The 56,304-nt window shown below is 61.3% G+C and carries 56 protein-coding genes and 1 other RNA gene (1 of these 57 only partly in view); 20 read left to right on the top strand and 37 right to left on the bottom strand.

All coding sequences use genetic code 11. The annotated features are described in order from the left end of the window. Positions 1–755: the 5' portion of a GDP-mannose 4,6-dehydratase gene (gene gmd, locus MVC20_RS03765; protein WP_297538589.1), read on the bottom strand. Its footprint begins 364 nt before the window's first position; the window shows 755 of its 1,119 coding nt (coding positions 1–755); the start codon lies at positions 753–755; its stop codon lies off the left edge, out of view. A gap of 306 nt (positions 756–1,061) precedes the next feature. On the opposite strand from gmd, the gene MVC20_RS03760 reads away from it, so the two are divergent. Next, positions 1,062–2,519 (top strand): serine hydrolase, encoded by a 1,458-nt coding sequence (locus MVC20_RS03760; RefSeq protein ID WP_297538587.1) that lies wholly within the window; start codon positions 1,062–1,064, stop codon positions 2,517–2,519. A 66-nt stretch (positions 2,520–2,585) separates the two neighbouring features. On the opposite strand, the gene ccoS is transcribed toward MVC20_RS03760, so the two are convergent. The 5 genes from ccoS to MVC20_RS03735 all read right to left on the bottom strand — a co-directional run bounded on the left by ccoS (position 2,586) and on the right by MVC20_RS03735 (position 7,810). Next, positions 2,586–2,744 (bottom strand): cbb3-type cytochrome oxidase assembly protein CcoS, encoded by a 159-nt coding sequence (gene ccoS / locus MVC20_RS03755; RefSeq protein ID WP_037241323.1) that lies wholly within the window; start codon positions 2,742–2,744, stop codon positions 2,586–2,588. Between the two features lie 3 nt (positions 2,745–2,747). Then, positions 2,748–4,931: a heavy metal translocating P-type ATPase gene (locus MVC20_RS03750; RefSeq protein ID WP_297538586.1), complete on the bottom strand. Its 2,184-nt coding sequence runs from the start codon at positions 4,929–4,931 to the stop codon at positions 2,748–2,750. 3 nt (positions 4,932–4,934) lie between these two features. After that, positions 4,935–5,390, bottom strand: coding sequence for a FixH family protein (locus tag MVC20_RS03745; protein ID WP_297538585.1), 456 nt, complete (start codon positions 5,388–5,390; stop codon positions 4,935–4,937). Then, positions 5,390–6,826, bottom strand: coding sequence for a cytochrome c oxidase accessory protein CcoG (ccoG, locus tag MVC20_RS03740; RefSeq protein WP_297538583.1), 1,437 nt, complete (start codon positions 6,824–6,826; stop codon positions 5,390–5,392). The genes MVC20_RS03745 and ccoG overlap by 1 nt, the downstream gene beginning before the upstream one ends. Before the next feature lie 96 nt (positions 6,827–6,922). Then, entirely contained in the window at positions 6,923–7,810 is an 888-nt protein-coding gene (locus MVC20_RS03735) for a LysR family transcriptional regulator (protein WP_297538581.1), read from the bottom strand. Positions 7,811–7,912: 102 nt separating this feature from the next. On the opposite strand from MVC20_RS03735, the gene MVC20_RS03730 reads away from it, so the two are divergent. Continuing rightward, entirely contained in the window at positions 7,913–8,080 is a 168-nt protein-coding gene (locus MVC20_RS03730; RefSeq protein WP_297538579.1) for a hypothetical protein, read from the top strand. A gap of 216 nt (positions 8,081–8,296) precedes the next feature. On the opposite strand, the gene ccoP is transcribed toward MVC20_RS03730, so the two are convergent. The 4 genes from ccoP to ccoN are packed head-to-tail and all read right to left on the bottom strand — an operon-like array spanning position 8,297 to position 11,718. Beyond that, positions 8,297–9,163, bottom strand: a complete 867-nt coding sequence (ccoP, locus tag MVC20_RS03725; protein WP_297538577.1) for a cytochrome-c oxidase, cbb3-type subunit III — start codon at positions 9,161–9,163, stop codon at positions 8,297–8,299. 3 nt (positions 9,164–9,166) lie between these two features. Continuing rightward, complete coding sequence (locus MVC20_RS03720; RefSeq protein WP_297538575.1) at positions 9,167–9,361, bottom strand: cbb3-type cytochrome c oxidase subunit 3; 195 nt, start codon at positions 9,359–9,361, stop codon at positions 9,167–9,169. Between the two features lie 12 nt (positions 9,362–9,373). Further along, a complete protein-coding gene (ccoO, locus tag MVC20_RS03715; RefSeq protein ID WP_297538574.1) occupies positions 9,374–10,099 on the bottom strand; it encodes a cytochrome-c oxidase, cbb3-type subunit II in 726 nt (241 codons plus the stop codon). A 14-nt stretch (positions 10,100–10,113) separates the two neighbouring features. After that, positions 10,114–11,718 carry a cytochrome-c oxidase, cbb3-type subunit I gene (gene ccoN, locus MVC20_RS03710; protein ID WP_297538572.1) on the bottom strand — a complete coding sequence of 535 codons (1,605 nt, stop codon included), beginning with the start codon at positions 11,716–11,718 and terminating at the stop codon, positions 10,114–10,116. 202 nt (positions 11,719–11,920) lie between these two features. Between ccoN and MVC20_RS03705 the strand changes: the two genes are divergently transcribed. Then, positions 11,921–12,760, top strand: coding sequence for a universal stress protein (locus tag MVC20_RS03705; RefSeq protein ID WP_297538570.1), 840 nt, complete (start codon positions 11,921–11,923; stop codon positions 12,758–12,760). An 84-nt stretch (positions 12,761–12,844) separates the two neighbouring features. On the opposite strand, the gene fnrL is transcribed toward MVC20_RS03705, so the two are convergent. Beyond that, positions 12,845–13,591, bottom strand: a complete 747-nt coding sequence (gene fnrL / locus MVC20_RS03700) for a transcriptional regulator FnrL (protein WP_297538568.1) — start codon at positions 13,589–13,591, stop codon at positions 12,845–12,847. An 84-nt stretch (positions 13,592–13,675) separates the two neighbouring features. Here fnrL and hemN point away from each other — a divergent pair, with 84 nt between their 5' ends. After that, entirely contained in the window at positions 13,676–15,031 is a 1,356-nt protein-coding gene (gene hemN / locus MVC20_RS03695) for an oxygen-independent coproporphyrinogen III oxidase (RefSeq protein WP_297538566.1), read from the top strand. Between the two features lie 5 nt (positions 15,032–15,036). On the opposite strand, the gene MVC20_RS03690 is transcribed toward hemN, so the two are convergent. The 5 genes from MVC20_RS03690 to MVC20_RS03670 all read right to left on the bottom strand — a co-directional run bounded on the left by MVC20_RS03690 (position 15,037) and on the right by MVC20_RS03670 (position 22,029). Further along, a complete protein-coding gene (locus MVC20_RS03690) occupies positions 15,037–16,632 on the bottom strand; it encodes an ABC transporter ATP-binding protein (protein WP_297538564.1) in 1,596 nt (531 codons plus the stop codon). Beyond that, complete coding sequence (locus MVC20_RS03685; protein WP_297538608.1) at positions 16,629–17,735, bottom strand: ABC transporter permease; 1,107 nt, start codon at positions 17,733–17,735, stop codon at positions 16,629–16,631. The genes MVC20_RS03690 and MVC20_RS03685 overlap by 4 nt, the downstream gene beginning before the upstream one ends. A gap of 7 nt (positions 17,736–17,742) precedes the next feature. After that, complete coding sequence (locus tag MVC20_RS03680) at positions 17,743–18,837, bottom strand: microcin C ABC transporter permease YejB (protein ID WP_037273273.1); 1,095 nt, start codon at positions 18,835–18,837, stop codon at positions 17,743–17,745. A gap of 17 nt (positions 18,838–18,854) precedes the next feature. Then, on the bottom strand, positions 18,855–20,810 hold the full coding sequence (locus MVC20_RS03675) for an extracellular solute-binding protein (protein WP_297538561.1): 1,956 nt from the start codon (positions 20,808–20,810) through the stop codon (positions 18,855–18,857). 136 nt (positions 20,811–20,946) lie between these two features. Further along, positions 20,947–22,029 carry a cytochrome c family protein gene (locus MVC20_RS03670; RefSeq protein ID WP_297538559.1) on the bottom strand — a complete coding sequence of 361 codons (1,083 nt, stop codon included), beginning with the start codon at positions 22,027–22,029 and terminating at the stop codon, positions 20,947–20,949. A 137-nt stretch (positions 22,030–22,166) separates the two neighbouring features. Here MVC20_RS03670 and MVC20_RS03665 point away from each other — a divergent pair, with 137 nt between their 5' ends. Next, positions 22,167–23,009: a prephenate dehydratase gene (locus MVC20_RS03665; RefSeq protein WP_297538557.1), complete on the top strand. Its 843-nt coding sequence runs from the start codon at positions 22,167–22,169 to the stop codon at positions 23,007–23,009. Between the two features lie 15 nt (positions 23,010–23,024). Here MVC20_RS03665 and MVC20_RS03660 read toward each other — a convergent pair whose 3' ends face one another. Together MVC20_RS03660 and nudC are read right to left on the bottom strand one after the other, a co-directional pair. After that, a complete protein-coding gene (locus MVC20_RS03660; RefSeq protein WP_297538556.1) occupies positions 23,025–23,492 on the bottom strand; it encodes an SRPBCC family protein in 468 nt (155 codons plus the stop codon). A gap of 53 nt (positions 23,493–23,545) precedes the next feature. Next, positions 23,546–24,517 carry an NAD(+) diphosphatase gene (nudC, locus tag MVC20_RS03655; RefSeq protein WP_297538554.1) on the bottom strand — a complete coding sequence of 324 codons (972 nt, stop codon included), beginning with the start codon at positions 24,515–24,517 and terminating at the stop codon, positions 23,546–23,548. Positions 24,518–24,676: 159 nt separating this feature from the next. On the opposite strand from nudC, the gene MVC20_RS03650 reads away from it, so the two are divergent. Continuing rightward, complete coding sequence (locus MVC20_RS03650; protein ID WP_363320687.1) at positions 24,677–26,692, top strand: bifunctional 2',3'-cyclic-nucleotide 2'-phosphodiesterase/3'-nucleotidase; 2,016 nt, start codon at positions 24,677–24,679, stop codon at positions 26,690–26,692. Next, an RNA gene (ffs, locus tag MVC20_RS03645) (signal recognition particle sRNA small type) lies at positions 26,690–26,788 on the top strand. The genes MVC20_RS03650 and ffs overlap by 3 nt, the downstream gene beginning before the upstream one ends. Positions 26,789–26,814: 26 nt before the next feature. Here ffs and MVC20_RS03640 read toward each other — a convergent pair. The 7 genes from MVC20_RS03640 to MVC20_RS03610 all read right to left on the bottom strand — a co-directional run bounded on the left by MVC20_RS03640 (position 26,815) and on the right by MVC20_RS03610 (position 32,628). Then, complete coding sequence (locus tag MVC20_RS03640; protein WP_297538552.1) at positions 26,815–27,384, bottom strand: hypothetical protein; 570 nt, start codon at positions 27,382–27,384, stop codon at positions 26,815–26,817. Positions 27,385–27,392: 8 nt separating this feature from the next. Continuing rightward, on the bottom strand, positions 27,393–27,695 hold the full coding sequence (locus MVC20_RS03635) for an SH3 domain-containing protein (RefSeq protein ID WP_297538550.1): 303 nt from the start codon (positions 27,693–27,695) through the stop codon (positions 27,393–27,395). Positions 27,696–27,784: 89 nt separating this feature from the next. Further along, positions 27,785–28,555: an SDR family NAD(P)-dependent oxidoreductase gene (locus MVC20_RS03630; protein ID WP_297538548.1), complete on the bottom strand. Its 771-nt coding sequence runs from the start codon at positions 28,553–28,555 to the stop codon at positions 27,785–27,787. 4 nt (positions 28,556–28,559) lie between these two features. Beyond that, positions 28,560–29,366, bottom strand: a complete 807-nt coding sequence (locus MVC20_RS03625; RefSeq protein WP_297538546.1) for an ABC transporter permease — start codon at positions 29,364–29,366, stop codon at positions 28,560–28,562. 7 nt (positions 29,367–29,373) lie between these two features. Then, entirely contained in the window at positions 29,374–30,225 is an 852-nt protein-coding gene (locus MVC20_RS03620; RefSeq protein WP_297538544.1) for an ABC transporter permease, read from the bottom strand. Between the two features lie 22 nt (positions 30,226–30,247). Further along, positions 30,248–31,402, bottom strand: a complete 1,155-nt coding sequence (locus MVC20_RS03615; protein WP_297538542.1) for an extracellular solute-binding protein — start codon at positions 31,400–31,402, stop codon at positions 30,248–30,250. A gap of 41 nt (positions 31,403–31,443) precedes the next feature. After that, positions 31,444–32,628, bottom strand: a complete 1,185-nt coding sequence (locus MVC20_RS03610) for an ABC transporter ATP-binding protein (RefSeq protein ID WP_297538540.1) — start codon at positions 32,626–32,628, stop codon at positions 31,444–31,446. A gap of 98 nt (positions 32,629–32,726) precedes the next feature. On the opposite strand from MVC20_RS03610, the gene MVC20_RS03605 reads away from it, so the two are divergent. Both MVC20_RS03605 and MVC20_RS03600 read left to right on the top strand, forming a co-directional pair. After that, positions 32,727–33,530: a helix-turn-helix transcriptional regulator gene (locus MVC20_RS03605; protein WP_297538538.1), complete on the top strand. Its 804-nt coding sequence runs from the start codon at positions 32,727–32,729 to the stop codon at positions 33,528–33,530. A 109-nt stretch (positions 33,531–33,639) separates the two neighbouring features. Further along, positions 33,640–34,740 (top strand): mandelate racemase/muconate lactonizing enzyme family protein, encoded by a 1,101-nt coding sequence (locus MVC20_RS03600; RefSeq protein ID WP_297538537.1) that lies wholly within the window; start codon positions 33,640–33,642, stop codon positions 34,738–34,740. A 239-nt stretch (positions 34,741–34,979) separates the two neighbouring features. Here MVC20_RS03600 and cynS read toward each other — a convergent pair whose 3' ends face one another. The 4 genes from cynS to MVC20_RS03580 are packed head-to-tail and all read right to left on the bottom strand — an operon-like array spanning position 34,980 to position 38,617. Continuing rightward, a complete protein-coding gene (cynS, locus tag MVC20_RS03595; protein WP_363320686.1) occupies positions 34,980–35,462 on the bottom strand; it encodes a cyanase in 483 nt (160 codons plus the stop codon). Positions 35,463–35,489: 27 nt separating this feature from the next. Further along, on the bottom strand, positions 35,490–36,392 hold the full coding sequence (locus MVC20_RS03590) for an ABC transporter ATP-binding protein (protein ID WP_297538534.1): 903 nt from the start codon (positions 36,390–36,392) through the stop codon (positions 35,490–35,492). 11 nt (positions 36,393–36,403) lie between these two features. Further along, entirely contained in the window at positions 36,404–37,237 is an 834-nt protein-coding gene (gene ntrB, locus MVC20_RS03585) for a nitrate ABC transporter permease (RefSeq protein WP_297538532.1), read from the bottom strand. 3 nt (positions 37,238–37,240) lie between these two features. Beyond that, positions 37,241–38,617: a CmpA/NrtA family ABC transporter substrate-binding protein gene (locus MVC20_RS03580; protein ID WP_297538530.1), complete on the bottom strand. Its 1,377-nt coding sequence runs from the start codon at positions 38,615–38,617 to the stop codon at positions 37,241–37,243. A 208-nt stretch (positions 38,618–38,825) separates the two neighbouring features. Between MVC20_RS03580 and MVC20_RS03575 the strand changes: the two genes are divergently transcribed. Both MVC20_RS03575 and MVC20_RS03570 read left to right on the top strand, forming a co-directional pair. Next, positions 38,826–40,679 (top strand): sigma 54-interacting transcriptional regulator, encoded by a 1,854-nt coding sequence (locus tag MVC20_RS03575; protein ID WP_297538528.1) that lies wholly within the window; start codon positions 38,826–38,828, stop codon positions 40,677–40,679. Positions 40,680–40,949: 270 nt separating this feature from the next. Then, a complete protein-coding gene (locus MVC20_RS03570; protein WP_297538526.1) occupies positions 40,950–42,506 on the top strand; it encodes a trimethylamine methyltransferase family protein in 1,557 nt (518 codons plus the stop codon). A gap of 57 nt (positions 42,507–42,563) precedes the next feature. Here the strand turns inward: MVC20_RS03570 and MVC20_RS03565 are convergent, their stop codons facing one another. The 5 genes from MVC20_RS03565 to MVC20_RS03545 form a co-directional block, all read right to left on the bottom strand. Continuing rightward, on the bottom strand, positions 42,564–43,904 hold the full coding sequence (locus tag MVC20_RS03565) for an FAD-binding oxidoreductase (RefSeq protein ID WP_297538524.1): 1,341 nt from the start codon (positions 43,902–43,904) through the stop codon (positions 42,564–42,566). Continuing rightward, positions 43,901–45,397 carry an aldehyde dehydrogenase gene (locus MVC20_RS03560; protein WP_297538522.1) on the bottom strand — a complete coding sequence of 499 codons (1,497 nt, stop codon included), beginning with the start codon at positions 45,395–45,397 and terminating at the stop codon, positions 43,901–43,903. Before MVC20_RS03560 ends, MVC20_RS03565 begins: the two co-directional genes overlap by 4 nt. Continuing rightward, on the bottom strand, positions 45,394–46,317 hold the full coding sequence (locus MVC20_RS03555; protein ID WP_297538520.1) for a dihydrodipicolinate synthase family protein: 924 nt from the start codon (positions 46,315–46,317) through the stop codon (positions 45,394–45,396). The genes MVC20_RS03560 and MVC20_RS03555 overlap by 4 nt, the downstream gene beginning before the upstream one ends. After that, positions 46,314–47,036 (bottom strand): GntR family transcriptional regulator, encoded by a 723-nt coding sequence (locus MVC20_RS03550; RefSeq protein WP_297538518.1) that lies wholly within the window; start codon positions 47,034–47,036, stop codon positions 46,314–46,316. The genes MVC20_RS03555 and MVC20_RS03550 overlap by 4 nt, the downstream gene beginning before the upstream one ends. 388 nt (positions 47,037–47,424) lie before the next feature. Then, positions 47,425–48,075, bottom strand: a complete 651-nt coding sequence (locus MVC20_RS03545) for a CGNR zinc finger domain-containing protein (protein ID WP_297538516.1) — start codon at positions 48,073–48,075, stop codon at positions 47,425–47,427. A 181-nt stretch (positions 48,076–48,256) separates the two neighbouring features. Here MVC20_RS03545 and MVC20_RS03540 point away from each other — a divergent pair, with 181 nt between their 5' ends. Genes MVC20_RS03540 through MVC20_RS03530 form a run of 3 tightly spaced genes read left to right on the top strand, consistent with a single transcriptional unit; the run spans position 48,257 to position 50,317 of the window. Beyond that, the gene (locus tag MVC20_RS03540; protein ID WP_297538514.1) at positions 48,257–49,192 is read left to right on the top strand and encodes an alpha/beta hydrolase; all 936 of its coding nucleotides are present in this window, start codon (positions 48,257–48,259) and stop codon (positions 49,190–49,192) included. A 36-nt stretch (positions 49,193–49,228) separates the two neighbouring features. Continuing rightward, entirely contained in the window at positions 49,229–49,849 is a 621-nt protein-coding gene (locus MVC20_RS03535; RefSeq protein ID WP_297538512.1) for an NAD(P)H-dependent oxidoreductase, read from the top strand. Positions 49,850–49,876: 27 nt separating this feature from the next. Further along, entirely contained in the window at positions 49,877–50,317 is a 441-nt protein-coding gene (locus MVC20_RS03530) for a cupin domain-containing protein (protein ID WP_297538510.1), read from the top strand. Between the two features lie 47 nt (positions 50,318–50,364). On the opposite strand, the gene MVC20_RS03525 is transcribed toward MVC20_RS03530, so the two are convergent. Next, entirely contained in the window at positions 50,365–51,189 is an 825-nt protein-coding gene (locus MVC20_RS03525; RefSeq protein ID WP_297538508.1) for an RNA polymerase sigma factor, read from the bottom strand. Next, the gene (locus tag MVC20_RS03520; RefSeq protein ID WP_297538506.1) at positions 51,186–51,587 is read right to left on the bottom strand and encodes an SRPBCC family protein; all 402 of its coding nucleotides are present in this window, start codon (positions 51,585–51,587) and stop codon (positions 51,186–51,188) included. The genes MVC20_RS03525 and MVC20_RS03520 overlap by 4 nt, the downstream gene beginning before the upstream one ends. Positions 51,588–51,841: 254 nt before the next feature. Here MVC20_RS03520 and MVC20_RS03515 point away from each other — a divergent pair, with 254 nt between their 5' ends. From MVC20_RS03515 to MVC20_RS03490, 6 genes are all read left to right on the top strand, one after another. Further along, complete coding sequence (locus MVC20_RS03515) at positions 51,842–52,744, top strand: helix-turn-helix transcriptional regulator (protein ID WP_297538505.1); 903 nt, start codon at positions 51,842–51,844, stop codon at positions 52,742–52,744. 56 nt (positions 52,745–52,800) lie between these two features. Continuing rightward, on the top strand, positions 52,801–53,796 hold the full coding sequence (locus MVC20_RS03510) for a hypothetical protein (RefSeq protein WP_297538503.1): 996 nt from the start codon (positions 52,801–52,803) through the stop codon (positions 53,794–53,796). Positions 53,797–53,815: 19 nt separating this feature from the next. Further along, on the top strand, positions 53,816–54,115 hold the full coding sequence (locus MVC20_RS03505) for a DUF1330 domain-containing protein (RefSeq protein WP_297538502.1): 300 nt from the start codon (positions 53,816–53,818) through the stop codon (positions 54,113–54,115). Positions 54,116–54,268: 153 nt separating this feature from the next. After that, positions 54,269–54,877, top strand: a complete 609-nt coding sequence (locus MVC20_RS03500) for a TetR/AcrR family transcriptional regulator (protein ID WP_297538500.1) — start codon at positions 54,269–54,271, stop codon at positions 54,875–54,877. Further along, entirely contained in the window at positions 54,874–55,743 is an 870-nt protein-coding gene (locus MVC20_RS03495) for an SDR family oxidoreductase (RefSeq protein WP_297538498.1), read from the top strand. The genes MVC20_RS03500 and MVC20_RS03495 overlap by 4 nt, the downstream gene beginning before the upstream one ends. Further along, on the top strand, positions 55,744–56,076 hold the full coding sequence (locus tag MVC20_RS03490; protein ID WP_297538496.1) for a putative quinol monooxygenase: 333 nt from the start codon (positions 55,744–55,746) through the stop codon (positions 56,074–56,076). 31 nt (positions 56,077–56,107) lie between these two features. On the opposite strand, the gene MVC20_RS03485 is transcribed toward MVC20_RS03490, so the two are convergent. Beyond that, on the bottom strand, positions 56,108–56,304 hold a 197-nt coding region (locus MVC20_RS03485; protein ID WP_297538494.1), incomplete at its 5' end, for a hypothetical protein.

Genomic DNA, 56,304 nt, shown 5'->3' with positions numbered 1-56,304 from the left:
GTCGCGATGACGAAATCATCCGCCACCTCCTGTTGCAGCATCATCCACTGCATGCGCACGTAATCCCTGGCATGGCCCCAGTCGCGCAAGCTGTCGATATTGCCCATGTAGAGGCAATCCTCGAGCCCCTGCGCGATATTGGCCAGCCCGCGCGTGATCTTGCGGGTGACAAAGGTCTCGCCGCGCCGGGGGCTCTCGTGGTTGAAGAGGATGCCGTTGCAGGCATAGATGCCGTAAGCCTCGCGGTAATTGACCGTGATCCAATAGGCATACATCTTGGCCACCGCATAGGGGCTGCGCGGGTGAAAGGGCGTCGTCTCGCGCTGCGGGATTTCCTGCACGAGGCCATAAAGCTCGGAGGTGGAGGCCTGATAGAAGCGCGTCTTCTTCTCCAGCCCCAGAAAGCGGATCGCCTCGAGCAGGCGCAGCGTGCCGATGGCATCGACATCGGCGGTATATTCCGGCGCCTCGAAACTGACGGCGACATGGGATTGCGCGCCGAGGTTATAGACCTCGTCGGGCTGCACTTCGCTGAGGATGCGGGTGAGGTTCGAACTATCGGTCAGGTCGCCGTAATGCAGCTTGAAATTCTGCCGCCCGCCATGCGGATCCTGATAGATGTGATCCACCCGCTGCGTGTTGAAGAGCGAGGCGCGGCGCTTGATCCCATGCACCTCATAGCCCTTTTCCAGCAGGAATTCCGCAAGGTAAGAGCCATCCTGCCCCGTCACCCCGGTGATCAACGCCTTTTTCATTCCGCCATCTCTCCGTTGTTCGACAAAACCATCCTGCCAAAGGTCGGGGCGTTACACCACAGGGGGGCCACCATGGCAAGCACCCCGCTCACGCCCGGACTGCCATCACGAAAGGCAGAATTGTCTCCAATGACTGCCTCATTGATCTAGGGATTTGTCACCGGCCCGCCACCACATCTTGTCAGCGGACCTCAAAAATCTATGCAAATGAATACTTTAATCAAAATCAGGGTTGTGATAGACTCATCCTTACAAATCAATGCCAGCCGGAAAACCGGCGGCGCGAGGCAGTAAAAGAGCGGTTCTATGAAAACACGGGGCAGACAGCCGGTCCGTTGGGGCTTGGTGGCGTTCGCAACTTTCTGGATGCTGGTGATTGTGCCATTGAGCGCGGCAGCGGCACCCTATGCAGCTTTTGTAATGGATGCGCGCAATGGCGAGGTCCTATACTCCAACAACGCCGACGCGCGGCTGCATCCTGCCTCGTTGACCAAGATGATGACGCTCTACGTGGTCTTTGAGGCCATCGAGAATGGCGAAATCGGACTTGATGACAAGGTCGTGATTTCCAAACATGCCGCCTCCGAGCCCCCGAGCAAGCTGGGCGTGCGCGCGGGCAGCTCGATTGCGCTGCGCTACCTTATCCGCGCGGCCGCAGTCAAATCCGCCAACGATGCCGCAACGGCCCTTGGCGAGGCGATCGAAGGGTCCGAGGCTCAATTCGCCCGCCGCATGAACCGCACGGCCCAAGCGCTTGGAATGACGCGCACCACCTTCAAGAATGCCCATGGCCTGACCGAAAATGGCCATCTGTCGACCGCCCGCGACATGTCGATCCTCGGGCGGCACCTGTTTTATGACTATCCGCAATATTACAACCTGTTCTCGCGCATCACCACCGATGCCGGCGTGACCTCGGTCAGCCACACCAACCGCCGCCTTCTCGAAGCCTATCGCGGGGCAGACGGGATCAAGACCGGCTATACCCGTGCAGCGGGCTTCAACCTTACAGCCAGCGCCGAACGGGGAGGCGAACGGATCATCGCGACCGTCTTTGGCGGGCAATCCACGGCATCGCGCAATGCCAAGGTGGCGGAACTCCTCGACCTCGGCTTTAGCAAGGCTCCGACGCGCGTCGCGGTCCAACGCCCCGCGCGGCCACCCTATATGGGCAAGCTGGGCACCGCACCGGTGATGATCGCCCAAGGCGAAGAACGTCCCACTTTTGCCGCCAAGACCGTGCGCCTGACCTCCGCCGCCGCGGTCGCCAAGAGCCTGCGGCCGCAATCGCGCCCCCTGCCCGAGGCCCCGGCCCCCGTCATCGCCGCGCGGGATGATATCGAGCGCGCGCTTCTGGCCGCCCAACAGGTCGCGGCAGCCAGCACGGAACCAGCCCCTGTTCCCCAAGGCAGTGTCACGGTCACCCCTGAGATTCGCCCGGAACAACGCCCGACCGAGATCGTTCTGGCCAGCGCCCCGGCCCCAGAGCCACAACCCGAGGTCGTGACCCGCGTCTCGACCTCGGGCGGGCGGCATTGGGGTATCAACGTGGGCCGCTACGCCAGCGAGTACAAGGCACGCCAGATGCTCTTGCAGACCGCGTTGAACGAAATGGCCACGCTTGACGGCAGCCTGCGCAAAGTGGTGCAGCGCCCCGCCGGGTTCGACGCCAATTTCATGGGGATGACTCGTGAAAGTGCCGATCTCGCGTGTCGCCGCCTTCAGGCCAAGAAGATCACCTGTTTCATGATCGGGCCAAGCTGAGCCTCTGGCAGATTGGGGGCGCTGCCCCCAAACCCCCGAGGTATTTCCGGCCAGATGAAATCGACGTCAGGGCTTGGGGTGGTCGTCCCAATCGTCTGACAGGATGCGGCGCGCGTCCCCTTCGGGATCGTCATACTGGTTCGAACGCACGGTATAGACAAACGCCACAAGCCCCACGCCCCCAAGGATCAGGGAAATCGGGATCAGGTAAGTGAGAATATTCATCGGCTACCTCAGTCGCAGCGCGTTGAGAGAGACGGTAATCGAACTGAGCGACATGGCCAAGGCGGCAATCAGCGGCGAGCAAAGCCCCGCCACCGCCAAGGGCACGGCAATGATGTTATAGATCGTGGCGATCCTGAAATTCTCGCGGATACGGCGGGTGGCGGATTTCGCTGTCATGCAAGCCGCCGCAATCGGCGAGAGGTCATTGCCCAAAAGCACGATATCCGAGGCGACCCGCGCGGCATCCAGCGCCGTTGCCGGTGAAATGGAGACATGCGCGCCAGCCAGGGCGGCGGTGTCATTGAGCCCGTCCCCCACCATCAGCACATGCGCGCCCTCTGCGGTCAATGCCGCCACGCGTGCCGCCTTGTCGGCGGGCAGCGCCTCGGCCATCCACTGCGGGATGCCGAGGCGCGTGGCCAGCGCCTCGACTGCCGGGGTGGTATCACCGGACATCAGGATCACGCGCTTGCCCTGATCCATCAACCCCTGCACCGCTTCGGCGGCACCGGGCCGCAGCGCATCGGCAAAGGTGATGGCAACCGGCGCCCCCTCTCCGACCTTGAGAAAGGTCGCCGTCTCGGACAGACCTTGTGCCCCGGTCCAGCTGGCACGCCCCAAGCGCACCTCTTGGTTCTGATAGCGTGCCTTTGTACCATATCCCGGCACTTCGGTAAGGTCTGTAAGGTCAGCCGCCACGATCCCCGCCGCGCGTGCGGTGCGCGTGATCGACTGCGCCAGCGGATGCGAAGACCCCTGCGCCAGCGCCAGCGCCAATTCCACAACCGGGCGCGGCAGCGTCTCAAGGTTGGTCGCCTGCGGCATCCCCGTGGTCAGCGTGCCGGTCTTGTCGAACACCACCGTGTCGACCTGCGCCAGCCGTTCCAGCGCGGTTTCATGCTTGATCAGCATCCCCCGCCGGAATAGCCGCCCCGAGGCCGCCGTCGTGACCGCAGGCACCGCAAGGCCAAGCGCACAAGGACAGGTGATGATCAGAACCGCAGCCGCAATATTCAGCGCCGTGCGCACATCCCATGTATAGAGATACCAGCCCATGAAACTGAGCCCTGCAAGGATATGCACCCCCGGCGCATAGAGCTTGGCGGCACTGTCGGCGAGCGAGGTATAGCGCGAGCGCCCGGATTCCGCGATGGCCACGAGATCGGCCATGCGATGCAGCGAGGTTTCCGCCCCCACCGCCGTGGCGCGAAGGGTCAAAGGCCCGGTCAGGTTGACCTCGCCCGCACTGACCGCCTGCCCCACGCCCGCAAAGACCGGCAGCGTCTCGCCCGTCAGAAGCGAGCGGTCGATCTCGGACGTGCCCCGGACGATTTCGCCGTCCACAGGCATGCGCCCACCGGGCCGCACCAGGATGAGATCTCCGACAGCCAATTGTGCAACGTTTACAACCTCTTCGGCGCCATCCACCAAGCGCGTCGCGCGGGGCACCTCCAGCGCTGTCAATTCTTCCGCCGCAGAGCGCGCAATCGCCCGGGTCCGGTGATCAAGGTAGCGCCCCGCCAAGAGGAAAAACGTGAGCGCCATGGCGGCATCGAAATAGGCATGATGCCCCGATAGCATGGTTTCCCAGAGCGAGGTGATGATCGCCAGCACGATGGCCAATACGATCGGCACATCCATGTTGAGCCGCCTGTTGCGCAGCGCGGCCCAGGCATTGCGAAAGAACGGCACCCCGGAAAAGGCAATCGCCGGCAGCGTGATCGCGGCGGAGATCCAGTGGAACATATCGCGCGTCGCATCCTCGGCACCTGACCAGACCGACACCGACAAGAGCATGACATTCATGCTGGCGAACCCGGCGACCGCCAGTCGCATCAAGAGGTCGCGCCCGGCCCGATCGTTGGCGGTGGCATTCAGCGTGCCCTGATCCAGCTCATGGGCCTCGTATCCCAATCCCTCGACCAGCCTGCGCATCTCTTCGGCGGTCACGTCTGGGGCGGCGTCAATGCTGGCGCGTTTCAGGGTCAGGTTGACACGGGCAGAGGTCACCCGATTGTCCGCATTGAGCGCACGCTCGATCTTGGAAATACAGGCCGAGCAGTGGATCGTGGGCAGTGAAAGCGCAATCTGGGCCCGTGGCACCGCGCTTGCGGCCAAGGCCTCAGCCGCGGGGGCGGCCGCGCAGGCCGGACAGGCCGAGGGCGAAGGGCGCATCGTCGCGGTCATGGTCTATTCCTTGTGCAGAACGACGCGCTGCTGAAAGAGGGTGCCATCATCATCCCAGGCCTTCATGCGGATATTCCAGTTGCCATCGCCCAAATCCACCGGCGCAACATAGGCCTGCCCATCATAGCGGAATTCGGGCGTCTGGTCGTCCTGCACATGGGTGGCGCGGCCAACCGTCGCCTCCAGCTTGGAAACCTGGACAGGTTTGCCCGCCGCGTCGGTGATATGCAGCGTCAAGGTGCCGCCCGCGTGATCCGCCACCACGGTCCAGCCCAGCCCCTCTTGCGCGGCCTTTCGCTCGTTGAACTCCTGACTGGCGACATAGGAATTCTTGACCTCAAGCCCCGGAAAGGTCCGCACCGCCGACCACGCCAACACCAGATTGACGCCGATGATCACGGCAAAGGCCCCGACAAAGCCGATCAACACATGCCTGCCGGTAATCTGACGCTCGGCCATCAGTCATCCTTTCCGTTAAAGACCGTATCCTTGTAGGCCCGTTCCCCGCTGGTCATGTCCTCGATCCAGAGGCGGATCTCGCTCCGCTCTTCCTCGGCGGGCTCGGACTCGGGCGGGGCCACCAGATAGACCCGCTGCAGGAACATTTCATCGGCGTTCACGCTGATCTTGTTATCCGTCACGCCTTCCAGTTCGAGCGAAATTGCCGGATCGCCCTTGACCGTGATCTCGAACTCCCGCGTCTCGTGGTGCATATTGCGGATACGCACCTCATAGGTATTCCGGATCGATCCATCAGACAGCGTGACATAGGTCGGATTGCGCACCGGTGCGACGGTCAGGTCGATATCCGACCGGATGAACAGCGCAAAAACCAGACCGATACCCACCAGCGACCAGAGCGCGGTGTAAAGGATCGTGCGCGGGCGCAGGATGTGTTTCATGATCGGCTTGGGCTTGCCGCCCGACCGCTCTGCCTCTTCATCGGTAAAGGCCATATAGTCGATCAACCCGCGCGGCTTGCCGATCTTGGCCATGATGTCGTCGCAGGCGTCGATGCAAAGCGCACAGGTGATGCACTCCAACTGTTGACCATCGCGAATGTCGATCCCCACCGGGCACACATTGACGCAGGCCATGCAGTCGATGCAATCGCCCTGCGCAGCCCCTGCCTTGACCGCCTCGGAGTTCTTTCGCGGCTCGCCGCGCCATTCGCGATAACCGACGGTCAGCGTATCCTCATCCATCATCGCCGCCTGAATACGCGGCCAAGGGCAGGCATAAATGCAGATCTGCTCGCGGGCAAAGCCGCCGAAGAAGAACGTCGTGCCGGTCAACACCGCAATCGTGGTATAGGCGATGGGATGGGCGTTGAGGGTAAAGAGATCGACCAGCAGCGTTGGTGCATCGGTGAAATAGAATACCCAAGCCCCCCCGGTGGCCACCGCGATCAAGGCCCAGGTGACCCACTTGGTCAGACGCAGCCGCGCCTTGCGCAGATCCCATTTCTTTTGCCGATGCAGACGCAACCGCGCGTTGCGATCCCCCTCGATCCAGCGCTCCACCAGAATGAAAAGATCGGTCCAGACCGTCTGTGGACAGGCATAGCCGCACCACACGCGGCCCAGCGCCGACGTGAACAGAAACAGACCCAGGCCCGCCATGACCAACAGACCGGCAACGAAATAGAACTCGTGCGGCCAGATCTCGATCCAGAAGAAAAAGAACCGCCGGTTTGCCAGATCGAGCAACACCGCCTGATCCGGCAGCGCCGCCCCCCGGTCCCAGCGTATCCATGGCGTGATATAATAAATGCCCAGGGTGACGATCATGATCACCCATTTCAGGTTGCGGAACTTGCCGTAAACCCTCTTTGGAAACACCGGCTCGCGCGCGGCATAGAGGGATTGCGGGGCATTAGGTTGGGAATCGGCCACGGACATACTCCGGTATGATCATTCACTTGATCGTCTTCTGTCAGGACGCGGGCGCAACAGCTTTGACCTGTGTCAAATTCTGAATCTGGAATCGACCTATTGCGCCGCACCACGTTGTCGCGCCATACGCCGCAACCACACCACAAAGGCGCGCGCCGCAGGGCGCAGCACGCCGGGGCGTGTGACCACATGATAACCGCTATCGGCATGGTCCTGAAACAAGAGCCGCAACCGGCCCGCCGCGATATCCTGACGCACCCAGTCCAGAACCGTCACGGCAACGCCCTGGCCGTCGCGCAATCCGTCCAGCAACAGGTTGCCCGGCACCTGCATCAATCCCGCCACCCGCTCTCGGGTGACACCACGGAGGCGCAGCCAATCGCTTGCCTCATTGGTTCCGAATTCCTGAAGCCACGGCAGATCGGCCAGATCAGCAGGGCTCTCGATCCGCCGCCCCTCGACAAGGCGCGGGGCGGCAACCGCCACGATGGGCGACGTGAACAAAAGCTCTGCCTCAAGCCCCGGCCAGTCTCCGGCCCCGTAACGGACCGCAATGTCGATGCCGCCCGGCTCCAGTGTCACCAACCGGGGGGTCGGGTCGATCATCAGGTCGATCTCGGGATGCCGGTGGCGGAAATCCCCCAGACAGGGCATGAGCCAATGCGCGGCAAAGCTCGGGGTTGTCGAGATCTGCAAGGGGCGCTCGGAACTCTGCTGGGACAAGGTATCAACCGCACGCGCAATCGCACCAAAGCCCAGCGCCAGAGCGTCCGCCAGCTCCTGTCCTTCCGCCGTCAGCCGCAGGTTCCGCCCCGAACGATCCACCAGCACAAGGCCCATATGCGCCTCAAGCTGCTTGATCTGTTGGCTGACCGCCGCGTGACTGACGTTGAGCCGCGCCCCCGCTGCCGCCGTGCCGCCAGTCTCGGCCAAGGCTGCAAAGGCCCGCAAAGCGGTCAGAGGAGGGAGTGACAACCAATCCATGACGTAAGCCTATCTTACAAGTCGCGATTTTTCCAGAGTCGTCTTTCGCGGCGGAAAACGGCATCCTTCAAGCATGATCCCCGAACAGGAAAGGATTGACCGATGTTTGGAATTCTCGCCAGTACTTTCAGAACCGCGACTCGGCTCGATGCGCCGGAGGACAGAACGGTGCGGCACCGCGGCCGCGCCCATTGGCAGCCTGCCGAGCGCTTTGACGCGCGCACAGGTGCGGAAATCGAGGCGCATCTCCATGCCCGCCGCCGCTTCTAGGTTCCGCGCCCCTCACGCCCGCTGGCCGTGGCGCGGCGGTCGATGGGCCGGATCATCCAGAGAAATGAAAAAAGGCCCCGTCTTGGGACCTTCGGATTGACAGATTGCCTTGATCAATGCGGTAATCGGTGCCGGCCCCTCCAGGAAACGCGCGAACAGAACGGAAGGACCGGCACCTCACCCCGAGCCTCGCGGCTCGGGGTATTCGTTCAGGGCTTACTCGCCCCCGCCAAGCTGGTGGACATAGATCGCCACGGCGCGAATCTCGGCCTCGCTCAGATCGGCCCCGCCCATCGGCGGCATCACGCCAAAGCGCGAATACGTGACCGTTTCCTTGATGGTGTCGAACGACCCACCGTAGAGCCAGATGGCATCGGCGAGGTTGGGCGCGCCTTGATAGATGTCCCCCTCTCCGGCCTCGCCATGGCAGGCGGCGCAATTGTCCATGAACACGGTCTGACCTTCGGCCACCATCGAGGCATCCTGCGGCTCGCCCGACATCGACATCACGTAGTTGACCACCTGATCAATCTGCGCGGTTTCCAGAATATCCCCAAAGGCCGGCATCTGCGAATAGCGTGCATCCGGGTCTTCGGTGTTGCGGATACCATGGGCGATCGTGGTATGGATATCCTCGATCGTCCCCCCCCAGAGCCAGTCATTGTCCAAGAGGTTGGGATAGCCCTTGGCCCCCGCCGCCCCCGAACCGTGGCACTGTGCGCACCATGTCTTGAACACGGCATTGCCCGCCGATGTGGCATAGCCCTGCAATTCGGGATCGCCGGAAATCTCGGTCAGTTCGACCGCTTCCAGCTTGGCATTGATTGCGGCATTGGCGGCCTCGGCCTCGGCCAGTTCGGCCGCGACATTGGCGCGGGTCGACCAGCCCTTGTAACCGGCAGTCGCCCCCTGAACCAGCGGCCACGCCGGGTAGGCGATCACATACCACAAGCCCCAGACGATACAGGCATAGAAGGTCCACAGCCACCAGCGCGGCAGGGGATTGTTATATTCTTCAATCCCGTCCCATTGATGGCCGGTGGTTTCGACCTCTTGGTTCTTCTTAATCGGTTGTTTGGCCATGTCTCATGCCTCCTCGTGCCGGGCGCCATGGGCGCGGGCCGGTTTGTCTTCGTGCCGGAACGGGATGGTTGACGGGTTCTCGTAGCTCTTGGTGGCGCCGGGGCGGAATACCCAGAACACGACGCCAACAAAGAATGTAAAGAGTGCCAGCAACATCCAGCTATCGGCAAATTCACGCAACAGGGAATAGGTTTCCATCGCTCCGCTCCCTTACCGGCTTGCCACCGGGGTGAAGGTCGAGAAATCGACCAGCGTCCCCAGCATCTGCAGATAGGCGATCAGCGCATCCGCCTCGGAAATGCCCGGCTGCCCGTCGAAATTGCGCACCTGGGCCTTGGGATACCGCGCCAAGAGACCCTCGGTATCGCCATCCGGATCAATCTGAGCCGTGAAATCGGCCTTGGCGTTCTCGATCATCTCGTCGGAATAGGGCACGCCCACCAGACGATGCGTCTTGAGCAGATCCTCGACATGCGCGGGCTCGATCATCCGGTTTTCGAGAAAGCCATACTTGGGCATCACCGATTCCGGCACCACCGACTGCGGATCGCGCAGGTGGTCCACATGCCAGTCGTCCGAATAGCGCCCACCGACACGGGCCAGATCCGGCCCCGTCCGCTTGGACCCCCACTGGAACGGATGGTCGTATTTCGACTCGGCCGCGAGCGAATAGTGCCCATAGCGCTCGACCTCATCGCGCATCGGGCGGATCATCTGACTGTGGCAGACGTAACAGCCCTCGCGGATGTAGATGTCGCGCCCGGTCAGTTCCAGCGGGGAGTAGGGGCGCATGCCCTCGACATCCTCGATGGTGTTCTCAAGCCAGAACAGCGGGGCGATCTGCACGATCCCCCCGACCGTGACCACAAGGAAGGCAAAGATCGCCAAAAGCGTGACGTTCTTTTCCAGGATTGCGTGTTTGTCCAGAATTGCCATCTCTCCGGCCCTCCTTATTCAGCCGGGACTGCAGAGTTCGTGGCTTCGACAGCCGGCGAACGCTTCGCAGTCATCCAGAGGTTGTAGCACATGATCAGCGCGCCGGTGACATACATGACCCCACCAAGGCCCCGCACCACATACATCGGGAACTTGGCCGCGACGGTATCCGCGAAAGAGTTCACGAGGAAACCGTTGGCATCGACTTCGCGCCACATCAGCCCTTCCATGATCCCCGTCACCCACATGGCAGCGGCGTAGAGGATGATGCCGATGGTCGCGAGCCAGAAGTGCCAGCTCACAAGGCTCAGACTATAGAGCCGCTCACGGTTCCACAGCTTCGGCACAAGGAAGTAGAGCGCGCCAAAGGTGATCATGCCGTTCCAGCCCAGAGCGCCCGAATGCACGTGCCCGATGGTCCAGTCGGTATAGTGGCTCAACGAGTTGACCGCGCGGATCGACATCATCGGCCCTTCAAAGGTCGACATGCCGTAGAACCCGATGGAAATCACCATCATCCGGATCACCGGATCGGTGCGCAGCTTGTCCCAAGCGCCCGAGAGCGTCATCAGACCATTGATCATACCACCCCAGGACGGCATCCACAGAACGATCGAGAACACCATGCCCAGTGTCGAGGCCCAGTCGGGCAACGCCGTGTAATGCAGGTGGTGCGGACCGGCCCAGATGTAGATGAAGATCAGCGCCCAGAAGTGGATGATCGACAGCTTGTAGCTGTAAACCGGGCGTTCGGCCTGCTTGGGCACAAAGTAATACATCATGCCCAGGAACCCGGCGGTGAGGAAGAAGCCCACGGCGTTATGGCCATACCACCACTGTGTCATCGCGTCCTGCACGCCCGAGAAGACCTGCACCGACTTGGAACCGAAGATCGAGACCGGAATGCTCAGGTTGTTGACGACATGCAGCATCGCCACCGTGATGATGAAGGACAGGTAGAACCAGTTGGCCACGTAGATATGCGGCTCTTTGCGCTTGACGATGGTTCCCAGAAACACGGCGAGATAGGCCAGCCAGACCACTGTCAGCCAGAGGTCCACATACCATTCAGGCTCGGCATATTCCTTGCCCTGCGTGGCCCCCAGCAGATAGCCGGTGGCAGCTAGCACGATCACAAGCTGATAGCCCCAGAAGACGAACCACGCGAGGTTCCCGCCCCAGAGCCGCGCAGCGCTCGTCCGCTGCACGACATAAAAAGACGTGGCGATCAACGCGTTGCCACCAAAGGCGAAAATCACCGCCGAGGTATGCAGCGGACGCAGCCGACCAAAATTCGCATATCCTTGCGCCCAATCGAAATTGAGCCCCGGAAAGGCAAGTTGAAAAGCAATAAACGTGCCTGCGAGGAAACCGACAACGCCCCACAAGCAGGTTGCGATCACCCCGGCGCGCACAACGCCGTCCATGTATTCCCCCGACAGGTCCACCTGGGCCCTCGGTTCGTCCGTGTGGCGCAGGGTCCACAGGAAAAGCCCACCGCTCACAAGCGCCACCGTCAGCGCGTTGACCAGATAGGCCAGATCGCGCGCATAATTGGCCGCGATCAACGCCAGTAGCGTGACCAGACCAAGCACGATCAGCTTGATATAATTCGTCATGTTGCGTCCCTTCGTCTCTTTCTGCCCGAGTCGCCGTGACCCGCGCAGGCGCGTTAGACTGTGACCGTAATGCTAGGGTCGCACTCAACTATCCTTGATCTGTGTCAAAACACTGACTTTGATCAATTGATCCGCGTCAAGGCAGCCCCGGCAATACATCTCTAGGGTGACATAACGTGCGACACAGTCAAAGGAATGCGACATGACCTACAACAGCCTGTTTTCCGTTTTGACCGATGAGTCCCTTGTTGAGGAAACCCTAGACCATGCCATGAGCATGGCCGCCCGCCATGATGCCCATCTCGATGTGCTCTGCCTTGGCGTGGATCGCAGCCAGGCAGGCTATTATTACTCGGGTGCCAGCGCCATCGTTCTGCAGGAAACCATCGCCCGCGCCCAGGAAGAGGCCGAGGCCATCGAAACCAAGGCCACTGCCCTGCTCAAAAATTCATCCCTGCGGTGGGGAATCGAGTCCGGGGTCAGCCAATTGGCCGATCTGGGGCGGCATGTCGCTGCGCGGGCGCGGTTCTCGGATTTGGTGATTCTGCCGCAGCCTTATGGAAAGGGGCGCGGCTCGGAACTGGAGCCCACGACCGAATCGGCCCTGTTCGAGGCGCGCACCCCGGTAATCATCGCCCCCGCCTCGGGCGACCCGGTGCCCAATCCGGGCCGGATCATGGTCGGCTGGAACGAAAGCAGCGAGGCGTTGGGCGCGGTGCGCGCGGCCCTGCCTCTGCTGAAGGGCGCGGAGGTGGTGCATGTGGTGGTGATCGACCCGCCCACCCATGGGCCCACCCGCTCCGACCCCGGCGGGCTCTTGTCGCAATACCTCTCCCGCCACGGCGTCAAGGTCGAGATTGACGTCCTGTCTAAGACACTGCCGCGCGTTTCGGACGTGCTCTTGCGGCATGTGCGCGACATGGATGCCGATATGGTCGTGATGGGGGCCTACGGCCACTCGCGCTTCCGCGAGGCGATCTTTGGCGGTGCCACCCGCTACATGCTGGAACAGGCCACCGTGCCGGTCTTCATGGCGCATTGAGACCGGTGGCCTCTCGGGCGGATTGGGGGCCAGCCCCCAAACCCCCGAGGTATTTATGGCCAGATGAAACCGGGGCAGGATGGATCAGATCAGCATCCCGCCGTCACTGTCATCGCCCGCCTCTTCCAGCAGCCGGTTGAAATCCGGCACGGTGACGCGGCGCTTGCCCTCAAGCTCGATCACACCGTCCTTTTTCAGCGCCGACACCTGACGGCTGACCGTTTCCAGTGTCAGGCCAAGGTAATCCGCCATCGCCTCGCGCGTCAGAGGCAGATCAAATACCAGCGGCCCGCGCGTGCCGTTCATGTTCAGTGTGGCATCGCGCCGCGCAATGATCGCCATCAACGAGGCGATTTTTTCGCGCGCGGTCTTGCGGCCCAGAACCAGCATCCATTCGCGCGCGGCATCCAGCTCGTCCAGCGTCATTTCCAGCAGGCGCTGCGCGATATGCGGCGTGCGTGCCATCATCTCTTCAAACGGCTTCTTGCGGAAACAGCACATCACCATATCCGTCACCGCCACAACGTCATAGGCGGCGCTGTTGCGCCCCGGGCGGCCCACGAAATCGCTGGGCAAGAGCAGCCCCACCATCTGCGTGCGCCCGTCCTCCATCGTCTGCGTCAGCGTCGCAATCCCAGAGACGACCGAGCCCACGAAATCCATGTGGTCGCCGGACCAAATCAGGGTCTGTCCGGATTCGTAGCTGCGGTAGTATTTGATCTGATCCAGCACCTCCAACTCGTCGGCTTCGCACCGCGCACAGACAGCCCGATGCCGGATCGGACAATCCCCACACTCGTGAGGTATGATCGAGGCTTTCTCTTTCAGCATGGATTATCCACTATTCGAGGGCGCTGTCAGGGTTGGTTGATTTAAATCAATGCGGGTCTGCCAGTTCTGCACAATCCTATGGGTATGGACACAAAAACTCAACTAGGCAAACTGGGTCTCTTTGACGCCAAAGTGCCGCGCTACACCAGCTATCCGACCGCACCCCACTTTAACCGCAATGTGGGGCACGAGCAATTTGTCAGTTGGATCAACGCGATACCGGAAGGCGCAGAGATTTCTCTCTATGTGCATGTGCCGTTCTGTCGGCGCCTTTGCTGGTTCTGCGCCTGCCGAACCCAAGGCACCCAGACCGACGCGCCCGTCGCAGCCTATCTCGAGACGCTCAAGACCGAAATCGCGATGCTCGGCCGGCATCTGCCACGCGGGGTGCGCCTGTCGCGCCTGCATTGGGGCGGTGGCACGCCCACGCTGCTGTCGCCCGGCATGATGAGCGAATTGGCAGGGGCCATTCGCGCCGTCGCCCCCTTTACCGACAGCACCGAATTTTCGGTCGAGATCGACCCCAATGAAATCGACGCCGCGCGCCTCGATGCGCTTGCCGGTGCAGGCATGAACCGCGCCTCGATCGGCGTGCAGGATTTCGACGAGCAAATCCAGAAAAGCATCGGCCGGATGCAGGGCTATGACATCACCCGCGACGCAGTCGATGAGATTCGCGCACGCGGGGTCAAGAGCCTCAATGCCGATATCCTCTTTGGCCTGCCCCATCAGAGCCGCGCCCGCATTACCGAAAGCGTGCAGAAACTTCTCTCGCTCAATCCCGACCGGGTCGCGCTCTATGGCTATGCGCATGTGCCGTGGATGGCAAAACGCCAACAGATGATCCCCTCGGATGCCCTGCCCACACCGCAGGAACGTCTGGCGCTGTTCGAGACCGCGCGCCGCCTGTTCCTCTGGGACAATTACGACGAGATCGGCATCGACCATTTCGCAACGCGCTCTGACGGGCTGAGCGTGGCGCAAAAATCCGGCCTGCTGCGCCGCAATTTTCAGGGATATACCGATGACACGGCCGAGGTGCTGATCGGTCTGGGCGCCTCGTCCATCTCGCGCTTTCCACAAGGCTATGCGCAGAATGCCCCTGCCACCGGGGCCCATACCGGTGCCATCCGTGAAGGGCGGTTTTCAACCTCACGCGGCCATGTCTTTTCCGCTGAAGACAAGCTGCGCGGCCGCATGATCGAGATGCTGATGTGCGATTTCCGCATTGATAGCGCCGAGATATTCCGCGAGTTCGACATTCCCGCCGCAGAATTGCAGGCGATGCTCTCTGCCGTGGAACGCCGCTTTGACGGGCATCTGGCGCTTGACGCCACCGGCCTTTCGATCCCGCTCGAGGCGCGCCCCCTGACCCGCATGATCGCGCGCCAGTTCGACGCCTACGAGATGAACGCGGACGGCCATTCCTCGGCGATCTGACGGAATCAGACCTCGGCCCGCCCCTCGAGCGCCGCCGCCAAGAGCTTGCGCGCATAGGCCGTCTGCGGCGCGGAAAAGATCGTCTCGGCGTCGCCCGCCTCGACCACATCGCCATCCTTCATCACCATCACCCGATGGCTCATGGCGCGCACCACATGCAGATCGTGGCTGATGAAAAGATAGGCCAGCGCATATTTCCGCTGCAAGTCGCGCAAGAGATCGACGATCTGCACCTGCACCGTCATATCCAGGGCGCTTGTCGGCTCGTCCAGCACCACCAGCTTGGGACGCAGGATCATGGCGCGGGCGATTGCGATACGCTGCCGTTGCCCGCCAGAGAATTCATGCGGATAGCGGTCCATCATGGCGGGGTTCAGCCCCACCTCGTCCATCACCTCGGCGACCAGATCACGCTCTGGTCGGCCATCGGGATTGCCATGCACGCCCAGCCCCTCGGCGATGATCTGTGCGCAGGTCATGCGCGGGCTCAGGCTTCCGAACGGGTCTTGAAAGACGATCTGCATCTCCGCCCGCCGCCGCCGCAACTCTCGCGTGGACCAGCCGTTCACATCCTCGCCCGAAAACCGGATACCGCCCTCGGACGCGATCAGCCGCATGATCGCCAGCGCCAGCGTGGTCTTGCCCGACCCGCTCTCGCCCACGATGCCCAATGTCTCGCCTGCGCGCACGCGGAGCGTGGCGGCATTGACCGCCTTCACATGCCCCACGGTACGTTTCAGGAATCCTTTCTGGATCGGGAACCACACACGCAAGTCCCGGGTCTCGGCCACCATCGGCGCGCCCTCTGGCACCGGCGACGGCAGGCCCACCGCCCGCGCGCTCAGCAGCTTGCGGGTATATTCATGCTTGGGTGCGGCAAAGACATCGGCCACCGGCCCGGCCTCGACAATCTCGCCATCCTTCATCACGCAGACCCGGTCGGCGATGCGCTGCACGATCCCCAGATCATGCGTGATGAACAACAGACCCATCCCCTCTTCGCGCTTCAACTCCGCCAGGAGTTCCAGAATCTGCGCCTGAATGGTCACGTCGAGCGCGGTCGTCGGCTCATCGGCTATCAGGATGTCGGGCTTGTTGGCCAAGGCCATCGCGATCATCACCCGCTGCCGCTGCCCGCCCGACAACTGATGCGGATAGGCCCCCAGACGGCTGGCCGCGTCACGAATGCCCACCCGCTCCAAGAGCTCCACGATGCGCGCGCGCGCGGCATCCCCCGTCAGCCCCTGATGCAGCTCTAGGCTCTCGCGCAATTGCTTTTCCAGCGTATGCAGCGGGTTTAGCGATGTCATCGGCTCTTGAAAGATAAAGCTGATGTCATTGCCGCGCACCTGCCGCAGCCGCCGCTCATCCGCGCCGATCATCTCTTGACCCGCATAGGTGACAGAGCCCGTGACCTGCGCCGACGCCCCCAACAGAGACACAGTCGAGAGCGCAGTCACCGACTTGCCCGAGCCGGATTCACCCACCAGCGCCACGGTCTCGCCCCGGTCAACGCTGAAGCTCACACCCTTGACCGCCGGGATCACCTGCCCGTCCTGCCGGAAACTGATCCGCAGGTCCTTGACCTCCAGCACACTCATTCAAAGGTCTTTCTGGGGTCAAAGGCGTCGCGCACACCTTCAAAGATGAACACAAGCAGCGAGAGCATGATGGCAAACGCAAAGAAGGCCGTAAACGCGAGCCACGGCGCTTGCAGGTTCTGTTTGGCCTGCAATGTCAGCTCTCCCAGCGAGGGCGCCGAGGACGGCAGGCCGAAGCCCAGGAAATCGAGCCCCGCCAGGAGCGAGATCGTCCCGGTGATGACAAAGGGCAGCATCGTCAGCGTCGCCACCATCGCATTGGGCAGCATGTGGCGGAACATGATCGTCAGGTTCGATACGCCCAAGGCCTTGGCCGCCCGCACGTATTCGAGATTGCGCGCCCGCAGGAATTCGGCCCGCACCACACCGACCAGGGCCATCCAGCCAAACAACACCGTGATCACGACAAGCAGCCAGAAACTGCGCGGCAGGATCGCAAAGAGAATGATGATCACATAGAGTTGCGGGGTCGAGGCCCAGATTTCGATGATCCGCTGGAAAATCAGATCGGTGCGCCCACCGAAATAGCCCTGCACCGCCCCCGCCGCGATGCCGATCACGGACGAGAGCGCGGTCACGATCAGCGTAAACAGAACCGAGAGCCGAAAGCCGTAAATCACCCGTGCCAGCACGTCGCGCTTGGTGTCATCCGTGCCCAACAGGTTCTGCCCATTGGGCGGCAGAGGGGCGGCACCGGGACGGTCCACGGTGGTGTTGTAGCTATAGGGAATGGGCGGCCAGATGGCCCAACCCTTGGCAATCTTTTCACCTTCAACCACCCCGTCCCCGGCATCCGCGATCACGCCCTCGGGGTCGTCAAAACAGATATCGAGACCGCCCGACGCGATCAGGCAACGCACCTCGGGGTCGCGATAAATCGCCTCGGTCTCGAAATCTCCGCCAAACTGCGTTTCCGGATAGAACCGAAAGATCGGCATGTAATATTCGCCGCGATATTGCACGAGGATGGGTTTGTCATTGGCCACGAACTCGGCAAAGAACGTGATGGTGAATACGACGGAAAAGAGGATCAGCGACCAATAGGCGCGCTTGTTGCGCCTGAAATTGCGCCAACGGCGTTGATTGAGGGGCGAGAGGCGGATCACGGTCTCAGCCCTCGCGCTTTTCAAAGTCAATCCGCGGATCGACCAGCACATACATCAGGTCCGACAGGATGCCGACCACAAGACCGATAAGGCCGAACAAAAAGAGCGTTCCGAACATCACCGGATAGTCGCGCCCCACCGCAGCCTCAAAGCCCAGACGCCCCAGCCCATCGAGGCTGAAAATCGTCTCGATCAGCACCGATCCGCCAAAGAACACGCCAATGAACACCGCCGGAAAGCCCGCGATGACAATAAGCATCGCATTGCGGAACACATGCCCATATAGCACGCGCCGCTCCGACAGCCCCTTGGCCCGCGCGGTCATCACATAGTGTTTCTTGATCTCGTCCAGAAAGCTGTTCTTGGTCAGCAGCGTCAGCGTGGCAAAGGCCGAAATGGTCGACGCGATGACCGGCAAGGCGATATGCCAGAGGTAATCGCCGATCTTGCCCAAGAGGCTCAGTTGCTCGAAATTGTCCGAGGTGAGGCCGCGCAACGGGAATATCTGGAAATAACTGCCCCCCGCGAACAGGACCAACAGCATGATCGCAAAGAGAAACGCCGGGATCGCATAGGCCACGATGATGATACCGCTGGTCCATGTGTCGAACTTGGTGCCATCGCGCACCGCCTTGGCCACCCCCAACGGGATCGACACGATATAGGCAATGAGCGTCGACCAAAGCCCGAGCGTGATCGAAACAGGCATCTTTTCCAGAACCAGATCCAGCACCTCGATCTTGCGGAAATAACTCTCACCGAAGTCGAACCGCATGTAATTCCACATCATGTTGAAGAACCGCTCGAGCGGCGGCTTGTCCAGACCGAATTGCTCTTCCAGCTCCTTGATCAGTTCCGGCGGCAGGCCCCGCGCCCCGAGATACTGATCGCTGCCCCCTGCGGCCCCAACCATCTCTTGCCCGGTATCCGAGCCAGAGCCGGAAAAGCTCTCGAACACGTTGCCCTGCCCCTGCATGTTGGCAATCATCTGCTCGACCGGCCCGCCGGGCACGAATTGCACGAGCGCAAAGTTGATGACCATGATTCCAAAGAGCGTGGGCACGATCAGCAAAAGCCGCCGCAGGATATAGGCGCCCATTTAGTGGCTCCCCCGGATCACAGCGCGCCCGCGTCTTTCAACGCCTGAGCCTTGTCGGCATCGTACCACCAGAAATCCAGCACGCCGGTTGCATAGGGCGGCAGCGGCTCGGGATGGGCATACATGTCCCAATAGGCGACCCAGCTCTTGTCGAGATACCAGGTCGGGATCATGAAAAACTCATAGCGCAAGGCACGGTCAAGCGCGGTCAATGCCACATCCTGTTCCTCCTTGCTGCCGGATTCCAACGCGCGGTCGATGATCGCGTCGACCATCGGGCTTGCCAGCCCTGCCGGGTTGAACAGGCTAAAGGCCGCCTCCTTGCTGCCATACCGCTGATGCAGGCCGGTGCCTGCCTCCAGAAACGACACATAGCTGTCAAAGATCAGGTCATAATCGCGATCCCGCTCGCGCGCCGTGTATTGCGCGGCGTCGATCTTGTCGAACTTGGCATCAATGCCCATCAGTTGCAGATTGCTGACAAAGCTTTCGACCACCGCCGACATGGTGGCAGAGCCAGAGGCGGAAATCGGGATCTCGATCTCGAGAACCTCTCCGGCGGCGTTGCGCCGCTTGCCGTCGTCGCCAACGGCCCAACCCGCCTCATCCAGGAGCTTCATCGCCGCGCGCAGATTGCGCCGATCATTCAGGCGCTCGCCATTGGACGAATGCGCCATGACCGCAGGCTCTGTCAGCATCTCTTCGGGCACCACATCCCCCAGGGATTGCAACAGCGCCAGTTCCGCGCCTTCTGGCGCACCCTTGGCCTCAAGCGGGGTGTCCTGAACGAACGAATGCCGCTGCTTGAAAAGGTCATATTGCAGGGACGCATTGGTCCATTCGAAATTGAACCCCAGCGCAATCGCCTGCCGCACCCGCTTGTCCTGCAATGTCTCGCGGCCCAGATTGAACACGAACCCCGACGGCGTCGGCGGCAAGCCATCCGGTAATTCCGCCTTGACCACATAGCCCGCATTGGCCGCCGGAAAATCATAGCCCGTGGCCCAGGTCTTGGAATTGCCCTCGGGTCGAAACGTGTAGATACCAGCCTTGAACGCCTCGAACGCCGCGTTGTCATCGGCGAAATACTCGATCCGGATACGGTCGAAATTGTGCCGCCCCTTGTTGATCGGCAAATGCCAGCCCCAGTAATCGGGATTGCGTTCATAGACGATATTGCGGTTCACGTCATAGCTCTTGACCTGATAGGGCCCCGATCCCGGTGCCGCCTCCAGCCGTGGCTCATCCAGCCGCGCGCCGGTGTCCTCGTACCACTTGCGCGGAAAGACCGGCGTGCCGCCCACCTGATCAATCAGCGACCGGCGCGAGATGCCTTCCGCAAAGGTGAACTTGACGGTGTGATCATCCAGCGCCTCGGCGCTCAGCACCCGGCGCTTGACCGCCTCGGCATAGGATTTCAGCCCCTGCTCCAGAAACAGGTTGTGCGAAAACACCACGTCATGCGCCGTGACCGGCGTGCCGTCGGCGAATTTGGCCTCGGGGCGCATGTGGAAGATCACCCAAGTCTTGCCCGCGTCATATTCCAACCGCTCGGCCAAGAGACCGTAACCCTCGTTATAGCGGTCCCCCGGCAGCGGCTCGCCGCTTGCCTCGGATGCCCCCAAAAGGCTCTCGTAAACCATCCAGGACAGCCGCCCGGCCCGCCCCTGCCGCGCATAGGGGTTCATCGAATCAAACGTCCCCGGCGCATAGAGCGAGATTTCACCGCCCTTGGGGGCCTCCGGGTTCACATAATCAAAATGCGGATAATCCGCCGGATATTTCAGATCGCCATAGAACGAATACCCATGCGAGGTGATCACCTCGTCCTGCGCCCAGACCGCCTGTGCCATCAGCGCGGCGATTGACAGGCCCATCACGGCCAGCCTCAGACGCCAGGGCGCCGCCCCCGCGCGTGTCCGGGTTTTGGTCAGGGTGTTTCGTCCGGTCATGCCATCCTCCTCCTGCCGCACCCATTATCTGGTGCTTCATCGCTTGCTGGCAAGCTAAGGAGGGGGCGCGTCTTGTTCAAGCGCCGATCCTGTCCGCCGCCCACGAAAAAGGCCGCCACCCTCACCGGGCAGCGGCCTTTCGAAAATGTCGGGCTGATCAGTTTGCAGCGCTTTGCAGATAGCCGATCAGGTTGGCGCGATCCGCCTCATCCTTGAGCCCCGGAAAGCCCATGCGATTGCCCGGTGCAAATGCGCGCGGATTCTCGATCCAGCCGCTCAGCTTTTCCACGGTCCATTCGCCTTCCAGACCCTTGAGCGCGTCGGAATAGGCAAAGCCCTCGACACTGGCGATGTCACGTCCGACGATGCCAAAGAGATGCGGACCGGCCCCGTTCTTGCCATCCTCAAGCTTGTGGCAGGCACCGCAGCGACGAAAGAGCTTTTCACCCGCTGCCAGATCAGCCGCAGCGACCAGCGCCGCAAAGTCCGATGCCCCTGCTTCCGCTGCAGGCTCTGCTGCCGCTTCTTCCGCTGCAGGCTCGGCTGCTGCTTCCTCTGCCGCAGGCTCAGCCGCCGCTTCTTCTGCCGCAGGCTCGGCTGCTGCTTCTTCCGCCGCAGGCTCAGCCGCTGCTTCTTCTGCCGCAGGCTCAGCCGCTGCTTCCTCTGCTGCAGGTTCAGCCGCTGCTTCCTCTGCTGCAGGTTCGGCTGCTGCTTCTTCTACCGGCATTTCAAAGGTCGTGCCGTCGGTCTGATCAAGATAAGCAATCAGGTCTGCGCGATCTTCGGCCTTGCGCATGCCCGCATAGCCCATCGTGGTGCCCGGCGCATAGCCCTTGGGATTTTCAAGGAATGCGTTCAATTCCACCGGCGTCCAGACCTGCGCCACAGCCTTCAGAGCCCCCGAATAAGAGCCATAGCCCGAAGCCGCTCCGACGTCGCGTCCGACGACCCCGTAAAGATACGGGCCAACCTTGTTCTCGCCCTGAACGACAGCGTGACAAGCCGCACAATTGCGGAACAGCTTCTCACCATTTGCCGGATCAGCCGAGGCCATCAGCGAGGCCAGGCTTGGGCCCTCTTCGACCTCTTCCGCTGCACCAGCGTCGCCCGTGTCGATCACATAACCCTGTGCGTGATCCTCGCCATGGCCGCCGCCCATCGAATAAATCGACTCCGCCGCCCAATTGCCCAAAAGGAACACCAAGAGCGCGCCACACAGCGCACCCGCGGTCTTTGTCATCGTCATTGTGTCGAACATAGGCCCGTTTCCATTTGATCCGTCGTTGGCCGCGTATCTATCCGCTTCCCCTACCGGCGCGCAAGGTGTAGTTTCCGCGACCAAACGCCCGACCGGGCCAAAAATACGGAAAAACGCAGATGACCAACCGCATCGCCTTTCAGGGAGAGCTTGGTGCCTACTCGCATCAAGCCTGTCGCGATACCTATCCCGAGATGGAGGCACTGCCCTGCCGGACGTTTGAGGATGCGATTTCTGCCGTGCGCGACGGTCAGGCTGATCTGGCGATGCTGCCGGTCGAAAATTCCACCTTTGGTCGGGTGGCCGACATTCATCACCTTTTGCCCGAATCGGGCCTGCATATCGTAGCCGAGGCTTTTGTGCGTGTTCACATCAACCTCCTGGCCCTGCCCGGCGTGCGCCTTGACGAAATCGAGAGCGCGATGAGCCACGCCATGCTTCTGGGCCAGTGTCGCGCCTTTCTCGAGCGCCACGGCATTCACCGCGTGACCGGCGCTGATACCGCAGGCTCCGCCCGTCAGGTGGCCGAGGCCGGCAAACCGGAAATGGCCGCCCTCGCCAGCGAGTTGGCAGGCGAGATCTACGGTCTCGACGTGATCGCCCGGCATATCGAGGATCAGGGCAACAACACCACCCGCTTTCTCGTGATGGCACGAGAGCCCGATTTCTCGCAGCGCGGTGACAATGGGATGATGACGACGTTCGTCTTTCAGGTCCGCAACATTCCGGCGGCGCTTTACAAGGCCATGGGCGGCTTTGCCACCAATGGTGTCAACATGACCAAGCTCGAAAGCTACATGGTCGGCGGGTCCTTTACCGCGACGCAGTTCTACGCCGACATCGAAGGTCATCCAGATGATCCGGCCGTCGCGCGGGCGCTGGATGAGTTGGATTACTTCACCTCGAACGTGACGATTCTAGGCGTTTACCCCGCCGATCCGCGCCGACACGATACCGACTGAATACCGACACTTACTTCAGGCGGATCGCGTATACCGGTCCTCTATCTCTGCCGCGTATTCCGCCAGCCGGACCTTGAACCGTTTTGTCAGGTTATTGCGCGCCAGTCGCAGCGATTGCATCATCAGCCGCGCCGCCAAGGTGCGCGGCTGCAACACCAGCGTGACCGTCATCCGCGTGCGTCCCCGCGACAGCGCCACAAGTTCCGCGATCATCTGCCCTTCTATCGAAGGCGACATCAAGCCCAGCTTGATCCCGTTGGGCGGATCGTAGTCAACAACGCTCACATCCACTTTGCGCTGCTTGCCGCGCAGCTTGAACGCAGCATGCCAGCTCATGCCAACGCCCGGCACCTTCTGCTTGTCAGTGCGCCGCACATCCGCTCCACGCCGCAAGGCCGAGCGCTCAAACCCTTGAAAGTCCGTGATTTCCTCGAAAACCCGCTCTATTGGCGCCTCAATATCTTCCTTGCCGGTGAACTGCATCCCCAGACCGCCCTTTTCGGTTTGTTATCGCTTTGCCCACGTCCATTGTCACCTCAATCCAGACAGTCGGCAAGCCAGTTCTCAAGCAGGAAATGCGCAATCGCCCCCTTGCGCGCAGGCATCAGGAACGGATGCTCCCCGGCAAAGGCCGAGAGGATCTCTTCGCGGCTCATCCACTGGGCATCCTCGATCTCTTTCGGATCAATGGTGATCTCCTCGCTCAGCGCCTCGCCGCGACAACCAAACATGAGCGAGGCCGGAAACGGCCAAGGCTGGCTCGCCAGATAGCTGACACGCCCCACCTTGACCCCTGCCTCTTCCCATACCTCACGCCGCACAGCCGCCTCGATGGTCTCCCCCGGCTCTATGAACCCGGCCAAAAGCGAATACATCCCCTCGGGCCATCCCGGAGAGCGCCCCATCAGCACCGAATTTCCATGGGTTATCAGCATGATGACCACCGGATCGGTGCGCGGGAAATGTTGACCGCCGCAGTGATCGCAGGCCCGCTGCCATCCCGCCCGGATCATCCGGCTTTCCTTGCCGCAGCGCGCGCAAAAGCGGTGCGTCAGATGCCAGCCGAACACCGCCTTGGCCGTCGCCGCAAGCTCTGCGTCGCGCGGGCTGAGCCGCGTCATCACCCGCCGCAATTCGGCAAAGGCGCTGCCCTCGGGCAGGTCGGGATGCACCTGCTCTGTCGCATCGAGAAAGCTGTCAAGCTGATCCGGTTCCAGCCCCGGCGGCACCCAGGCAGAAATATCATGCGCCAGAATCAGATCACCGCTTTCGTCACGCCCCAAGAGGATCGGCGGCACCTTGTAGCGCGCAAGGACCGGATGATCCGGCGTCACCACGACCAACTGATCAAGCGTTTCCGCACGCAACAGCGGCTTGCCCCGCCAGAGCACGATCGACCGCGCGCGGCCCTCTGCCATCGCCACTTGGATCATGGCCTCGTCACCGCGTACCTCATCGGCCCGGTCGAGCCCCGATCCCCCGAATGTCACCTGTTCCGCTGTCCGCATCACCCGCCTCCCGTGCCTAACTCTCTACACAATGCCCATGTCCACAAGACAAGAGCCTAGGCGCACAAAGCACAGGCAAATCACAATTTGCAACTTATAGTGTATTGATCGCGGCGCGCCGACATGCCACCCTCTCTAAGCCTCTGGCAAAACTTGTAATTGTACCCTGTCCAAGCGGTTTCATTTCCGTGGTATCACCGGGGCTGCGCCCGGTCTCAGAGCGTTGACGATTTGACCGACCCCGTTGCCAAAACAGCCCCATTCCCTGCCTGTCGCGAAACCTTGCGCCTGCGGATATTGCAGACCACAGATGTCCACGGCCATCTGTTACCCTTCGACTACTACACCAACCAATCCAACCGGCCCTGGGGCCTGGCGCGGCTGGCCACGCTGATCCGGCACGCACGGTCCGAAGTTGGGGCGGCAAACTGCCTGCTGCTCGACAATGGCGATTTCCTGCAAGGCACACCGCTCACCGATCTCACCGCGCAGCCAGATCAGGGCTGGAGCGGACCGCATCCGGTCATCTCCGCCATGAACGAGATCGGGTATGACGCGGGCACGCTTGGCAATCACGAATTCAACTATGGCCTCGACTGGCTGACGGAAACCTTGGCGCAGGCGCGCTTTCCCTTGACGTGCTGCAATGTCCTGATCCGGCGCGGCACAACGCCCACCGAGGATGAGACGCTCCTGCCGCCCTATCTGCTGCTCACCCGCCAGATGCAGGATGGTGCCGGCAGGTCGCATGATTTGCGGATCGGTCTGTTGGGCCTCGTTCCGCCGCAAATACTGACATGGGACCACGCCCACCTCTCAGGCCGCGTCGATGTGCGCGACATGGTCGAGAGCGCGCGCGCTTGGGTGCCTGCCTTGCGTGCTTTGGGCGCCGATCTGATCCTGCTCATGGCCCATACCGGCATTGATCCCGGCCCGGACCGCCCGATGATGGAAAACGCCGCACGCGCGCTCGCCCGCCTGCCTGGCATCGACGCCCTGCTTGCAGGCCACAGCCACAAAAGCTTTCCCAGCACCGATCACCAGGGCATTCCCGGCGCAAATGCAAGCGACGGCACGCTCTACGGCACGCCATGCCTGATGGCCGGATTTCGCGGCGACCATCTGGGCCAGCTTGACCTGACGCTGACCCGCGATGCCAAGGGCTGGCGCGTGACAGCGCATCATTCCCGCCTTCTGCCTGCGGTCGGAGCCTCGCCATGCCCCGCACTTTGTACCACGCTCGACAGCGCCCACCGCCACACCAAGGCCCTTACCGCGCGGGAAATCGGTCAGACCAAGACCCCCCTCCACAGCTATCTCAGCCTCTTGCGCGACGACCCGATCCTGCACCTCGTCAATGGCGCGCAGCGCCGCGCCTTGGCTGCGGCCTTGGCCGATGGCCCGCATGCCGGGCTGCCTCTTCTCTCCGCCTCTGCCCCGTTCAAGACCGGCGGTCGCGGCGGCCCCGCGCATTTCACCGATATCCCAAAGGGTCCGCTGCGCCTGCGTCACATCGCCGATCTCTATGGCTTTCCCAACACGCTCTGCGGTCTGCTTGTGACCGGGGCTGAGGTGCGCGACTGGCTGGAACGCGCCGCCATCTGCTTCAACCAGATCATCCCCGGCCTGCCGGATCAAGCGCTTCTGGATCCCTCTGTGCCGGGGCATGATTTCGATGTGATCGACGGGCTCAGCTATGCGATCGACCTCAGCCAACCCGCTCGCTACGATCTTTTCGGCACGCTGATCAATCCTACAGCGAGGCGTATCCGCGACCTGCGGCACGCGGGCAAACCTGTGCGGCACGACGCCCATTTCGTGATCGCCACCAACAGCTATCGCGCGCATGGCGGGGGGCCGTTTGCCCCGCTCGCCGAGACGGGGTTGATCTATTCCGGCACCCGCCCGGTGCGCGACATCCTTGCCGACCATGTCGCGGCCCTGGGTCAGATCGCGATGGCACCGCGCCCGACATGGCGCTTTGCCCCCCTGCGGAAAACCACCGTCACGGTCGAGACCGGCCCCGGCCTGCGCGCTCATCCTGCCGATATCGCCGCTGTGAACGCGACAGATCTTGGTTTGACAGATACGGGTTTCCTGCGCCTTTCCCTACCCTTGCCAGATACGCAGCCCACCCTTGCGCATCCCGTGGCAGACGCCTATATGACGCCCTGAGAGGTTGGCGCGGGCAGGCACCTCGCCAACCCGGTCAGGTCCGGAAGGAAGCAGCCGTAACGAGCCCCGCTTGGGTCGTTGTCCAGCCTCTCACCCTTTCCCCGTAGCGCGCCACACAGGCGTTAATCACAATAACGCGCCCGCAGATGGCGGCGTTGCGGCGCATGAACGTCAGGGCCAACAGCGCGGTAGCCTTCTTGCACCGGCCCCTTGGCCCGGGCGAAATCGGGGCGGAAGGCCTGGCAAATGCGCTGGTCCGTGATCCGCGCCTCCGTGCCACGGCCGCGCAAGTCCACGATATGTCCCGCCTTGATGCCAAGGCCGCGCGTCTCGAACTCAAGAGGGTGCCGCAGCTCGAACACCTCGACATCGGCCCCTTGCCCAAACAGCGCCTCTTCGCCCTGCCAATGTTTGCCGCTGACAAATTGCAGACGGTAGACACCCGGCGGCACCAGCACGCGAAAGAATGCGCCGCCCCGGATATAGGCGGTCAACGCTTCTTCGCCGGTCTTGGCATCAAGCAAGGTCACGACATGATCGCGCCCCGGCAAGGTCTTGACCTGAAGCGGGAAAACAGCGGGCAGGCCGGTGCTGTTCCGCAACAGGCCCGCTGGGGGCGGGGGCACATCGGCGGCGCGGGCATCGGCCACCACGCCCCCAAGGCAGAGCAGAACAGCCGCTATCAGCGGCATTACCTGCCTCACAGCTTGCGCAAATAAGCCCAAGACACATGCCCCCGCAGCCCCCGCGCCCGGTCGAGCGAGACTTCGCACCAGCGCGTGCCTCCCGTTTGCTGACAGCTATGCACCCGCAGGACGGTGCCATTGGGCAGCCCCACGATCACGTCATAACCGGTGCCCGGCCCCGCCCGCATCTTGAGCATGTCATCTTCCGCGACACCATGCACCTCGTAGCGCCCGAGTGAGGCGGCATCCGCCGGGGTCATCCCCAGAAGCGCTCCGGCAAATAGGCTTGCCACTCCAATGATAAGAGCCCTGCGCATTGCACCCTCCCGCCTGTTGATGGTTGCAGTTCTACAGGTTCGCACCCTGAAACGAAATAGTCGCGCAGATCCTGTCGCGGGCATTCCGCCTAGAGCATTTCACCGCCGTCAATCACCAGCGCCAGCCCCGTGACAAAGCTGGACCGATCCGAAGCCAGATAGACGATACCGTGCGCGATTTCCTCTACGCTGGCCCACCGGCCCATGGGGATCGACCCGGCGACGTAGGACTCCAACGCCGCGCGCCCGCCCATCTGTGTCTCGAACCCGGCATTGAACGGCGTATCGACAAAACCGGGGCATAATGCGTTGAACCTGATGTTCTCAGCCGCGTAATCCAGAGCCATCTGCTTTACCATCGCCACGGCAGCATGTTTGGTCGTGGCATAGGACACCATACCGCGATCATATTGGCAGCCCGAATTTGAAGCGGTGACAATCACCGACCCGCCACCCTGCGCGCGCATAGGGACAATCGCCGCCTGCGCCAGCACGAAATGCGCCCGCACATTCAGCGCCCATGCCGCATCCATCTGCGCAGGCGTCACATCCTCGGCGCGCCCTGGAATCTGGATGCCCGCATGGCTGTGCAGAATGTCGATCCTGCCCCAATCTGCCACCACTCTCTCGACCATCGCGGCGCAGGCTGCGTCCTCGGTCACATCCAGCGCAAAGGCCGCCCCCCGTCCGCCTGCCGCCTCGATCTGCGCCACTGTCTCCTGCGCCAGGCCGCCGTCCAGATCGGTGACAATGACCACCGCCCCCTCACGGGCCATCGCAATCGCCCCCGCCCGGCCAATTCCTGACCCTGCCGCCGTCACCAGCGCGATTCGATCCTTGAGCATGCCATTCTCCTGCATAGGGTCAGCGCCCGGCCCGCGCCGCACCGGGCCGCAACAGCACCTGCGCGATGATCAGCAGCGTCAGGGACGCGATCATGACCATCGTGCCAATCGCATTGATTTCGGGTGTTACGCCCCGGCGGATCGACGAGAAAATGTAAATCGGCAGGGTTGTCTCGGACCCGGCGACAAAGAACGCCATGATGAAATCATCAAAGCTGAAGGTGAAGGCCAAGAGAAACCCCGCCAGAATGGCCGGCGCAATCTGCGGCAGCGTCACTTGCACAAAGGTCGCCACCGGGCCAGCGCCCAGATCGCTCGAGGCTTCGATCTGCGCTCGGTCAAAGCTCTCCAGCCGCCCACGCACCAGCAGGACCACCAGCGACATGGTGAACATGCCATGCAGCCCGATGAGTGATCCCATGCCCAAGGACAGCCTGCGGCCACTCATCGCCTCAAGCCACGGATTGACAAGATCGAACACCGTGACCAGCGCGATCAGTGCAGCAATGCCGATCACGATGCCGGGGATCATCACCGCAATCTGCACCAGCGTGTCGAAGACCGTCCGCAGCCGCCCCCGCATGCCCGTCAACGCCAGCGCCGCCATGGTGCCCGCCACCGTCGCCAGAACAGCCGACAGAAACGCCACCTTGAGCGAGGTCCAGAGCGCCTCCATCACAAAGGGATTGCTGAGCGCACGGCCATACCATTCGGTCGAGAACCCCTGCATCGAGCTCGCCGACCGCCCGGCCGAAAACGAGAATAGCGCGATGATCCCGATGGGCAGGTAGAGAAACGCAAAGACGGCAATGGCATAGGCTCTCATGACATCCTCACATCAGCCCGACATCGTCGCGGCCCGCACCAAAGCGGCGAACCGCACGGCTATAGAGGGCCACAACGATCAACATGATCACGATCAGCGCCACGGCCACCGCCGATCCGAACGCCCAGTTGCGCGACTGCAGGAAGAGATCAACCAGCGCATTGCCGACAAAGAACACCTTGCCGCCGCCCAGGATGGCGGGGATCAGGAATTCGCCGGTAAGCAGGATGAAAACCAGCATCGAGCCCGTCAGAACACCCGGCATCGACAAGGGCAGCGTGATCTGCAGAAAACTGCGCCAGGGTGGCGTGCCCAGATCCGCCGCCGCCTCGAGCAGGCTGCGATCCAGCTTTTCCAGCGCCACATAGATCGGAAAGACCATCAATGGCAGGTATCCGTAAACGATCCCTACCAGCACCGCAAAAGGCGTGTTGATGAGGCGAATGTCACCCAGACCCAGCGCCTCCAGCAGCGCCGGAATGCCATTGCCCCCAAGCAGGTAAATCCACGCATAGGACCGGATCAGGATCGAGGTCCAGAACGGAACGATCACGAGAATGAGCAGCGTTGTCTTCCAACGCGCCGACACCTTCAACGCCAGGTAATAGGCCAGCGGATAGGCAATGAGCAGCGCCGCCAGCGTGCCCATGGGGGCCAATGTCAGTGTATTGAGAAAAGCCGAGAGGCGCGCAGGCAGATTTGCATACTGCTCGAAGGTGAAGCCCGGCGCGTAGCCACCAATCGGGTTCCGCTCGCCAAAGGAAAAGACGAGGACGACAGTCAGAGGGAACAAGAGCAGCACGGCATACCAGATGCCCGCTGGCATCAGAAGCAGCGCGCGCGCCCGTGTTCTTGTCATGGCCATCGCCCTCATTCCCCGGTCAGGCCGATTTGAACCGGGCCATCAACTCGGCGCGGTTGGGATCGGTCAGTGTGACAGCAGCCCCGAATTCCAGCGCATTGAGCGCCTCTGCTGCCGGGTAGAGGATCGGATCGTTCAGCAGCTCTTCGGGCAAGAGCGCATTGGTGCGCGCATCCGCCACCGGATAGCCATGCGCCAGCGCCTCCCGCGCGTTGACCTCGGGGGCGAGCAGATAGTTGATCAGCGCATAGGCCGCCTCGCGGTGTGGTGCGCCGACCGGAATGGCATAGTAATCCGACCAGATTTCGCCCCCCTCCTTGCCCAAGGCAAAGGCGATTTCAGGCAGATCGGTGTTGAGCTGCTTGCCATCCCCCGTCCAGCACATCGTGACCCACGCATCGCCATTGCGCATCGCGGGCTGATAATCCGAAGAAATCGCAAAGAGATGCGGCTTGACCTCGATCAGCAGCTTTTCGGCCTCTGCCAATTCTGCCGGATCGACCGAGTTGAAGCTGTAGCCGAAATAGGCCAGCGCATTGCCGATGGTGGTCAGCTGATAGTCATGCACCATGACGCGCCCATCGAACTGATCCTTGGCCCCGTCGAAAAAGGTCTTCCAGCTATCAACCACGCCGCCGGTCTTGGCGGTATTCGAGGCGATCCCCGTGGTGCCCCAGTTCTTCGGCACGGCATAGACCTTGCCGTCAATCGTGCCCGCATCGGCAAAGCGCGAGTCAAACGCGGCGGGATCATAATTGGGCAGTTTCGAGAGATCCAAAGGCTCGATCAGGCCGGCCTCTACATAGGTTGAAATCGCGTAGTTGGTCGGCACGAACACATCCCAACCCGAGCCGCCCGCCTGGATCTTGGCCAGCATTTCCTCATTCGAACCAAACACGTTCACCTGAGAGAAAACGCCGGTCTCAGAGGCGAAGAGATCAAAGTTTGCCGCATCGTGATAATTGGGCCAGGTCGCCAGCACCACCCGGTCGCCCAGATCCTGCGCCATGGCACGCCCCGGCAAAAGGCCCGGCAAGGCGCCCCCCAACACCGCCATCGCAGTTCCAAGGCCCGTGGTGCCCAGAAACTGCCGCCGGCTGATCGAGCCCTTTTCATAGCGGCGCAGTTCTTCGATGAATTTCTTGCGCGAAATCGTCGTGTTATCCTGTGTCATCGTTTCGTTTCCCTTGTTGAACTTGGTGCAGTTGTCATCCGTCACTCTTCGGCAGCCAGAACCAGACCCGTGCCCGCCGTCCAGAGGATGTGGACTTCATCGCCCACCCCCTGCCCGCCCAAGGCTCTTTCGGCCTGTCGCGGAACATTGACCTGAAGCGGGCCGATGCCATCGGCCTGCAGCAGATATTCGGTATGATCGCCCAGAAAGGTGCGGTGTGTGATCCGCGCCCGCAGCGCCGCATCCTCGCCCGAGGCATCGCCTGTCACGCCAAGGCGCAGCGCCTCGGGGCGCACCGCAATGTCCACATGGCGGCGCGCATCCCCCGCCGCCTCGGGCACCATGACCTGCGCGCCCCCCGCCAGGGCGATCCGCGCCAGACCTGCCTGCCGCGATAGAACCTCGCCGCTTATGATATTCGCCTTGCCCACGAAATCCGCCACATAGCGATTGCGGGGCCGATCATAGAGATCCTGCGGCGTGCCCACCTGCACGATCCGCCCTGCGCCCATGATGCAGATCCGGTCCGACATCGACAGCGCCTCTTCCTGATCATGCGTGACCAGAACAAAGGTAATGCCAAGGCTGCGTTGCAGATCGAGCAACTCGCGCTGCATCTCGCCACGCAACTTGGCATCGAGCGCTGCCATCGGCTCATCGAGCAACAAGAGCTTGGGTTCGTTGATGATCGCGCGCGCCAGCGCCACGCGCTGCTGTTGCCCGCCCGACAATTCCCATGTCCGCCGCGCGCCAAACGCCTCAAGCCGCACCTTGGCCAGGGCGGCATCCACCCGCGCGGCAATCTCGGATTTCGCCAGTTTGGTCCGCACCTGCCGCAACCCATAGCCGATGTTCTGCGCCACGGTCATATGCGGGAAAAGCGCGTAGTGCTGAAACACCATGTTCACCGGACGGGCGTAGGCGGGCACGCGGCTGACATCCTGACCGTCGATCCGCACCATGCCGTCGCTTGGGTTTTCGAACCCGGCCAGCATCCGCAGCGCCGTGGTCTTGCCACAGCCAGAGGGGCCAAGAAAGGACAGGAACTCGCCGCGCCGAATGCGCAGGTTGATCCGATCCGCCGCCAGCACCGCGCCAAATCGCTTGGTAGCCCCGACAAACTCGGCGACGCAATCCGCCTCCGCAGGGTGGCCCTGTGCGTTTTGCGTTCCCTGTTCCCGGCTCGCGCCCATCCTGATCCCCGCCTCGGCATTCGCATCCAGCATGCCGGTCCTCTCGTGTTGCCGCGCCTCTGCGCCTATGCCATATATTCTTAAAACGGTAAGAAAATCGCGGACAGTTGTATATATCATAAAGAGCATAGATGACGACAAAAACGCAGATGACAGATTGGTTCGAAACCAGTGCGCGCGCGGTCTCTGCGCTTGGCACAGCCGATCTTGCCCCGGCCCTCACCACGGCGCTGCGCAGCATCGTGCCCTATGAATTCACCGTGATCTTTGCCTATTACCGCGACCACAAACCGCTTGATTTGTATGATGATTTTCCCGCCGCCAAGCGCAAGGTGATGGTCGATGACTATCAGGAAGGGCCCTATCTTCTTGATCCCTTCTATCTTAATGCGGCCTCCCCCACGACACCGCGCCTGGCACGGCTGCGCGATCTGGCTCCCGATCGTTTCTACCAGGCGGAATATTTTCGCAATTATTACATCCAGACCGGACTTGCCGAAGAAATAGGCTTTATCGTCGAGATCGGCGACGGGGTCAGCGTGGTGATTTCCGCCATGCGTGAACACAAGGCCTTTTCGGCCCGCGAGTTCCGCGATCTGGAAGCGGCCTTTCCCTTTGTCGCGGCCATCGCCCAGAAACAATGGGGCGGGCTGATCTCTCAATTCTCGGCCCGTCCCCAAACCGACGGCCCCCGCCTGCCGCAACTGATCGAGGACGCGTTCCAAAGCCTTGGGCGCAACCTCCTGACCCCGCGCGAGGCAGAAGTGGTCGAATATGTGCTCAAGGGTCATTCCGCCGATGCCACCGGCCGCGCCTTGGGCATTTCACCGGGCACCGTGCGCATCCACCGCCGCAATATCTACGCCAAACTGCGCGTGAGCTCGCAAGGAGAGCTGTTTTCCAGCTTTATTGCCGCCTTGTCCGAACTCGCCTGAATACAAGGTGCAGTGCTGCTCGAATTGGACTGGCAGATGTTCTCAGAGTGGCGCTTGCTGCAAACCGCTTTATCGGCAATGTGATCCGAAATGGCACCGGGAGACAGACATGCGGATTGCGCGGCTAGAGACGTTTTGTAACGAATTTGTAGGTTTCGTGCGCGTGACCACGGATAGCGGCGATCAGGGCTGGGGACAGGTTTCGACCTATAACGCCGATATCACCTGCACGATCTTTCACCGCCAGATTGCGCCACATGCGCTTGGCACGGATGCGCTCGATTTTGCGGATACCCTCAATCTCATTTACGAGCGCGAGTTGAAATACCCCGGCAGCTATCTGCGCCGCGCCATGACCGGGCTTGATACCGCGCTCTGGGACATGCGCGGCAAGCTTGAGGGCAAGCCGGTCGCAGCCCTCTTGGGCGGCACGCCGGGACGGGTGCGCGCCTATGCCAGTTCGATGCGCCGCGACATCACCCCCGAGGATGAGGCCGCCCGCTTTTGCCGCCTGCGCGACGACAAGGGGTTCACCGCGTTCAAATGGCGCGTAGGGGCCGAGGCGGGGCGCGACCACGACGAATGGCCGGGCCGCACCGAGGCGGTGGTGCCCACCGTGTCGCGCGCTCTGGGCGAGGGCATCGACAAGCTGGTGGATGGCAATTCCTGCTTTTCCCCCGCCCGCGCCATCGAGGTGGGCAAGCTGCTGCAGGATCATGGCATCGGCCATTTCGAGGAACCCTGCCCCTATTGGGAGTATGACCAGACTGCTGCCGTGCGATCCGCCCTCTTGCTCGACGTCGCAGGCGGCGAACAGGATTGCGAATACTCAAGTTGGCAATTGATGCTGGATCGGAACGCCGTGGATATCGTGCAGCCCGATGTCATGTATATGGGCGGCATGCATCGCACCCTGCATGTCTGCCGTATGGCCGCGCAGGCGGGCCTGCCCGTGACCCCACATGCCGCAAATCTGTCGCTTGTGACGATGTGCACGATGCACCTCTTGCGCGCGATTCCGAATGCCGGGAAATACCTCGAATTCTCGATCGAGGGACCGGACTATTACCCGTGGCAAGAGGGGCTGTTTCTGGGCGACCCCTACCGGATCGACGACGGTCATGCGACCGTCACAGACGCCCCCGGCTGGGGGGTCGAAATATCTCCGGCATGGCTCGAGGCCGCAACTTATCAGGTCTCCGAAAGATAGACGCACCCTTGGTCACAGAAGTAACAGGCGTCCACCGCCCTGATTACAGCAATTGGCTTGTCGAGCTTTACTCAATGCGCCATCGTTCCTGACCAGTTTTTCGGTGTTGGCCATGAAACGTGTGGGGCCATGACGCACAAATGCGCAGGCTCAACACTCTGGAAACATCCCCATCCACCTGAAGCAGAGAGGGATGTGGCCCGGCTCACATAGCCGGGCCTGCCAGGGGGAGTCCTGCGTTACCAGGAATTATACCCCAGGAACTTGCCCGACATCTCGACCTTGACACGGTCGCCCTTGGGGTTGGCCACGCGGGTGATCTTCATGTCGAAATCAATCGCCGACATGATGCCATCGCCGAACTCTTCCTGAATGAGCGCCTTGATCGTCGGGCCGTATACGCCGACAATTTCATAGAGACGGTAGATGCAGGGATCGGTCGGAACGGCCTGTTCCCAGATCTTGGTGGGATATTCTTCCAGCACCGAAACCGCCTCCTCCGGCAGATCGAGCAGTGCGACAAGCGCCTCGGCCTTGGCCTTGGGCATCGCGTTCATGCCCATGCAGGCCGAGTGGGTCCAGACCGGCGACATGCCGATGCCCTCTGCGATCTCTTCCCACTTCATCCCGGTCCGTTTCTTTGCGATCAGGATCAGGGTGGTCACATCCTCCTTGGTCATCAATGCGGGCATGTGCAGATTGTCTTTCATGGGGTCCTCCATTCCTTTGGTCTCGGGTGAAAATCGCTATCACAGGTTCACGGCGCGTAGCCGCCGGGCCTCGCCGGTTTCGTCTTCGGGCGCGGTGCGGTCGATCCGCACGGTTTCGGGGGTCTGGGCCGCCCCATCGGATGCCCGTCCCGCCAACTCCTTGGACCGCTTGCCAAGGAACTGCACCAGATGGTTGCGGATCGGGTAATAGTTGGGATGCTCGACGATCTCGGTCCGGTTACGTGGGCGCGGGATCGTGATCTCGACCGATTCCGCCACACGGGCAAAGGGGCCATTGGTCATGAGCAGAATACGGTCCGCCAGCAGGATCGCCTCGTCGATGTCATGGGTAATCATGAACACCGTCTGCCCGGTGCCGCCCCAGATCTTGACCAATTCGTCCTGAATCGTGCCCCGCGTCAGCGCGTCCAGCGCGCCAAACGGTTCATCCAGAAGCAAGAGCTTGGGATGATTGGCAAAGGCGCGGGCAATCGACACCCGTTGCCGCATGCCGCCCGACAATTGGCTGGGCTTGCGGTGGATCACGTCCCCCTCCAGCCCCACCATCGCCAGATATTCGCGGGAATGATCCAGCACCTTGGCCTTGGACCAGTCAGGATGCCGCGCGGCCACCCCAAAGCTCACGTTCTTCAGCGTGCTGAGCCAAGGCAGCAGGGAATAGTTCTGGAACACCACCCCCCGGTCCAGGCTTGGTCCCGAGACTTCGAACCCATCCATCTTGACCACGCCGCTGGTCGGCTCTGCGAGGCCCGCGAGAATGTTCATGATGGTGGATTTCCCACAGCCCGAATGCCCGAGGATGCAGACGAATTCGCCCTTCTCCACCCCGAATGTGGCGTTCTCGAACACGGTCATCGTGCCGCCTTGACCATCCGGGTAACACTGGGTCAGGTTCTCGATCGAAAGAAACGGTTTGCTCATCTCACGGCTCCTTATTCCGCATAGGCCACGGCGCGCTGGAGCGTGGCAAAGGCCGCATCCAGCATCATGCCGACGATGCCGATCATCAGGATCGAAAAGATGACCGAAGTCAGATCGAGGTTGTTCCACTCGTTCCAGACGTAATAGCCAATACCCGTCCCCCCCACGAGCATCTCGGCGGCGACGATCACCAGCCACGCGATGCCAATGGATATCCGCATGCCGGTCACGATGGTCGGTGCTGCGGCAGGCAGGATGACCGTGAACGCGGTCTTCAACGGCCCAAGCTCATGCGTCCGCGCCACATTCACCCAATCCTTCCGCACGCCTGCCACGCCAAACGCCGTGTTGATCAGCATCGGCCAGATCGAGCAGATGAAGATCACGAAAATGGCGCTTACCTCGCTGTCTTGAATGATGAACAGCGCAAGCGGCATCCACGCGAGCGGCGAGATCGGGCGCAACACCTGAATGAACGGGTTGAGCGCCTTGTAGGCGACCGGCGACATGCCGATCAGGAACCCGAAAGGGATCGCCACGAGCGCCGCCATCAGGTATCCCGACAACACCCGGTAGATCGAATAGCCGATCTGGATCCCGATCCCCTTGTCATTGGGTCCGGCGTCGTAGAACGGATTGCTCAACTCTTCCCAGGCCTTGGCCAGCACCTGTGACGGGGGCGGCACACCTGCCTTTTGCGCCCCCCCGCCGGTCAGCCGCTCGTATTCCGTCAACTCTCCCACGGCTTTTTGCGCCGGAATGGACAGCTCCCAGATGAGAAGCCCGACAATGAGCATCACCACGGACAGCAGCAGGGCTCGTTGGTTCAGCGACAGAGTGGACATCGCTCAGCCCTTCCCGATGGCAAAACTTTTGACATAGGCCTCGGGCTCTGCCGGATCGAATGTCTTGCCCATGATCGTGTGCGACTTGTAGGTGATGTCGGGCGCGTCATAGCCCAGATCGTTCATCACCTTCTTGGCATCGGCAGCAAGATAGACCTGTTCGGCCACAGCCTTGTAATCAATGTCATTCTCTATGTAGCCCCAGCGCTTCATCTGGGTCAGGATCCAAACGCCCATCGAATGCCAGGGGAAAGGATCGAAATCGATGCGGTTCGGCACCTGCTGCACCGCGCCCAGACCATCGGCATAGGTGCCGGTGAGCACCTGCTGGATCACCTCGACCGGTTGGTTGAGGTAATTCGTGGGGGCAATGGCCTCGGAGATTTCCACACGATTGTCAGGGTTTGACGCATATTGCGTGGCGTCGATGATCGCCTTGAGCAGCGCGCCATAGGTGTTGGGCATGTCCGTGGCAAAACTGAGCGGCGCGGCAAAGGCGCAGCAGGGGTGCCCCTCCCAAATCTCCTTGGTCAGGATATGGATAAAGCCGATACCCTCCCAAACCGCGCGCTGATTGAACGGGTCCGGCGAGAGATAGCCATCAAGATTGCCCGCGCGCAGGTTCGCCACCATCTCGGGCGGCGGCACAACGCGAATCTGAATGTCGACATCGGGATCAAGCCCGTGTTCGGCCACGTAATAGCGCAGCAGGAAGTTGTGCATCGAATATTCGAACGGCACCCCAAAGGTGAAACCCTTCCACTGCTTGGGGTCGCGCTTGTCCAGATGCTCGTTCGACAGCACAATGGCCTGTCCGTTGATGTTCTCGACGGCCGGCATGATATAGGGCACGGCGGTCGAGCCCGCGCCAAGCGTCATGGCCAAGGGCATCGGCGTCAGCATATGGCTTGCGTCATATTCCCCTGAGAGCGACTTGTCCCGCGCCACGGCCCAACCGGCGGTCTTGATGACGCTGGCGTTCAATCCGTAGCGTTCGTAAAATCCCATCGGTTGCGCCATGATGATCGGCGTGGCGCAGGTGATCGGGACAAAGCCGATGTTGAGATCGGTTTTCTCCGGCGCGCCGAGATTGTCCAGAATCGCCGCTTTGGCCGCATCGAGCGGGAACACCGACGCAAGCGCCGCCGCCACCGCGCCGCCGCCCATCATCCCCATGAACGACCGCCGCCCGATATCGCTGTGACCGAACACCGACCGCACCACGGCGCTCTCGACCGCGCGCTCCAGCATCGCCTCAGAGGACATGACCGGCGCGGCAGAGGCATGCGATGCGCTCTTGCAGGTGTCGCACCCGCAAGACGCCCCGTGCCGCAGATCATTCTTTTCCGAAAATGGGTCGCCAAGGCTTTTGATGGTCATGTCGCGTCCTTTCGCTCAGATGTCGTTTGATCCATGATCCGACGAAGTGACCCGGCGCAAAAGGGGTGTGCCTATTTTTTAATCACGCCATATTTATTATTTATTTCAATATATTAACCGCATCATACCGCAGCATTTTGTTACGGAATTTCGTAATTTACGAGATTTCGTATTGCGACGCCGCGCTGCAGCGGTGTTTGCTGACACCATGCGTGAAATATCGACAACCCCCGATTCCCTGCTTGATGCGCTGGCCGAGGCGGCGCTGGTGATCGACCTTGTCGCCGACCGCATCGTCGCGGCCAATCCTCGCGCCCGCAAGCTGCTGGATCTGGGGTCTGTGCCCGGAACGACCTTTTCGCCACTGGTCGGGGCCAGCCTGCCCAGCTTTATCGTGTTGGTGGATGAAATCGCCCATCGGGGCGAGGCCTGGAGCCGCGACATCACCCTCTCCACGACCAAGGGCACGCCCCTGCGCGTGGAAATCCGGGGCAGGCTGGTCAGTGATGGGCCTTCGCTTCTGGCCCTGACACTGCTCGATCTCGAGGAAATGGAGCGGCACGACCGCATCGCGCAGGCCGCCGAACTGCACCGCTCGGGGCTGCTCGAATGGCGGCGCGCGCAGGAGTTCTTTTCCGAACTCGAACGTCAGAACCAGTTGATCCTGAATGCCGCCGGCGAAGGGATCTATGGCGTCAATGCCGATGGCAAGACCACCTTTCTCAACCGCGCCGCGCAGGAAATGCTGGGATGGACCGCCGAAGACCTTTTGGGCCACGACATTCACTCCGTGATCCACCACCACCATCTCAACGGCGACGTGTATCACGCCCATGATTGCCCGATCTATCAGTCCTTCCGCTTTGAAGAGGTCAACCGCATCGAAGACGAGGTGTTCTGGCGCAAGGATGGCAAACCGATCCGTGTCGAATATGTCTCGACCCCGATCTACGATCAGAATGTCCTAGCCGGGGCCGTCGTGATCTTTCGCGACATCACCGAACGCAAGGAAAATGAACGCAAGCTGCGCGAGGCGATGGCAGAGGTTGCCGCCCTGCGCGACCGGCTGGAACAGGAAAACGCCTACCTGCAAGAGGCGATCACGACCGAACGCGCGCATCACAACATCATCGGCGCGTCGCCTGCGGTCCGCCAGATCGTGCAACGGATTGACCTTGTGGCGCGCACGGATGCCACCGTGTTCATCAGTGGCGAGACCGGGACCGGCAAATCGCTCGTCGCCACCGCCATTCACAAGGCGAGCCCCCGCGCGCGCCGCCCCCTCATCCACTTCAAATGCGGCTCCGTCGCGCCCGAAGAAGTGGAAGCCGAATTATGGGGTCAGGTGCGCGGTGCCCCCAACGGCGCCACGCGCGACAAGCCCGGCAAACTCGAACTCGCGCATAGTGGCACGCTGTTCCTCGATGATGTCGAAGAGCTACCCTTCGAAATACAGGGCAAACTCTTGGCCGCCTTGCAAAACAGCAGCGTGACCCGTTTGGGCGATACCCGCGCAAAACCGCTTGATATCCGCGTGATCGCATCGACCACGCTGTCGGACAAGCAGGCGCGCCGCTCTCATCGCATCCGCGAAGACCTGTATCTGTTTCTCAGTGTTTTTCCCATCACCTGCCAGCCGCTCCGTGACCGGCAAGAGGATATTCCCCTTCTGGCGGCCCATCTGCTCAAGATCGCCTGCCGGAGGCTCAACCGCCCGGAGCCTGTCTTGACCGAAGGGGTGGTGCAGCAATTGCAATCCTACGACTGGCCCGGCAATGTGCGCGAGCTTCACAACGTGATGGAGCGCGCCGCGATTGTGTCTCAGGATCGCAAGCTGGTGGTCGAACTGGGCGGGCTCGGGCCGCAGGCCGAAACAGGCCGCTCGTTTCGCACCGAGGCGCAGATGCAGGACCTCATTCGCACAAACCTGATCGCTGCCCTGCGCGAAACGCGCGGTCGCATTGCTGGCCCCACCGGGGCGGCCGCTCTGCTCGGCGTCAAACCCACAACGCTCTATTCCCGCATCGGCAGCCTGAATATAGTCGAGGCGGACTGGACCTAAGCGCGCAGATCGAAACCATTCAGGACAAAGCGTTCGGCGTCCCGAGCTGAACGCGCGTCCAACGCTATGCGGGTGACAAGGTTGAAGCACAGGCCCAAAGGCTGTTGCCTGCTCCCTCATGCCTTCTGTCAGCGAACAATCCGACAGGCGGGGCGCGGCCCGACCGCGCAGGTGGCTTAGCGTCGTTTTCCGCGATTTGCGCTTCGCAAATCAGCAAATGGACAGCTCCGCCCGGGCGCATGATCGTTCCAGCCGAAAGGACCGACGACCATGCCCGACACGAAAACAGCGCCCCGTGCCCGTTCTGGCGGACGTAGCGCCCGGCGCACGCTGCGCAGCGCGCCCAATGTCCAGATGCTGCCCGGTCTGACAGGACAGCTCCCGCTCTGCGAGGTGATGAACGGCGCACAGGTCGAACGGATCGACCTTGCTTCGATGGATGTTCTTGAAAATGTCGGCGTGCAATTCCGCGACCCCATCGCGCTTGAGGATTGGCGCCGCGCAGGGGCAAAGGTTGTGGGCGAAATGGTCTATCCCGACCGTGGGTTGATCCGCGATCTGATTGCCACGATCCCGTCGGATTTCACCTATTCGGCCCGCGATCCGGGCAAGAATGTCCGCCTTGGCGGACGGCATTCTATCTTTGTGCCCATGACCGGCGCGCCCTATTTGCGCGACCTCGACGATGTGCGCCGCAACCCGACGCTGGCCGATCTCGCGATGTTCCACAAACTGAGCCACATGATGCCCGCGCTCCATTCCAGCGCGCATCACATCGTCGAGCCCTACGATCACCCGATCAGCCAACGGCATCTGCGGATCACCTATTCTTCGATGAAATACTCGGACAAGACCTTCATGGGCATGACCACGAGCCCCAAGAATGCCGAGGACGTGATGGAAATGTGCGCCATCCTGTTTGGCGCAGAGTTCATGGAGCAGAATCCGGTCACGACCGGCAACTGCAACGGCAACTCGCCTCTGGTCTGGGATGAAACCATGCTGGGCGCGATGCGGGCCTTTTGCCGTCGGAATCAGCCGGTGCTCTGCTCCCCTTTCGTGCTGGGCGGGGCCAATACCCCAGCAAGCGTGCCCGCCACCGTAGCACAGCTCAATGCCGAGGCGCTGAGCGCATTGGCCTATACACAGATCATCCGCCGTGGATGCCCCGCGATCTATGGGCATTACCTCTCAACGGTGTCGATGAAATCCGGCGCGCCGATGGCAGGCACGCCAGAGATTTCCCTGATGAATTTCATGATCGGCCAGATGGCGCGGTTCTATGGTGTCCCGTGGCGCACCTCGAACACTCTGGGCGGCGCCAAGATACTGGACGCGCAGGCAGGCTACGAATCCGCGACGACTCTCTCGGCGGTCATCCATGCCGGGGCCAATTACATCTGGCACTCGGCGGGCTGGAACGAGGCAGGAATGCATTGCTCTGTGGCGAAATTCGTCGTCGATGCCGAGCAATGCGCCATGGCCTATCGCATGGCCGAAGGGCCGCAATGGGGTGATTTCGAGCAGGCGCTGGCAGCGATCCCCGATGTCGGGCCGGGCGGGCATTATCTGGGCCATCCGCATACGCAGGAGAATTTCCAAACGGCCTTCTTCATGCCCGAACTCTTTGACAACAACGCGATCGAACAATGGGTGGCGGACGGGTCCAAGGATACGACCGAACGCGCGCTCCTTCATGCGCGCCGGATGTTGGACGCCTATGTGGAGCCGCGGCTGGATGCTGGCGTGGATGAGGCTTTGCGCGATTACATCGCCCGGCGCGAACGCGAAATTCCACCGGCAGACGCGCTCAACCAGGAGTACTGAGCGGATCGTCCCCGTCCGCAAGGCATGGTCCTGCCAAGGCCTTGTTGGCACTCTTCCTCATTCCTCGCGCGCGCGCCATTCCTTGTAGCGCAGCACCGCGTTTGCCCCGATCTGCTGCAAGGGTTGTGGTGGCAGGCGACGCGGAGGGGCCTCGGCACTGAAATGGCGGGTGATTTCGCTTGTGATCCCACAGGCCAATTCTGCGGCACCGATGCCGGTCAGCGTGCCGCGCGCGGTGCCGAGACCGTTTTGAACGCATCCGGAATAGAGCCCGTCATCCAGCTTGCGCATGACAGCCACGCCATTGAGCGTGAGGCAGAGATGCCCGGCCCAGGCGTATTGCATGCGCATCCCCTTGAGCTGGGGAAAGCGGGCCTCGAATTTCTGCTGCATGACGCGCGCGGCGCGCGCAACATGGCCGGGGCCCACCTTGCGGCCCGGTGCCAGCGTGGCGCAGGTGCGCGTAATGATCCGGTTGCCGCCCTGTGCGCTGTCGATCCGGCGCAGGGTCGTGCCCATCGGGTCAGCCGGCGTGATACCCCAACGGTTGGCCCCGCCCAGGCGGGCGAGCATGTCGGCGTCCAGTTCCGGGGTCATGACCGCGTAGAGGAAAAGCTGCATGAGCCGCCCCCGCTCAAACCCAAAGCTTTCGAGATGGCCATTGACCGTCAGGATCACGCACCCGGCGCTGATCTGACCTGTCGCGGTAGAAACGGTCCAGTCGCTGCCGTCGCGCCTCAGCGCGGTGACGGCGCTGTTTTCGTGGAGCGTGACACCCTCTCGCACCAACCCCGCCGCAAGCCCCCGGATATACCCCGCAGGCTGGAGCATGACAGTCCCCGGCGTATAAAGGCCCGATTTGTAATGCGCCGACCCGGTCAGATCGTGCATGGCGCGGGCATCCAGCATCTCGCAGGGCTCGCCCAAAGAGGCCAGATGCGCGGCATAGCTCTCGTTATGCGCATGCGCCGTATCGCTGGCGGCCCCGTTGATCTTGCCCGCTGGGTCAAAGAACCCTTGGTCGATGCCGTAGTCCTGGACGGCCTCGGCCGCAAAGGCGATTGCCCTACGGTTGAGCGCGATCATCGCCCGGTCATCGCCCGCGCCTGCGTAATCCTCTGATGTCAGATCATGCGGCAGGTCGATCATGAAGCCCGAGTTGCGCCCGGCCGAGCCCTCGGCGACGCGCCCGGCCTCCAGCACGACGACCGAGGCGCGCGGGTCGATCTGACGCAGACGGCGCGCAGCAGACAACCCGGCAAAGCCCGCGCCCACGATCACCACATCGGCGCGGTGCGTGCCGGTGAGCGGCGCGTATGCCGGGGCTGGCCCAAGGATCGCATTCCAGGCCGCCGGCCCCGGCAGGGCCGGCAGGTCTTGTACCCGCAGGCTGTTCACTCCACCGCCTCATCCGCATCGTCGCTGAGATCAACCCAGATGGTCTTTAACTGGGTATATTGGTCATGGGCGTGAATGCCGTTGTCGCGCCCGCCAAAGCCGCTGGCCTTGAACCCGCCAAACGGGGTCGAAATGTCGCCCTCACCAAAGCTGTTGACCGTGACCGTCCCCGCCCGGAGCGCCCGCGCGCCCCGGAGCGCCCGCTTGATGTTGGCCGTAAAGATCGAGGCGGCGAGCCCGTATTCGGTGCTGTTGGCCAGGGCGATTGCCTCGTCGAAACTGTCCACCGTCAGAACCGACAGGACCGGGCCAAAGATTTCCTCGCGCGCCTGAGGCGCATCTGCCGCGACCTCAAGAATGGTCGGCGCGACGAATCCGTCCTGTGCCATACCGCCCAAGAGGATCGTCGCGCCATCGTTCAGATAGCCGCAGACCTTGTCGAAATGCGTCTTGGAAACCAAGGCGCCCACCCGGTTGACCGGATCCAGCGGATCACCCATCGGCCATTCGCGGGCATGGGCGATGATCCGTTCCAGAAGCGCCGCCTTGCCCCCCCGCTGCACGATAAGACGTGACGAGGCAGAGCAGTTTTCGCCCATGTTCCAGAACGCCCCGTTGACGATATGTGCCGCCACCCGGTCCAGGTTTTCGGCATCATCGAGCACGACGGCAGGATTCTTGCCGCCCATTTCCAGCGTCACTTCCTTGAGATTGCTCTCTGCCGCGTATCGCAGAAAGCGCCGCCCCGTCTCGGTCGAACCCGTAAAGCTGATGGCGTCCACATCCATGTGACGGCCCAAGGGTTCGCCCACATCCGGCCCCGACCCCGGCAGAACGTTGAACACGCCCGCAGGCACGCCGGCCTCCATCGCCAGTTCCGCCACGCGCAGCGCGGTGAGTGATGTTTCCTCGGCCGGCTTCACGATAACCGAACAGCCCGCCGCAAGTGCGGGGCCGATTTTCCACGCCAGCATCAACAGCGGAAAATTCCACGGCAGAACGAGGCCGACAACACCCACGGGTTCGCGCAGCACCATCGCAATGTGATTGTCCGAGGCGGGGGCCACCTGATCATAGATCTTGTCGATCAGTTCCGCATGCCAGGTCAGGCAATGGATCGTTTCGGGCAGGTCCACCGTTTCGCAATCATAGATCGTCTTGCCACTTTCCAGGCTCTCCAACACCGCCAGTTCGCGGGCGTTGCGCTTGATCAGCTTGGCGAGGCGGATCAGCACGGCCTTGCGGTCGCCCGGATGCAGACGTGACCAGCGCCCATCCTCGAAGGCATCTCGTGCCTTGGCAACGGCGAAATCCACGTCCCTTGAATCGCAGGCGGCAATCTCGGCCAGCGTGTCGCCGGTGGCAGGATTGAGACTGGCAAAGGTCCGGCCGGATGCGGCGGGCCGGAAGCGACCGTCGATAAAGGCCTGCGTAGGAAAGCTGAGCCCCGCCGCGATGGCCTTGTATTCCTCGGTTGTCAAAAGATCGCTCATGCTGCTGCCTCCACCTGATGTCCGGCCTCGATCTCGGCCACGGTGCGCTTGAGCACCCGCACCACCTGCTCCAACTGCCGCTTGTCGTCCTTGTTCAGCGGCTTGAGCGGCGGGCGCGGCGGCCCGGCATAGTGGCCCATCATCTCGCAGCCATGTTTGACGCATTGGATGAACTTGCCGCCCTGTTCCAGCACCCGCATCAGCGGCATCATCGCCGACATGATCCTGCGGCCTCTGTCGAAATCGCCATCGACCGCGCAGGCACGCCAGAGCGCGATATGTTCGGCGGGCAGGAAATTCGAGCCCGCGCAAACCCAAGAGCGCGCGCCCCATGCAAAGAATTCAAGCGCCTGGTCGTCCATGCCGCAGGACATCTGGATATGCGGATAGTCGCGCGCCAGCAGGTGCACGCGATTGATGTCTCCAGAGCTTTCCTTGATGGCACAGAAATTACGGCTGCGCCCTACGCGGTCGAGGAATTCCTCGCCCATGTCGATACCCATGCGGCCAGGATAATTATAGAGCATGATCGGCAGGTCAGCGGCGCGGTCAATGGCGAGCGCGTTCAAGGCGTTCTCGCGTTCGGTCGGCACCGCGTAGGGGGGCGACCCGACGAGCAGGGCGGCCGCCCCGATCTTGGCCGCATGTTCCGCCATGGCAATGGAATCGGGCAGGCGGATTGCCACAGTGCCGACGATCAGCGGCAGACGGTCGCCGATGACCTCCTTGACGAAACTGGCCATCTCCAGCCGCTCCTCAAGGCTCTGCGCGTAATATTCGCCGGTCGAGCCGCCATTGATCAACCCGTGCACGCCCGCACCGATCAGATACTCGATCTGCGCCGCTAGCGCGTCGCGGTCAATGCGGCCATCCTCAAAATGGGGCGTGATGACCGGGGTGTAAATGCCGTCGAATTTCATGACGTTCCTTTCTTGCCCATATCGCCCGGCGCGCGGCCAAGCGGTATCTGCATTCCGGCAGGGGTTGCGAATGTTTCGATTTCAGCGCGCGACAGCTCCCAATGGTCCAGCGCAAGCTGTGCGGCTCCGTCGGCATCACCCTGCTCGATCAGCCGGATGAACTGGTCATGGTGATCTGCCGCGATATTGCGCTGCGCCGCCAATGACTGATTGCGCGGGTTGTAAAAGGACATGCCGATCCGCGTGTGGTCGATCAGCAGGCGTCGCAGACTGGGGGTGAGGAATTCGTTGTCGGCCATCTCGCCGATGATCGCGTGAAAGCGTTGATTCATCAGCGCGCGTTCGGCTGTATCGCCCTCGCGAATTGCCTTGCGAAAGAGGGTCTGGGCATCCTTGAGACGCATGATCTGCGCCGGGGTCGCGTGCTCGGCGGCCAAACGCGACACGGCCGCATAGAGCATCGGCGCCACCATGAAGAAATTGCGCAGGGTCTTGTGCGTCATCGGCGCCACCTGCGCGCCCCGGTTCTGATGCAGAACAACATAGCCCTCGCCGGCCAGCTGGTTCAGCACCTCCCGCAGCGGCGGACGCGAAATGCCATAGGTCTCCGCCATCTCGGCCTCGTCCAGATAACTGCCCGGCTCGAATTCCTGCGTCAAAACACGCCGCCGCATGTCCTCGACGCAACGCGCCTTTCGGCTGATTGATCCTTCGCCCACGCGCCATCCTCCATGATGCCCAACCTTTGCGACTTCTCAGGTCGGGGTTCAGAGGCGCTGTATAGATCAGTATAATACATATTGTCTACAATAAAAATCTGCGCGATCATGCGGCAAGGGTGCTCCTCACGATTTGGATCGCGGCAAAAGAACATCGTAAATTGCGCGGTCGGGTTGGGGCGCTCTCTGTGGCTTGCGGACCATTGACGCGTGAACGACAGTCACCGCATCGGCACGCGGTGCCGCCAGCCGGGGCAAAGCTCGGCCTTGGTGATCGTTCCTCTCTGGCATGGCCCAATCCACGCCTCGCTCACGTGCCGCTGTATGCTTTCCCATCCTGCCACGGCGAGCCTCGCGGCAACATGGCGGGGGATCACCGACGAAGCACCTAAGACGACGCAGCCTTGGCTTTCCGGTGCGTTGCCGCTTTCGCGCGGTTTCCGCAGATGCTCATGCTGCACCAGCGCCGCTTGCGGTTCTTGCTGACATCCAGAAAGTACATCGTGCACGTTGGCCCTTCACAGTTTCTGACGCAGGAAAAATCGGCTTCGCACATCAACTTGGCACAAGCCGCTGCAACACGAACCAGCAGATCGCGCGGAGTGCGCAGGTCGATCTGCGTTCTAAGGGCGTGGGTCGGGGCGGCCCCCGTATCGCCCACACGATCCTGCGCGGTCTCCACGATCTGCATCGTTAATGTGCCGCCCAGCAGAATCGCGTTGATCTCTCTCACCAACTGATCGCTAACCGGTGGGTTCGTCTTTCCAGCAGCCTCTTCGATGAAATCGCGAAACACATCTCGGAAAGCATGAATATCCTGCAGAGCTTTTGCCATCTCTGCGGGATCCGCTTCGTCGCGCAGGCGCGCCAACTCGCTCTTTTCACACAGCCCGGATTGCTCGAACCAATCCAGTAAACTGGTGTTGGTTTCCAGCCAATCTATCACCAGGCCCTTTGGGGCAGCTATCGAATTCAGGAAATCAAGGGCTGGGCTGTCTCCAATGAGCATTGGGGCAGGCCGCTCGGTCTCTGGTGCCATTTGGCCTCATCGCCTTGTTGGTGCGGGGTAGCCCCACACGATAACCCCTAAAGCATCCGATTGAAAGTTATTTTCGACCAGCAGTCGTTCACAATAAAGTAACTTTCTTAAACGCATTTTGCAGGTTATCACCAAGAAACCATTGAACGTATAATTTGACGGTTACTATGAGGAACGCCGCATGAAATTCCCAACCCAGCACGCCGCAGCAATTGCTGCGGTATTGCTCAGCCCTGCCGCTTGGGCAGAGTCTCAGAACGAAAGCCTGACGGCCTACCACACCCTGGAGGTCGTAGGCGTTTCCATCTTCTACCGCGAGGCAGGCCGGAAAGATGCGCCAACACTTCTGTTGCTGCATGGCTTTCCCTCGTCATCCCATATGTTTCGCGACCTGATCCCGAAACTTGCAGAAACCTACCATGTCATTGCGCCGGACTACCCGGGCTTCGGGCAGTCCTCTGCGCCGGATGCGGCGGCCTATGACTATGATTTTGCAACCCTTGCGCAGACCATCGACGCCTTTACTCAAGAAATCGGGCTGGCCGCCTACACCTTGTATATGCAGGACAATGGCGGGCCTGTTGGCCTGCGCCTTGCCGTGGAACACCCGGACCGGGCGGAAGGGTCGATCTTTCAGAACGCCACCATCCACGCCGAAGGGTGGAATCCCGACATTGTCGCACAGTTCGCGCCTTTCTGGTTGGAACGCACCGCCGAAACGGAGAAACCCCTGCGCGCCTTGCTGAAGGCCGAGGTCACGCAGTGGCAATACGTCCAAGGTTCAAGTCGCTCGGATCGTCTGAGCCCGGATGCCTGGACCCACGACCAAGCGGGCTTGAACCGCCCTGGCAACGCTGAAATCCAGCTGGAATACTTGTGGAACTATCAAGACAACGTCGCGCGCTACCCCTCATGGCAGGCCTATTTGGCACGTGCCCAGCCGGACACTTTGGTGGTCTGGGGCAAGAATGATCCGTTCTTCACCCTCGATGCCGTGTCCGCGCTGCAAGCGCTTTTGCCCGATGCCGATGTGAAGCTCTTTGATGCGGGTCATTTTGCGCTGGAAACGCATGTCGCCGAGATCAGCGATGAAATCCTGCAATTCATGGCGCGCTAGGCTGCGCACCCCCAACAAACGGAAAGAGAGACGAGAATGACGAAAATCCTGCACATTGTTGCGTCGCCACGGGGCGAAAACTCGCAGTCCTCAAAACTGGCACAGGCCTATCTTGCGGCACGCAAGGCCCATCAACCCGACGTCGAAATAGATGTCATTGATCTTTGGCACGCAGACCTGCCCGAATTCGACGGCGACAAGGCCGCGGCCAAGATGACATTCTTTGGCGTGGGCGAAATGGACGAAGGCGGCCAATCGGCCTGGGACCAGATCGTCGCGATCACCCGGCGTTTTACCGATGCGGACGAATACGTTTTCTCCGTCCCGATGTGGAACTGCGGCGTCCCCTACAAACTGAAACACTACATCGACCTCATCACCCAACCGGGATTGCTGTTTGGCTTTGACCCAGAGGCCGGATACAGCGGATTGCTGGAAAACAAAGTGGCCCGAGTATTCTACAGCGCGGGCGTCTACGCCCCCGGCGCACCGGCCAAATACGGGGCGGATTTCCACGCGTCCTACCTGTCCTGGTGGCTGAAATTCGTCGGTGTATCCGAAATCTCGGACGTCCGGTTCCAACCCTCGCTTCTGACCGCAGACCCCGACGGCGACCAGAAAGCCGCCGTGCAACGCTCTGTTGCGCTGGCGCATTAACTGCACCTCAAACCCAAGGAGTTTATCATGAAACATGCACTCAAGAATGCAACTGCGGCTCTGACCACTGTTGCTGCCATCGCCATCGGCGCCCTGAGCGCCGGAAGTGTTCAGGCGGACGAAAACACCAGCCGTGCCTACGACGAGATCGAGTTCATCGAAGGCGCACCAGGTGTCCACTTTGGCCTACTCTGGGGCGATTGGAATACCGGTCCGTTCACCATGATCGTTCGGATTGAAGGCGGGGCCAAAGCCCCCGACCATTACCACGATGCCAACTATGATGCGGTCGCGATACAGGGCTCTTGGGTTCATACCTACACCGACGGGGTTGAGCATGTGGTCACTCCGGGCTCCTACGCCCGCCAGCCCGCGCTTGAAGTCCACGGTGATCGCTGCCGTGGTCCCGAAGACTGCATAATTCTGGTGCAAATGGACGGCCCCAACACATTCGTCGTGGCGCAATAGCATTTGGATACCGAACACTCCGAGGGCCGGACGCGCCGTCGGAGTGTTCAAGACATCTGGGCCAACACCTGATGGACCAGTGACGGGACGGTAGAGGCGAACTGCGGGTTCGAGCGCATGATCGCAACCGAGCGCTGCGCGGCTTCAAGCGTCGCCACATCCTGACCGATTTCAAGCGGAGACTTCTGCCCCGCTTGATCGCTGTCCAGTTGCGCCGCCCCCTTTGCAATGCGCCCCATCTGCAACGCGGGCGTGATGCGGTTTTCACAACGGCACGGGGCTGATCGGGATTGCAGGCTGCAATTTGATTGCAGAAAGCCGCTGACCGTCAATCGGGCGCGCCGCACTCTCTGGCGGTAGGTGCCTGCCGGAATCTCCAGGATCTCACTGGCCTCCGTATCGGTCATCTCGAAGATGTCCCCAAGAATATAGGCCATGCGCAGAGGCCGTGACAGGCACACCAACATGGCCAATGTGCAGCCCACTTTCACCTCCTTCAACGCCAGTTGATGTTCGATCTCCGTCAGTTCGAGATGCGAGGGCTCCCTCTGACCGCGGTTCAGGTCCTCGGCGAAGTCTTCAAAGCTCAGGCGCATCCTCTCGACCCGCCCCAGCCGTGCGGTGTGGGACAGATGGCGGGTCGCCACGCGAAAGGCCCACGCCCCGGCAAGATCTGTGTCACGCACTTCCCCCAGATGGGTGATGATCTTGATCAGAATTTCCTGCGTGGCGTCCTCTGCGTCCTCCCGATGGGCGAGCATCCGCATCGCGAGGTTAAAGACAGGACCTTTCGCAGCGTTCACAAGTGCTTCCAGCGCCGCGCGACTTCCCTGTCGCGCGGCCTCCACTTGCACAGGATCAAAACGGATCATGCAGCAAGAATTCCTTTCAGGTTTTCCAACTCGGTTGCCAGGATGACCTTCTGCGCTTCCAGAGCGCCTTCCAGAGCCTCGAGCGGAACCGGAGGTGCCATCAGCACGAAAGAATAGATGGATTCATCCGCCCCATTCGGGGTGATCCGCGAATAGGCCGTGGCCACGGCCCCGTCAGGAAAGGTCATCAGCCAATCGACACTGCCCGCCTCTCGCGAGGTCACAGTCTGCAACGCGATTGAAACGTCACCATTCGGTGTCACCAGATTAGCGGAATTGGCATCGGCCCGCGAAAACGCGTTGGTCCATTTCGGCAGGTTGGCGGGCTGCGAAATATAGTCGAACGCCGTCTCTGCAGAGACTGTAAGGCCGATGGATTGCACGTCGAAGTTTTTCATTTCTGTCTCCAAGCTTCCTGCCGCGAAAGTGCGGCAGATACCTATGAAGAGGTCTCGACGCGCCAGAGTGTTACATAGTGATCCACTTTTTTATTGTCACCAAATCTGGCAACAAGCGATCCATCAGCGGCAGGGTCATGCTGCCCGGCTCCGGCCAATTCTGCGCCGCAAACGGTCAAGGGCAATCTTTGCCCTCCGGCTGGGCCAAAAAACTGATACGTGGACACCATTCAGACCGACAAGGGAACTGATTGATGACTGAGCACAACATCATGTCACGGCTGGAAAAATCCATGATAGCGGCCTTCCTGTCTGGCCAAACCTCGCGGGTTTTCTGGATCAACGGCTGCCAACAGGCGCAAACCATCACCAGGATGGACATTTCCGCGCCGATGCTCATGTTCCCAATTATCGGGCAAAAGAGGATCATCGCAGATCGTCAAACCTATGGCACACAGGCCGGAGAGGTTCTTTTGCTCCCCAAGGGGATACGATGTGACGTCGAGAACATTCCCGAAGCAGGGCAAAGCCGGTTTCTGGGGGCGTCCCTCGTCTTTGACCGGCAGACCTTGGGCTTGTTCGACAAGGCGTATTCAGACAGGTTGAAGGACTGGGACTTGACGCCAAAGTGGAAGGCCGTCGGGTCAAACGAGGTTTATTCCTTGATCGCAGACTGGATCACCCACGACCAGAATTACCCCGCGGACCTGACCCAAGCCCGCCACAGGTTGGTCGAGATTCTCCTCATCCTGGCGCGGCAAGGTTTGGCTGGAAACCTGCTGTCGTCCCACAGTGAAACCCTGTCCGAACGGATCACCTCTCACTTCAAGACAGATCTTTCACGCGATTGGTCGGTCAAGGATCTGACCAAGACACTTGCCATGAGCGAGCGGACTTTGCGCCGTCGCCTGCAATCCGAAAGGACAGGCTTTCGAGAGCTGCTCGAGGATACGCGCCTGAACCAAGGGGTGGAACGTGTCATTTCTTCCGACATGCCAATTGGACAGATCGCCTTTGAATGCGGCTACCAATCGCAATCGAGGTTCGCAGAGCGGTTTCGGCTCCGGTTTTCCATGAGCCCGACCGAGCTGCGCGCAACGCAGAAACGGCCGATCGCAGACCTTGTATCACTGGACCGGCACCGCGCGCGCAATTGACCGTTTCAAGCGCAGGCTTGACCATCCGCAGCGCGAAAACCGACCGCACATAGCCCATGTCTTTTCCAGCGTTTCAGGAAAGGAAAGCTATGACTCTCTCACTCAAACCTCTGTTGCTCGCGGGCGCACTGGCCGCGACGCTGCCGGCCCTGGCGATGGCCGATGCCACCATTTCTTTACCGGACGCGGGCTTCGCCCCCGAGGGCATTTCGCATGACACCTCCGGCAACCTTTATGTCGGCAGTTTGACACAAGGCCGCATTGCAAAGATCTCCCTCAAAACGGGCGAGATCACGGAATTTGCACCCGCTGGCGCGAACGGTTTGGTGACCGTGGTCGGGGTGCATGTCGAGGGGGATCAAACCTTTGCCTGTTCGTCCGATCCGGGCATCGGCGCCCTGACAGGCACGTCGGCTCCTGCGCTCGTCGCCTTCGACACTGATACCGGCGCCCCCTCCGGCCGCTACCCGCTGCCGGAGGGCGGCATGTTCTGCAACGATATCGCGGCACTTCCCGATGGCACCATCTTGGTCACGGATAGCTTCGTTCCCCGCATCTACGCCCTGAAGCCCGGCGCAGATCAGCTTGAGGTTTGGCTCGACGATAGCCGCTTTGCGGGCGAGGGGTTCAATCTGAATGGTATCGCCTATGACGACGGGGCCGTTTTTGTCGCGCGCTACAACACCGGCACGCTGCATCAGATCGACCTTGGCTCTCATGGCGAGGCCGGAACGATCACGGATCTGAAAATGTCGGCAGAGATCCACGGCGCCGACGGCTTGACGGCCCTGGGCGGGCGCAGGTTCCTCATCGTCGAAGGGGGCGGATTGCACGCAGGCGCGCGCGGTGCGCTTTTGGGGGCAACCGTTTCCGAAGGTGCGGTCAATCTTAGCACCATCGCGGACGACCTGAACGTGCCCACCACGGCAACCGTGATTGGCAAGACGGCTTACGTCGTCGAAGGCCAGCTTGATCATCTGTTCGACCCGAGCGCCGGCCCCGCCGACCCATACCGTATCCTTGCGATCGAACTGCCTGAAACGTTTCAATAATCACGAAAGGAAAACAGCCATGACCGCACATGTCATCGTCATCGCGAAACCCGACCCTGGCAAAGCCGAAGGGGCGAAAAGATACGCCGAGTCGGTTCAGCCCTTGCTGAAGGCCGCAGGCGTGGCACCCAAGCTCAAGGGGCCCATTGTCGAGACCTTGGCGGGCAAGAGCAGCCCCGCCACGGCGTTGGTTCTTGAATTTCCGGATCATGCCGCCGCCAAAGCGTTCTTTGAGCAAGAGGCGTATCAAGACCTGATTCCTCTGCGCGATGATAGCTTTCTGCATATGGAAATTCACATTCTGGGGCCAAGCGCCTGAATACGGACCTGGCGCAGCGCAAGCTGCGCCAATCTCCGGCGATCAGACATTGCCCCCTCCTCACACGGACTTGACGCGGGTGTGGTGAGAATCTGCTTTCAATTAATAAGAGACTGGTCTAATTTTATTTGAACACAACTGGAGGGATCCAAGATGGCACGCCCCAGAGATCAGAACACACATATGTCGCACCGCGAAAAACTTCTGGATGTGGGCGAACGCGCCTTTCGCACGACCAGTTTTTCCGAAAGCGGGATCAACGAAATCCTCTCGGAATCAGGTGTTCCGAAAGGCTCGTTCTATCACCACTTCCCCTCCAAAGAGGCCTTTGGGATCGCGGTGGCCGATCGCTACAACGAACAACAGATCGAGGCGGCCAGACTCTGTCTCGAGGATCCGTCGCTTCCGCATATCGACCGCTTGCGCCGCTTCTTCGAACAAGCCCGCAGCGAAATGGCCAGCCGCAAATTCCAGCAGGGATGCCTGATGTGCAATCTCGCGACGGAACTCGCCGATGAACGGCCCGCGTTTCAGGCCGCACTCGATGCGCATTGGTCGGGCATGACCGCCGTGCTGGCTGAGTGTTTGGAGAATATCGACCTGTCCGACATCGGCTTGCAGCATCTCACCCCGGCGCAGGCTGCCGACTGGCTTATGAACGCCTGGAGCGGCGCACTCACACGCATGAAGGTCCGCGGAAATGACGAACCGCTCGCGCTCTTCATGCAAACAGTTTTCAAAACAAAGGAACGACACCAGTGACATCTTCAAACACAATCCTCATCACCGGCGCCAGCCGCGGCATCGGTCTGCTCGCGGCCAAAACTCTCGCCTCGCGCGGGCATACCGTGTACGCGGGAATGCGCGACGTGACTGAGCGCAACAAAGACGCCGCAGCGGAACTTGCGGCTTTTGCCCAAGGGCGGATCATACCGATCGAACTCGATGTCACCGATGAGACCGCTTGCACGACCGCAGTTGCGACCATCGAAGCACAGGCTCCGATCGACGTCCTGATCAATAACGCCGGCGTCATGCCCGTAGGCCTGACAGAGGCCTTCACGATGCAGCAAGCCAAAGATCTGTTCGATGTGAACGTCTACGGCATCATGCGGATGACCCGCGCCGTTCTAGGGCATATGCGCTCCAGAAAGTCGGGGCTGATCATCAGCCTGAGCTCCGCGGCAGGGCGCTTTGGGATGCCTTACTTCGGGCTCTACTGCGCCAGCAAATGGGCGATGGAAGCCTATTGTGAATCGCTCCACTATGAACTGGAACCCTTCGGCATCGAGTCGATCCTGGTCGAGCCGAGCGGCCATGGCACCGATCTGGTCACAACGGCCCCCGCCCCCGCCGACACGGCGCGTGTTCATGACTATGGGGATCTTGCGCTAGGCCGTGACCGCCTGCTGGGGATGTTCCAGGGCATGTTCGATCAGGGGGATGCGAGCACGGATGCCGGCAATGTCGCAACCCAGATCGCGAACCTTGTAGACATGAGCGCGCCGCGCCCGATCCGTACCCAAGTCGGGCAAGACATGGGCGTATCTGCCGTCAACGCGGCCGTATTGCCCATTCAAGCCCAGCTCATCCAGGGTCTGAAACCTGTGTATACGGGAGGCATGTAAATGGCCGACAGCCAACCCAAACTGTTCCTGTTTGCCGTGATCCAGGTAAAACCCGAATATTTCAGCGCGGCCAAGGCCGCGCTGGATGAGATCATCCAACCTACTCTGGAAGAACCGGGTTGCCACGTCTTTTCGGCATTCGTCAGCAAGGATCGCAGCAACACGCTGCATCTGTTTGAATGTTTCGAAAATGAGGACGCGCTGAACGCCCATTACGCGCAGGACTACACGACAAGCGTTTTCAAGAAATACGAGACATGGCTCAGCGCCCCAGTCGAAGTGACCAAGATGCACGCAAGCTCTCAGGTGAGTTGGGGCCAGTTTCATTCATGACGCAGCACTGATCTCAAGCGAAGATCCGGTCTCAAGTAAGATCTGCATGGACCACCCGTGGCATCTCAAACCACGGGTGGTCATTCGCGCTCATAGCAAATACCACGCCCCCTGTTACTTCCACCGTGCTTCCTTGGGTGGCGGAAACGCGATCACCGCCCCGTGGGCGGCATTCTAGTGTTTGATATGTTTTTTGTGGATTTTGGTTGCGGGAGTAGGATTTGAACC

It is taken from the genome of Roseovarius sp., assembly GCF_027019125.1.
GTDB lineage: Bacteria > Pseudomonadota > Alphaproteobacteria > Rhodobacterales > Rhodobacteraceae > Roseovarius.
This window is presented reverse-complemented; position numbering and strand designations above follow the sequence as displayed.

Excerpts from the sequence above, each read along its gene's own strand:
- MVC20_RS03730 (WP_297538579.1), top strand. The coding sequence starts at position 7,913 with ATGTTTGGAATTCTCGCCAGTACTTTCAGAACCGCGACTCGGCTCGAT.
- MVC20_RS03745 (WP_297538585.1), bottom strand. The coding sequence starts at position 5,390 with ATGGCCGAGCGTCAGATTACCGGCAGGCATGTGTTGATCGGCTTTGTC.
- MVC20_RS03545 (WP_297538516.1), bottom strand. The coding sequence starts at position 48,075 with ATGGCACCAGAGACCGAGCGGCCTGCCCCAATGCTCATTGGAGACAGC.
- fnrL (WP_297538568.1), bottom strand. The coding sequence starts at position 13,591 with ATGCTGAAAGAGAAAGCCTCGATCATACCTCACGAGTGTGGGGATTGT.
- MVC20_RS03490 (WP_297538496.1), top strand. The coding sequence starts at position 55,744 with ATGGCCGACAGCCAACCCAAACTGTTCCTGTTTGCCGTGATCCAGGTA.
- MVC20_RS03635 (WP_297538550.1), bottom strand. The coding sequence starts at position 27,695 with ATGCGCAGGGCTCTTATCATTGGAGTGGCAAGCCTATTTGCCGGAGCG.
- MVC20_RS03610 (WP_297538540.1), bottom strand. The coding sequence starts at position 32,628 with ATGCTGGATGCGAATGCCGAGGCGGGGATCAGGATGGGCGCGAGCCGG.
- MVC20_RS03575 (WP_297538528.1), top strand. The coding sequence starts at position 38,826 with ATGCGTGAAATATCGACAACCCCCGATTCCCTGCTTGATGCGCTGGCC.
- ccoP (WP_297538577.1), bottom strand. The coding sequence starts at position 9,163 with ATGGCCAAACAACCGATTAAGAAGAACCAAGAGGTCGAAACCACCGGC.
- MVC20_RS03680 (WP_037273273.1), bottom strand. The coding sequence starts at position 18,837 with ATGGGCGCCTATATCCTGCGGCGGCTTTTGCTGATCGTGCCCACGCTC.
- MVC20_RS03540 (WP_297538514.1), top strand. The coding sequence starts at position 48,257 with ATGAAATTCCCAACCCAGCACGCCGCAGCAATTGCTGCGGTATTGCTC.
- MVC20_RS03535 (WP_297538512.1), top strand. The coding sequence starts at position 49,229 with ATGACGAAAATCCTGCACATTGTTGCGTCGCCACGGGGCGAAAACTCG.
- MVC20_RS03690 (WP_297538564.1), bottom strand. The coding sequence starts at position 16,632 with ATGAGTGTGCTGGAGGTCAAGGACCTGCGGATCAGTTTCCGGCAGGAC.
- MVC20_RS03640 (WP_297538552.1), bottom strand. The coding sequence starts at position 27,384 with ATGCCGCTGATAGCGGCTGTTCTGCTCTGCCTTGGGGGCGTGGTGGCC.
- MVC20_RS03665 (WP_297538557.1), top strand. The coding sequence starts at position 22,167 with ATGACCAACCGCATCGCCTTTCAGGGAGAGCTTGGTGCCTACTCGCAT.
- ccoO (WP_297538574.1), bottom strand. The coding sequence starts at position 10,099 with ATGGCAATTCTGGACAAACACGCAATCCTGGAAAAGAACGTCACGCTT.
- MVC20_RS03560 (WP_297538522.1), bottom strand. The coding sequence starts at position 45,397 with ATGAGCGATCTTTTGACAACCGAGGAATACAAGGCCATCGCGGCGGGG.
- nudC (WP_297538554.1), bottom strand. The coding sequence starts at position 24,517 with ATGCGGACAGCGGAACAGGTGACATTCGGGGGATCGGGGCTCGACCGG.
- MVC20_RS03750 (WP_297538586.1), bottom strand. The coding sequence starts at position 4,931 with ATGACCGCGACGATGCGCCCTTCGCCCTCGGCCTGTCCGGCCTGCGCG.
- MVC20_RS03705 (WP_297538570.1), top strand. The coding sequence starts at position 11,921 with ATGACCTACAACAGCCTGTTTTCCGTTTTGACCGATGAGTCCCTTGTT.
- cynS (WP_363320686.1), bottom strand. The coding sequence starts at position 35,462 with ATGGAGGACCCCATGAAAGACAATCTGCACATGCCCGCATTGATGACC.
- hemN (WP_297538566.1), top strand. The coding sequence starts at position 13,676 with ATGGACACAAAAACTCAACTAGGCAAACTGGGTCTCTTTGACGCCAAA.
- MVC20_RS03735 (WP_297538581.1), bottom strand. The coding sequence starts at position 7,810 with ATGGATTGGTTGTCACTCCCTCCTCTGACCGCTTTGCGGGCCTTTGCA.
- ccoS (WP_037241323.1), bottom strand. The coding sequence starts at position 2,744 with ATGAATATTCTCACTTACCTGATCCCGATTTCCCTGATCCTTGGGGGC.
- MVC20_RS03520 (WP_297538506.1), bottom strand. The coding sequence starts at position 51,587 with ATGAAAAACTTCGACGTGCAATCCATCGGCCTTACAGTCTCTGCAGAG.
- MVC20_RS03505 (WP_297538502.1), top strand. The coding sequence starts at position 53,816 with ATGACCGCACATGTCATCGTCATCGCGAAACCCGACCCTGGCAAAGCC.
- MVC20_RS03580 (WP_297538530.1), bottom strand. The coding sequence starts at position 38,617 with ATGACCATCAAAAGCCTTGGCGACCCATTTTCGGAAAAGAATGATCTG.
- MVC20_RS03590 (WP_297538534.1), bottom strand. The coding sequence starts at position 36,392 with ATGAGCAAACCGTTTCTTTCGATCGAGAACCTGACCCAGTGTTACCCG.
- MVC20_RS03500 (WP_297538500.1), top strand. The coding sequence starts at position 54,269 with ATGGCACGCCCCAGAGATCAGAACACACATATGTCGCACCGCGAAAAA.
- ntrB (WP_297538532.1), bottom strand. The coding sequence starts at position 37,237 with ATGTCCACTCTGTCGCTGAACCAACGAGCCCTGCTGCTGTCCGTGGTG.
- MVC20_RS03720 (WP_297538575.1), bottom strand. The coding sequence starts at position 9,361 with ATGGAAACCTATTCCCTGTTGCGTGAATTTGCCGATAGCTGGATGTTG.
- MVC20_RS03525 (WP_297538508.1), bottom strand. The coding sequence starts at position 51,189 with ATGATCCGTTTTGATCCTGTGCAAGTGGAGGCCGCGCGACAGGGAAGT.
- MVC20_RS03515 (WP_297538505.1), top strand. The coding sequence starts at position 51,842 with ATGACTGAGCACAACATCATGTCACGGCTGGAAAAATCCATGATAGCG.
- MVC20_RS03600 (WP_297538537.1), top strand. The coding sequence starts at position 33,640 with ATGCGGATTGCGCGGCTAGAGACGTTTTGTAACGAATTTGTAGGTTTC.
- MVC20_RS03670 (WP_297538559.1), bottom strand. The coding sequence starts at position 22,029 with ATGACAAAGACCGCGGGTGCGCTGTGTGGCGCGCTCTTGGTGTTCCTT.
- ccoN (WP_297538572.1), bottom strand. The coding sequence starts at position 11,718 with ATGACGAATTATATCAAGCTGATCGTGCTTGGTCTGGTCACGCTACTG.
- MVC20_RS03625 (WP_297538546.1), bottom strand. The coding sequence starts at position 29,366 with ATGAGAGCCTATGCCATTGCCGTCTTTGCGTTTCTCTACCTGCCCATC.
- MVC20_RS03570 (WP_297538526.1), top strand. The coding sequence starts at position 40,950 with ATGCCCGACACGAAAACAGCGCCCCGTGCCCGTTCTGGCGGACGTAGC.
- MVC20_RS03630 (WP_297538548.1), bottom strand. The coding sequence starts at position 28,555 with ATGCAGGAGAATGGCATGCTCAAGGATCGAATCGCGCTGGTGACGGCG.
- MVC20_RS03510 (WP_297538503.1), top strand. The coding sequence starts at position 52,801 with ATGTCTTTTCCAGCGTTTCAGGAAAGGAAAGCTATGACTCTCTCACTC.
- MVC20_RS03605 (WP_297538538.1), top strand. The coding sequence starts at position 32,727 with ATGACGACAAAAACGCAGATGACAGATTGGTTCGAAACCAGTGCGCGC.
- MVC20_RS03530 (WP_297538510.1), top strand. The coding sequence starts at position 49,877 with ATGAAACATGCACTCAAGAATGCAACTGCGGCTCTGACCACTGTTGCT.
- MVC20_RS03660 (WP_297538556.1), bottom strand. The coding sequence starts at position 23,492 with ATGCAGTTCACCGGCAAGGAAGATATTGAGGCGCCAATAGAGCGGGTT.
- MVC20_RS03615 (WP_297538542.1), bottom strand. The coding sequence starts at position 31,402 with ATGACACAGGATAACACGACGATTTCGCGCAAGAAATTCATCGAAGAA.
- MVC20_RS03760 (WP_297538587.1), top strand. The coding sequence starts at position 1,062 with ATGAAAACACGGGGCAGACAGCCGGTCCGTTGGGGCTTGGTGGCGTTC.
- MVC20_RS03555 (WP_297538520.1), bottom strand. The coding sequence starts at position 46,317 with ATGAAATTCGACGGCATTTACACCCCGGTCATCACGCCCCATTTTGAG.
- MVC20_RS03620 (WP_297538544.1), bottom strand. The coding sequence starts at position 30,225 with ATGACAAGAACACGGGCGCGCGCGCTGCTTCTGATGCCAGCGGGCATC.